The organism is Ruegeria sp. CDSA079, assembly GCF_059612245.1.
The window spans coordinates 53,286-110,390 of the sequence record NZ_JBXWQF010000009.1 but is presented as its reverse complement, the minus strand read 5'-3'; the positions used below and the strand labels follow the sequence as shown (position 1 = coordinate 110,390).

Sequence of the window (57,105 nt, the reverse complement as noted above, 5' to 3'; positions counted from 1 at the left end):
TCGGCATCTCCCGTGATGTAGTAGCACTGTTGGACTCTTGGCTCTGCCTGCACCTGTCTCGCGAAGGCGTCTATCTGGTCTTGACGCTCACGTTCCAACTCCACCATTACGACGAAGCGCATCGCTACGCCTGCCTTCCGTGGGTCAACGACGGCGACCTCTGAAGTGATCGTTCCAGAAGCTTTCAATGCTTTGAGCCGCCGTTGTACGGAGGCGACAGAGAGCCCGGTTTCTGAGGCCAATGCTTCGAGCCCCATGCGTGCATCAATTTGCGCCAGTTCGAGGAGTTTGCGGTCGAGGGAGTCCAGCTTCATGGTCAAGAAAACCGCCTTTGTGAGAAATTTTTCCGAATATTGGTAAAAATTGACCGACATGTATAGCCTTGACGCTCTAGTATGACGACCATGAAAGATTTTGCGAAACTCGACGTGACCAAACCGCTCGCCTTGCTCGAAGCTTGCCCTGCCTATCAGGCCTCGCCACTCGAAGTGCGGGAGTTCAACGGCCGCTCCCTGATGATCAAGGACGAAACTGATCGGATGGGGCTTGGCGCTTTCAAGGCACTTGGCGGGGTCTACGCCGTTGCCAAACTCATAGAGGGCCAATGCGTTGGTTCTCTCAATCCGCAAAGCTTTTTGGATGCGGCTGTTCGCAACGTTGCCCGAACCATGACCTTCGTCTGTGCCAGTGCGGGTAATCATGGTCTCGCAGTCGCTGCCGGGGCGCGGCTTTTTGGATCGAAGGCCCGCATACATCTGTCTCAAACAGTGCCGGAAGACTTTGCCCGTCGTTTGCGCGACAAAGGTGCCGAGGTGGTCCGCTCTGGCGAGGACTATGAGGCCAGCGTTCAGGCCGCAATTTCTGATGCAAAAAACAACGGAGCTATTCATCTCGCCGACGGGTCCTGGCCCGGATACACCGAGCCGCCCCGGCTGGTGATGGAAGGTTACACCGTAATCGCCGAAGAGATGCGCACATCCTTTGAGACGACGGGGCAGTGGCCGAGCGATGTCTATCTACAAGCAGGAGTCGGTGGGCTGGCGGCAGCGATTGCCTACATGATCCGAACAACCTGGACGGTTCAACCAAGGATCATCGTTGTAGAGCCTGACGCCGCGCCTTGCCTGCGCAATAGCGCCCAAGCAGGCAAGATCGTCACAGTTGAAGGTCCCGTGTCCAATATGGGAAGACTTGATTGCAAAACACCTTCCATGCTGGCCCTAGACATCCTCAATGAGCACGCGAACGAATGGGTCACGATCAGCGATGTGCAGGCTGAAGAGGCCGTAGCGTACGCGCGTGAATTGGGGTTCTCGACCACTCCGTCCGGCGCAGCGGGCCTTGCCGCTGCGATGCGCGAAGACGTCCCGATGCCCTTGGTTATTCTTTCCGAAGGAGGCGTTTCCGTTGCTTGATCTCACTGCCTTTCGCCGTGACCTCCACGCGCATCCCGAAACGGGTTTTGATCTGGAGCGCACGCCGCGCTTGATTGCCGAGCAGTTGGAGAGCGCGGGTCTTGAGGTGGTGCGAGGCGTGGGACGTTCGGGCCTCGTTGCAACCTTGAAGCGGGGTCCCGGCGACAGTGCAATTGGCTTCCGAGCGGACATGGACGCGCTGCCAATTGAAGAAGCAAATGGCTTCGAACATCGCTCGACATGTCCCGGTAAATTTCACGGCTGCGGCCATGACGGGCATAGCACCATGCTGCTCGGCGCTGCCCTGAAACTCGCTGCGGACCCGTCCCTGGACCGTACGATCCACTTCATCTTTCAGCCTGACGAAGAAAACGGCAACGGCGCGGCGGCCATGATTGAAGATGGGCTGTTCGAGCGGTTCTTCATGTCCGAAGTTTATGGCCTACATAACATGCCAGGGATGGCCCTTGGTCACTTCGCCACACAGGCCGGACCGTTCTGTGCTTTCGAAGACAATTTCGAGATCAGGATAAAAGGGCGTGGTGGGCATGCTTCCATGCCCGACAAGGGGATTGATCCCATCGTCGTTGGCTCTGCGATCGTGATGCACCTCCAATCCATTGTCTCGCGGTCACTGCCGGCAAACCAACACGCCGTCGTGTCCGTCACCGAATTTCTCACCGATGGTGCACGCAACATCCTGCCAAGCAATGTTACTCTGAAAGGGGATTGCCGGGGGTTTACGAGCGATGTGTCGGAAAAGATCCAGGTTCGAATGCGTGCAATCGTTGACGGACTTTGCGCAGCGCAGGGGGCCGAAGCGGAATTTGAGTACTCAACGTCATTCCGGCCTTTGGTGAATGAAGACAAGGCAACCCGGATAGTGGCAAACGCCGCCCGCGCAGTTGGTTCAGTTGACAAAGAGTATGGCCGCGTTGGGTTTTCTGAAGACTTCGCTGAATTTCTGACGCACCGTCCCGGCGCTTTCATCCTTATGGGAAATGGAGAGAGCGGCAGCCATGCGATGCCGTTGCATAACCCATCTTACGATTTCAACGACGCCGCGATAGATCACGGGATCGCGTTTTGGGTTCAGCTCGCTCGCGAAGTAAGACGATAGATACCAGACATTCGCCTGCCACGGGTGATAGTCAGCTTTGTCCGGATTGTGTTGAAAAACTCTTGGTTGATCTCGCCGCAAGTCGCTGTTTCACTTTCTGCATTGAGCAGCAGATCGAGGCATGATGGGGCGGAGGCAATCCGCGAACGTCGCTGAAGCGGTTATGTGTGAAGCGATCTCTGGTTGAGCGATGGCCGTTCTGTGGAGCGAGTACGAAAGGCTGCCTCGCGGGGCAAAGTTAGCTTTCGCTGCGATTTCTCGAATGGCTGGTTTGAGATTCACCTCAAGAACTGCCAGGCAAAGAGGTTAGATCTAGCGGATCACTACACCGCCCAACACTTCACAACTGGATCACGGCCATCTTGTCCTGCGTCATGTCGTGGATCGTGTAACCGATACCCCCCGTATTATATCCAGACTGACGGCGACCTGCAAATGGCATCCAGTCAACCCTGAAGGCGGTATGATCGTTCACCATGACCGCTGTAGCATCCAGCCGCTGAATGGCCTGCATGGCGGTATCGAGGTTTTTGGTGAAAACCGCAGACTGAAACGCAAAAGGCAAACCATTCGCGGTGCAATACGCATCCCCCAGACTGTTATACCCATAAACACAAACAACCGGCCCGAAAATCTCGGCAGTGGAAACACGCACATCTGCAGGCGGGTTCAGCAGGACTGTTGGTGCATAAGTTGTCGGCCCAAGTCGTTTGCCACCTGTCAACACGGTTGCCCCGGCCTGAACGGCCTCGTTCACCCAGGCCTCGTTCACCCAGGCTTCGACGCGGTCGACCTCGGCGGGACGGATCAGGGGGCCGCAATCCACGCTGGGATCGCGGGCGTCTCCGACCTTCAGCGCGGCGACCACATCAGTCAGTTTCTGCGCGACCTCGGCGGCCATTGCTGTGGGGGCAAAGACGCGCTGAACGGAAACACAAACCTGCCCGGAATGATACTGTGGAGTGTCACTGATTCCTGACTCAATCGGCGTCTAAAGCCTCAACAAATGGGTAAATCGCGTCACTCAATTCCGACCCAAACGACAAGAATTTCTAACCCAAAACGAGGAGCTAACTGTCATCGAAGGTGCAGGAAAACTCCCAAAGACGCTGTATGACACGTTCGAACCAGCCTCAGTTGTCCACCTCAAGCAATGCTCTCGTTGCAAGGCCCACAAAGACTTTAATAAAGACCTGCAACCTTTGCCCTCAGTTTGATCAGTGATGCTACGGTGTCGATTATGGGCGTTGAGATTCCTGTAAGTTTCCCCAGTTCTTGCACCGAAGTGACCAAGGCATCAATTTCCATCGGTCGGCGCAACTCCAAATCCTGCCACATTGAGGTTTTGTGCGCACCGACAGCCGCTCCGCCGTCGAGGCGTTTTTCAACATCTATCGGGAACTTAACCCCAAGTTTTTCACCTACTTCCTGAGCCTCGAGCATCATTCCGCGTGCCACGGAGCGTGTGCCTTCGTCGGCACACAAGACATCAAGTGTTGAGTGGGTAAGAGCTGAAATCGGGTTGAACGACAAGTTACCCCACAGTTTCAGCCAAATTTCATCCCGGATTCTTGGTCTGACGGGCGCACGCAGTCCCGCGGCAGATAGCGCAGCCGAAAGCTCAGCAGCGCGGTCTGATTTAGAACCATCGGGCTCGCCCAACGAAAAACGATTGCCTTCGATATGCTTGATTGATCCTGGAGCAATGACCTCGGCGGCTGGATAGACGACACATGCGAGGACACGATCTGGTCCAAAACCGTCCCACTGAACGTCACCCGGATCGACTGACGCCAACCTCGTTCCCTCGTAAGGGCCGCCCAGTTTGTGGAAATACCACCAGGGCACCCCGTTCACTCCACTTACTATGGTTGTTTCGTCTGCAATCAACGGCTGCATTGAGTCTACGACTGCTGGAACGGAATGCGCTTTCAGTGTGATGAAGACGTAGTCTTGTGGCCCGAGATCGGAAGCATTGTCTGAGGCACGTATTGGGACGTTTATTGGATTTTCCCCATTCTCAAGAAGAGTCAGCCCTTTTTCTTGCATTGCAGCCAGATGGGGGCCTCGCGCGACGACACTAACGTCCACGTCGGTCTGCGCGAGCTTCGCGGCAATGTAACCTCCGATAGCTCCGGCACCAAAGATACAGATTTTCATGTGTCTATGCCTCCGCCAGCCCCAGTTTTGCGGCCAGCCCTATTCTTTGTATTTTGCCTGTCGCACCCTTCGGTATCTCTTCGAGTATAACTACTGAACTCGGCACTTTAAATTTAGCGAGCCGAGAACCGACAAAATCCCTAATTTCCTGACTTGCGATTGAGGCACCTTCGGCGAGCACGACCGCCGCAGAGATATCTTCGCCCAATTTTTCGTGGGGCACAGCGAAACAAACTGCCTGTGCAACGTCCGGATGGCTTAATAGAATGGCATCAACTTCGAGCGGACTGATTTTCTCTCCGCCGCGATTGATAAGCTCCTTAAGACGACCGGTCAGTCGCAGGTAGTTCTCTTCGTCGAACGACCCTTGGTCACCAGTGCGAAACCAAGTTTTCCCGCCCACTTCAAAGAAATTTTCGGCATTTGCCTGCGGGTTGCTTTCGTAACCCAGCGTCACGTTCGGACCACTGATAACGATTTCTCCGACGTCCCTCGAAGAGATCAGAACATTTTCGTTCTCGTCTGCAATTCTGACTTCGGGACCTGCTGCTATTCCAACAGATCCGGGTTTTTGAGTTTGGGGAGTAAGCGGGTTGCAACACATTTGATGTGTCGCCTCAGTCATGCCGTAGGCTTCGATGACGGGCGCATTAAATGTTGCCACCAACTCTTCCATTACCGGGCCCGGCAACGAAGCAGAAGAAGATCGAAGAAAGCGCAATCGCGATTGCTCAATGATCGATTGGTTTCGTGCAGCTCGGGCGAGAATAGCTTGATGCATTGTCGGAACTGCGGTGTACCAGGTCGGGTCGACTTCAGCGACTTGAGAGAAAAAGCTGAGCGCGTTGAACCCTGGGGCGCAGCTAATTTGAGATCCAGCACCTAAAGACGCGGCAACAGCCGCAATCAACCCGTGGATATGAAACAGCGGCATAACGCTCAGACAGCGATCGTCGATGGTCAGTTTCAAAGACAAAGCCACATTTCGCGCGGATGCGTAGATATTGGCCTGCGTCAGAGGGACGATTTTGGGACGCGACGTAGTTCCTGACGTGTGCAGTATCAGGGCGACATCATCTTCACCCGGCGCGGATGTGTCAGCCGTGCCAATTGGGTCACAGGACAAAATAGAAAACTGACCGGCCGAATGTAAGCTGTCGTGAGAGGCCCTCAAGATTGCGATGCCAAGGTCCCCAGCAGCTATTACGGCAGGTCCATCGTCGTTTTCGTTTACAAGAAGGGCCTTGGCCTTCAGGTCTTTGAGGTAGAAAACGTATTCTTCGTAAGTGTATGCCGGGTTCAAAGGTGCCGTCGTCGCCACTTGGGCAACGGATACGAAAGCCGCCGCCATTTCGGGGCCATTGGGCAACACAATTGCCACTCGGTCGCCGCGACCTACTCCGATCTGATGGAGATCTTTTTTGACCTTTGCGCAAAGCTCACGCAGCCCGAGGTAGTTCAACCAAGATCGACCAGGGGCACCGATAGCGTTTGAAGTGCCAGAATGGGGTGCGATCAATTCGGCGACTAAGTGGGGCATCCGGGATCCGTTTACAAAAGCATTGGCCTATTTCGCAGAGAGGGTTCGGTGTAGTTGCTATGTCACCTTGACAGTTAGGCTACCCAATTTGTCGACCGTCAAAACCATCACATCACCTCGGTTGACGGGGCCAACGCCAGAAGGAGTTCCAGAAAGGATAACGTCTCCGGCAGCAAGTTCAAAGTAATCGCTCAGGTATGAGATCATTTCAGGGACTTTCCAGATCATCTGGTTCAAATCACCTTCCTGCCTAATTTCCCCGTTCACCGTTAGGCGAATTGCGCCGTCGTCGAGTGCTCCAACTTCTTCTGCTTTGTGCACCGGTCCGCATGGAGCTGAGCGCTCAAATGCCTTCCCGATTTCCCAAGGGCGACCCATTTTCTTCATTTCGCCCTGTAGATCTCGACGGGTCATATCGAGTGAAAGCCCGTAGCCGTAGACATGATCCTGAGCATCTTCCACAGAAATTTTCGTGCCGCCGGATTTAAGCGCCACATACATTTCAGCTTCATGATGTACGTCTGAGCTGTGAGCAGGATATGGAAATTCTCCGGATGGATCGAGATTGTCAGGATTCTTTTGAAAGAAAAATGGGGGTTCACGATTTGGGTCGTGGCCCATTTCTATAGCGTGCGCCGCGTAGTTTCGACCAATGCAATAAACCCGACGTACCGGAAACCGGCCACCGCCTTCTACCGGTATTTCGTGAACCTTCGCCGCGGGAATTACATGATCGTGCATCGCTTTCCTCCTGAACGTTTCGTTGCCAAAGATCGGTTTGCCAATCTGTGGCCTTGTTCCGATCGATGCGGTACCACGCCCGAAAGGACGTAGCTGTTGCCTCAGTCATCGCCAATGTGACCGTCTATTTGCAAGAGGTTCAGCCGCAGCTTAACCCAACCATTTCCAAAATTGGTCGGGCGCTGGTTTAGTGGTCGGCCTCAAGACTAGCTGGCAAAACACGGGAGTAAACGGATCTCAGATGAGCCAACATGGCCTGCGCCGCCTCTTCTCCGTCCCCACTCGATATCGCCGACAGGATCAAGTCATGCTCTCGAAAGCTGGAATAATCATCGGGGGGTTTATAGGTTTTACGAGGTTGCCCCCACACAATGGACCTTCGAACGGAATTCAGGGTCTCGAAGAAATACAGGAAAAGCTGGTTACGCGTTGCCCGGGCTATCGCATGATGCAAATTGTTGTCCCACGCTTCATAAGTGCGCCAGTCCTCTGCGGCTCGGCACCTCTCAACGCAGAGCCTCATTTGCTCGCGGTCCGAGCGCGTAGAATGAAGCGCGGCAAGGCGGCTAAGCTGCGGCTCGATCGTAAATCGCACTCCCACAACCTGTTCTGGCTTGATCTGGTCACCCAGATAGGTCACGTCCGTCAGATTGAGAACCGGTCGGGCACCGACGAAAGTGCCCCGACCAACATGCCGCCAGATAAGCCCCTGCGCCTCAAGTTCAGCCAATACGCGCCTCAGCTGATTTCTGGTTGTGCCCAGCCGTTGGCACAGTTCCCTTTCAGGCGGAAGCCTATCGTTGTGCCGGTACCCAGCATTGTCGATCAGGTCCCGGACACGTTGCGAAAGTTCTGTAGGCTCACTCACGTTGCCACCCAATTTGCTGATTGGTTGATTGATTGAAACGCCAAGTCGGCAAAAACTCAAGGGCAAGTGACAACCAAATCTGAGTCGCCTGCCAAGATCGGTGACCTAAGTGGGCACCAGCATGTAGTAGGAGAGCCAAGTGCGTTTAGCGACTGTTTCAGTAGATAGCCACGCCGTTTGCGTCGCATTGCTTCCCAATGGAAGCAGGTTGGATGTTTCGCGTGCGATTAAGATGCTCATGCCGGATACGGCTCTTGATGTAAGCACGATGCAGCTGGTTATCGAAGGCGGTCAGACCGCGCTGGAAGCGTTGAGTGCCGTTGTTGCCGCAGGTGAGGCAGGCGAACTCAAGGACCTGCTCGTCCCCGAAGACGCGCCTCTTCTGTCGCCCATTCCCACGCCGCGTAAGAACGTTTTCTGCGTGGGGCGAAACTACGCTGAGCACATCGCAGAAGGCGAACGGGCGCAAAAAGAGAAAATCGGCATCACCGAGCATCCGGTTTTCTTTACCAAGCCGCCGACCTCGGTCGTTGCGCCAGACGCTGACATCCTGCTCTTTCCCTCGGTGTCGCAGTCCATCGACTACGAAGTCGAGTTGGCAGTCGTGATAGGGAAGCGCGGGCGTAACATCACCAAGGCAGATGCGTTTAATCATGTCTTTGGGTATTCTATTCTGAACGACATAACCGCCCGAGACATACAGCGCCGCCATGGCGGCCAGTACTTCAAAGGCAAAGGGTTGGATGGATCTTGCCCAATTGGTCCCTGCATCGTGACTGCCGATGCCATCAGCGATCCGCAAGCTCTGTCGATCGGACTGACAGTTAACGGTGACCAGCGCCAAAACGGGATGACGTCGGACATGATATTCGACATTCCAACGTTGATCGCATCCTTGTCTGAAGGCCTGACACTGGAACCGGGAGACATCATAGCGACAGGTACGCCGTCAGGCGTCGGATACGCAATGGAACCGCCGCAGTTTTTGAAAAACGGGGACGTCGTAGTTTGCGAGGTTTCCGAAATCGGCACGCTAAGGAACACAGTGCGCGCCGTATAATGGCTCCTACGCAGCAATCGCTGTGAGGCGTCAACATTCAAGGGAGGAAGACTACAATGATGAACAGAAGGACTTTCACAGCGTCCCTGCTTACTGCTGTTCCGGTAGCAGGAGCACTAGGAACAATGGGTTTTGCGCAAGACTTGCGTGAAATCACCTTCGTGCAACCCAGCCCTTCGGCAATCAACTCATTTCCTGTGTTTGTCGCCATTGGAGAAGGGTACTTCGCAGATGAAGGATTGAACGTGACCGTCGAGGCTATCAACGGCTCAGGCGCCGTGCTTCAGGCATTGTCTGCCGGGCAAGCGCATTTCGGTCGCCCTGGACCCGGACCTCTGATTGCAGCGCGGTCGCGCGATGTGGATGCCGTACATATCTACAACGTTGCGGCACGCAGCAACTTCGGCATCGCGGTGCCGGAAGACTCTGAAGTCCAAAGCGTTGAGGAACTGCGCGGAAAGGTTATCGGAACCGGCACCGCAGACGGTGCCGAAGTGGGTTTTGCACGCAACGTCTTGACCGGTGCAGGTATGAAAGAAGGTGAGGATTTCACATTTCTTACCGTTGGCGACGGCGGCCCGGCGACAGCAGCTTTCCTGAACGGTGAAATCGACGCATATTCTGCTTCGACGGCTGATACAGCAATCCTGAACCAGCGCGGAATGAAGGTGCGCGACATCACGCCAGCGGAATTCGGGCGTTTCTTCGGAAACGGTATCGCCACAATGGCTGACACAATCGCCAACGATCGCGAATTGGTCGAGGCCTGGAGCCGCGCGTTCGCACGTGGCCATGCCTTTGCTCTCGACGATGCTAACCGTGAAGCTGTGCTGAAGCATCTGGCGGACGGCAATCCGCAGGAAGGCGAAGACAAGGAATTCCAGGCAGCGCTGTTCGATGCCGTACGCTCGAAGACCATAGCAGCGGATCCAAGCAATGGTCTGGGATGGTACCCCGCCGAGGTTTGGCAAGAATGGCAAGACGCGCTTGTCGCAGGGGGCGAAATTCCGGGACCGCTTGATGACTTGAGCGCCGCCTGGACCAATGAATTTGCCGCCATTGGCAACGAGGCCGCCAGCAAATGAACGCTGCAGCCGCACAAAAGTTTTCCGGCGCGCCCTTGGGCACGCCGGTCTACGAATTGACCCATTTAAGCAAGACCTATGCACGCAACCTTGTTGTTGCGCTTGAGGATATTAATCTGACGCTACGGAAAGGAAGTTTCACTTCTGTCATTGGGTCCAGCGGGTGCGGGAAGTCAACTCTGCTCAAGATCATGGCGGGTCTGATCCCTCCCACCAAAGGGCGTGTGATCCTACAGGGCATGCCAGTAACCGGACCCCGTCGAGACATTGGCATGATGTTCCAACAGGCGACACTATTTCCCTGGAAAACAGCAGTGGAAAACATCGTGTTGCCAATCGAGATCCGCGACGGCAAGGCAGCCGCGAAGCAAGCAATGGGCAAGGCTCACGAACTTTTGGACATCGTGGGTTTGAAGGGATTCGAAAACGTATACCCGAACGAATTGTCGGGCGGCATGGCGCAGCGCGCCTCAATCTGCCGTATGCTGATCACAGAACCAGCCGTGCTTTTGTTGGACGAACCATTCAGCGCGCTGGACGAGCTGTCACGCGACATGATGAATATGGAACTGCAGCGGATTTGCCATGAACAGGATGCGACTGCTTTTCTTGTTACGCACTCTATTCAGGAAGCCGTGATTTTGTCCGACGAAATCGTCGTGCTAAAACCACGCCCGGGCAGGATTGCCGAAATTGTGAAGGTCGACCTGCCACGCCCGCGCACGTTGGATATGATGACCACGCCCAAGTTTGGCGCTATTGTAGACTACATTCGCGGCCTCCTGGATAAGGGAGAAGAAATGTGAGCGACGTTCATAACTACTCACCTGCCCTAAAAGACGCCGACACCGCAGAAGACACGGTATGGGAACAAAAAGTTCACTTTTTAGACTCGGTCCCACGCTGGCTGGCGATGACCTTTGTCTTCGTGGTTTTCGTCGGCACTTGGCAAATTGTGACGAGCCTTAGGTTGGTTTCCCCGATCATTCTGCCTACACCGTTGGAAACCCTGAAAGATATGATCTTCGTGGGTCAAAATCTATTGACTGGCGGCTACATGCTTGGGGCGCTGTGGATCACAATCAAAGAAGTTATCTATGGTTTTGCACTGGCAATCGCGATCGGTTTTTCGCTGGGCGTATTGGTGGGGGAAACGGCATTTGGTGAAAAGGCAGTGATGCCTTACCTGGTGGCGATAGATACCATGCCAAAGGTGGCATTTGCCCCACTCTTTGTAGCGTGGTTGGGTTTTGGCATTGAATCAAAGGTCGCGCTTGCTGCCTTTATCGCAACATTTCCAATCGTTGTTGGTACTGCGGCCGGGCTTCACGCTGCCGACGAAAACGCGCGTATGCTTTTCAAGACGATGGGTGCAAGTCGGATGCAGACATTGATCAAGATGAAATTGCCAACTGGCCTACCGCAGGTTTTCACTGGCCTCAAGATCGGAGCGGTCGGCGTAATGGCTGGCGCAATCACAGGAGAATTCCTGGGTGGTGGCAAGGGATTTGGCGAACTTATCCGGGTTGCGGCCTCGCAGCTCAACACGCCGCGCGTCTTCTCGTTGATCCTGTATCTCAGCCTTGTTGGTCTGGTCGTATTTGCGTCGGTGGTTTGGACACAGCGTAAATTGGTGTTCTGGCACAAAGAACAAGTAGGAAGAGATGACTTCTGAGCCTGTGAAAATAGACTGCCACACCCTGCGTGAATTTGTGGCGGCCGCACTCGAAACTCGAGGTGTGCCAAAATCAGACGCGGACAAGGTGGCCTCGACGATGGTTGAGGCCGACATTTATGGCTACGGCACGCACGGTGTCTTTCGCCTGCGACAGTACCTAGCCCGGCTGGCGGGAGGCGGCTCTAATCCTACGCCAAAAGTCACAGTAGTACATGAGACTGTTGCAACCGCTTTGATCGACGGAGATGACGGCCTCGGCCATCTGGCTATGTCGGCGGCCCGGGATCTTGCAATTGAAAAGGCAAAAGAGGCCGGCATCGGATGGGTTGGTGTTCGGCGCGGCAATCATGCGGGACCACTGGCACTTTATGTACGTCCACAAGCCGAGGCAGGGCTGCTTGGTATGGCCGCGGCAGTGGGCAGCGCGAACCACGTCCCGCCTTATGGCGGTAGCGATTTGCTTCTTGGCACCAATCCCATTGCTTTTTCCGCCCCTGCCGATGGTCCCGACCCGTTTGTGTTTGATATGGCGACGACCGTAGCCGCGATGGGTAAGATCAAAACCCTGTTGCAGCAAGGCAAGCCTATGCCCGAGGGCTGGATGGTTGGGCGTGATGGAAACCCATTGACGGACCCTGCGCTCAAGTCAGAAGGGTTTCTGTTGCCGATTGGGGGTCCGAAAGGGTTCGGTCTTTCCGTAGCTATCGGATTGATGGCCGGGGTGTTAAACGGCGCGGCCTTCGGCTCTGATGTGGTTAACTTCACCTCAGACACGACATCGTCCACAAACACAGGGCAATTTGTAATGGCGCTTGATCCGGCAGCTTTTGGAATGGACAAAGAATTTGCTTCTAGGGCAGCCCGCGTGTTTTCTGAAATGCGCGCATCTCCCCCCCTGCCCGGTCATGACCCGGTGCGCTTGCCCGGAGACGGCAAAACGGCTGCTGCAGAGGCCCGCCGCAAAGACGGTGTGAGGCTGAACCCCGCTCTTTGTAGAGATCTCAACAAACTTGCTGAGGACTGTGGGCTATCCCCTCTGTTTCCTAGTCTCAGTGCCGACTAGCAGCGCATCCGTGGGAAGCTGGTAGGCGCTTTTGACGAGAGTTTAGCGAGGTGTCTCGCCCTCTGCCTCCAGCGCTTTCACAAGAGCAGAAAGCTTGTTCATCATGTGATGCTTCATGGACTTTCCAAGCCCATCTGCATCTCGGTCCCTGAGCAACTTCATCATGGCTTCATGTTCGTCAATGGCCTGCGCCCAGCGCTCGTCCGACAAGTTGGCCATAAAACGGGCGCGGCGGACCCGTGCGGCCAACAGCTTGTGGTGGCTTTCAAGGATATCGTTTCGCGCGCCACGTATCAGTGCCTGATGAATGTCCTGATTGGCCTTAAAATATGCCTGGCGATCACTCGATTTATAGGCTTTCAGCATATCGACGTGGCGACGTTCGACTAGTTCGATTTCAGCGGAATCCATGTGCTGACATGCCAACTCTCCCGCCAGTTGCTCAAGCGTTGCAAGCACTGGAAACGTTTTCTCCAATTCCTCTCGCGTGACACTTGCGACGCGGGCTCCCCGGTTGGCCTGAAGTACCACAAAGCCTTCTGATGCAAGCACCTTTAGGGCTTCTCGCAGTGGTGTCCGTGAGACCCCCAGCGAGTCGCAAAGCTGTTTCTCGGGCACTTTTTCACCCGGCTTTAGAACATCTTCGACAACCAGGTTACGCAGCCTTTCGACCAGTTCTTCATGAAGGGTCGGGCGATTAATGCTGTCCGTCAGGTTCATTTCCATTTCCTAAACATCAAGAACCATATCCAAAAGGCGTGCGACGTGCATAGCTTGGCGTTGCGTACCTTCGGCGATTTGGTGGCGGCAAGATGTCCCGTCTGCCACGATAACTGCATCTATAGGCGCCGCTTCCAACGCCGGGAACAAGTCGAGTTGTGCCATCTTTATCGAAACATCGATAGTGTCAGGCGCATATCCAAACGCCCCGGCCATGCCGCAACAACCGCTTTCAATCATGTGAACTTGTGCCCCCGGAATACGCTTCAAAAGGTCAAGCACCGGTGTGACAGCATCGTGAGCTTTCTGGTGGCAATGCCCATGCAAATAGATCGGGCGATCCAACGGCTTCAAGGGCAAGTCCGGCTGATTGGCCAGAAATTCTTCGAAGGTATGCGTGGCGTCAGACAACGACTCTGCTTCCGACCCCGAGCAAAGACCTGTAAATTCATCCCGGAAAGTGAGGATAGAGGACGGTTCGAGTCCGACTACCGGCACACCTTTTGCAACCGCCTCTTGCGTCGCGTCAATCACACGCTGTGCCTCGTGACGCGCTTCGTCGACGCAGCCCATAGCTAAGAGAGTACGTCCGCAATCCAAGTCCCGGTCAGATCGCTTGTCTCGCGCCACGGCCACCCGAAGTCCTGTTGCCCGCAAAACCCGGACAGCAGCGCGTAAATTTTCCGGCTCGAAATACCGGTTGAACACATCGGCAAACAGCAACACCTGCGGATCATTGTCCTGAACCTCGGCATCACGGAACGGAGTAGAAGACCACACTGGCAGATCACGTCGCGCTGAAATACCAGTCGGTCCCTCCAATAGTTTACGCGAGGGTCCAATTTTGTTTCGTAAATTCATAAGCCACGCGACTTTCGCGGCTTTTGGCGCATATCTGGGCAGGTAAGCTATCAATTTGTCTGCCAACGTCAGCCCATCTTTTTTACGTTTCGCTGACAATACTTCGATTTTCATTCGCGCCATGTCGACGCCAGTCGGACATTCCCGAGCGCAAGCTTTACAGGACACGCAGTACTTCATTGTGTCCAACATGGCATCTGACGACAAACCGCCCGGCATCTGCCCGCTGATCGCAAACCGCAGCGTATTTGCCCGTCCACGCGTAACATCACGCTCGTTTCGGGTCGCTCGAAAAGATGGGCACATAACGCCCCCCTTTAGCTTGCGGCATGCACCATTATTGTTGCACATCTCGACGGCGCCCTGAAACCCTCCTGCGGAACCCGGCCAAGCGGACCAGTCCAGCGTCGTTTCGAATTCAGGAACCGAATAGTCCTGGCCGTAGCGGAACAGTCGGCGGTCATCCATGGCAGGCGCGTTCACGATCTTGCCGGGATTCATTACCCCGTTAGGATCAAACCGGTTCTTAACCTGCTCAAACGCAGAAACGATACGCTTACCGAACATCTTTTCATGAAATTCTGATCGTACGATCCCGTCACCATGTTCACCTGAATGAGATCCTTTATACTTTTTGACCAGATCAAATGTTTCTTCGGCGATCGCCCTCATTGTCCGGACGTCTTTGTCTTGCCGCATGTTCAGCACAGGGCGCACGTGCAGACACCCCACCGAGGCATGCGCGTACCATGTTCCCTTTGTGCCATGCCGGGCAAATATTTCGGTTAGGCCAGCGGTGTAATCGGCGAGGTCGGGCAAAGGGACGGCGCAATCTTCGACAAAAGAGATCGGTTTGCCTGCCTCTTTCATCGACATCATGACATTCAACCCGGATTTTCGGTACTCGGCGATAGCATTCTGCAAAGAGTTGTCCGTAACAGAGACAACGCCGCCCCACCGGTTTTCCGCACCGCTGAAAGCAAACCCGAGATCTCCCATCAGTTGCGAAAGTTCGACCAGTTTTGCGGAATTTGCCTCGGCGCTACCCTCGGCGAATTCCACCAGCAGCAGGGCTTCGGGATTGCCTTCAACAAATGCATTAATCGTTTCGCGAAACAATGGGATTTCACGCCCCAACGCAATCATGGTGTCGTCGACCAACTCTACCGCCTGGGGGTTGAGTGTCACGATGTGCTGGGTGGCCTCCATTGCAGCACGGAATGTCGGGAAATGGCACACACCAGTAACTTTCGCGCCCGGCAACTGTGCCAGGCTTAATTCCAATTCTGTGAAATAGGCCAATGTGCCTTCAGACCCCACCAATAAATGGGACATGTTGATGTCGTTACCTACAAGGGCGTCGATATTGTACCCGCCCACACGGCGCAGGACTTTGGGAAAACGAGCGTCAATTTCAGCAGCCTCGCGACGCCCAAGAGCGCGCATATCACCAACAAGATCCGCATAATCGCCTGATGCGGCCGTATCAGCGCTGAACCGCGCTTCCATGCCGTCAACCAGGATTGCGTTTATCGCACGGACGTTGTCTCGCATGATCCCGTATCGCAGAGACTTTCCGCCTGAAGAATTGTTTGCGGCCATCCCCCCAAGAGTGCAACGAGACGCTGTAGAGGGATCCACGGGAAACCACAGGCCATGCTTCTTCAAAGCTTCGTTCAATTTATCCAGAACAACACCGGGCTGAACGCGCGCAATACGCTTCTCAACGTCTACGTCTAGAATACGATTCAAGTGTTTTGTGTTGTCCAGCACAACACCCTGATTGACAGTTTGCCCGCATTGCGACGTGCCGCCGCCGCGAGGCAGAACCGAACTTCCTTCGTCTCGCGCAATGGACATCACGGCTTGGACATCTTCTGTGGACCGGGGGATCACCACAGCGTCCGGTATCATCTGATAGATTGAGGCATCGGTCGAGTATCGAGCAAGCGATGCCGGATCTGACATCACTTCCCCCCGTACATCAGACAACAGTCGGCGGTACAACGATCCATTCTCTACCATCAGGTTCGCCTTCCCTTCCCTGTAAGCCCCAGTTAGACGTTTCACTTCACCGTTGACTGAATAATGAATTCATAATTAACTTTTGCAATAGGTAATAGCGCCACTCTTTTGGCACCAGCGTAAGGATCAGTTCAAATGCGTCAGGCGGGTAGACACTTTTTGCAGATTCCAGGGCCAAGCGCTGTGCCAGATCGCATCCTGAGAGCCATAAGCACGCAGACCATTGATCATCGAGGACCCAATTTTGCAGAAGTCGGGAATAAAGCCCTCAATGGTATGAAGACGATTTTCAAGACACAACAGAACGTCTTTATCTATCCTTCATCCGGCACCGGTGCATGGGAAGCCGCACTTGTGAACACGGTTTCGCCTGGCGAAAAAGTTCTGATGTTCGAAACAGGGCATTTCGCCTTCATGTGGTGCAACTTGGCTGGAAAACTAGGATTGCACCCAGAGCTGATTGAAGGAGATTGGCGTGGCGGCGCTGACCCCAATCTGATTGAAGACCGTCTACGTGCGGATGAGCAGCACGACATCAAGGCGGTGTGCGTCGTCCACAACGAAACGTCTACCGGGTCAGTCTCACCAATTGAGGAAGTGCGCAGGGCCATAGACGCAGCGAAACACCCTGCGCTTCTGATCGTGGACTCCATATCCGGCCTTGCGTCGATTGATTTTCGGTTCGATGACTGGGGGGTCGATGTGTGTGTCTCCGGCTCGCAAAAAGGACTGATGTTACCGCCTGGTCTGAGCTTCAACGCCGTGAGTGACCGGGCGCTGAAACACTCAAAATCTGTGACCACGCCGCGAAGTTACTGGGATTGGCAGGATATGGTCGGGCCAAATCAGAAGGGCTTCTTTCCCTACACCCCCGGCACCAATCTTCTCTATGGATTAAATGAGGCCATAGACATGTTGCACGAAGAGGGGTTGAACAATGTTTTTTCCCGTCATGCCCGACACGGAGCCGCGACACGGGCTGCCGTGCGCGCCTGGGGTCTTGAGGTTTTGTGCACACATCAAGGTCAGGAATCGGGCGTCTTGACTGCGGTTAAGGTCCCAGAAGGTCACTCCGCCGATGCGTTTCGTGCTACGGCGCTTGAGCATTATGACATCTCACTAGGAAATGGTCTGTCCAAGGTAGCCGACAAGGTATTCCGCATTGGTCATTTGGGCGACTTCAACGACCTAATGTTGATGGCCACCCTTTCTGGCGTAGAAATGGGGCTAACCAAGAGCGGTATGCCACATAACGAAGGCGGCGCTCAGGCTGCCTTGGAACATCTCAAGGCTGCGTAGCGCTGGACAGAGTTTCTAAAAACACAGCCAAACCAAGACTCATAGATCGAACAATAACCAACCTTTTTGACTGCCTATTCATAAGGAGACTTACAATGACTCGCATGACGGCAATGGACTTTGACCAGGAACTTCTGGACCTGTACGACTTTTACGCGCACGGCAAAATCACCAAGCGCCAGTTCCTGGACCGCGCTGGTAAGTTCGCGGTTGGTGGTTTATCAGCGGTCGCGCTGCTGAACATGCTTAGCCCGAATTATGCTTTGGCCGAGCAGGTATCCTTCAACGATCCCGATATCCATGCAGACTACATCACCTACCCTTCACCAAATGGAACCGGTGATGTCAGGGGGTACCTTGTTCGGCCGGCTGGCGTGGAAGAGCCCCTACCCGCGGTGCTGGTAATCCACGAAAACCGAGGCTTGAATCCTTACATCGAAGACGTGGCGCGCAGATTAGCGAAAGCCGGGTTTATGGCACTGGCCCCCGACGGTCTGACTTTGGTGGGCGGATATCCAGGCAACGACGCCGATGGGCGCGAGCTGCAAAAGACCGTCGATCGGGTCGAGCTGATGAACGATTTCTTCAATGGGTTCGAATACTTGTTGAACCGAGATGATTGCACTGGGAAGGTCGGCGCTGTTGGTTTCTGCTACGGCGGTGGTGTGGTCAGCGCAATTGCCGTGGCCTATCCCGAATTGGCCGCAGGTGTGCCGTTCTATGGCCGCCAGCCAGCAGCCGAAGATGTAGCCAAAATTCAGGCGCCGTTACTGATACAGATGGGGGAGCTTGACGAGCGCATCAACACAGGCTGGCCAGATTTTGAGGCCGCTCTGCAGGCCAACGACAAGGTATACGAGGCCTACATCTACGACAACGCCAACCACGGTTTTCATAATGACAGCACGCCACGCTATGACGAGGAGATGGCAAACCTAGCCTGGGACCGCACAATTGATTGGTTCAACACCTATCTAAGGTAATTGGTGTAAGCTACGAAGTCAGCCGTGCGTTGATATCGCTTCGTGGCAATCCACGATTCATCTTGGCCAAGCCCTCAAAGGCTCTAGAAACTTGACTTTCGCAGTCAGCGTTTCCGCGACAAGGTCTTGGCCTTCAATCCTAACCATTGGATGTTTATTAGAGTCGAAACGATTGGAAAGTATTGTCGAAGCGGTTTTAGGTGAAGCGATCCATCGTTAGGTGTTCGGCTCATCTGCGGGTTAAACGCACTATCACTTTAATGCCGCTGATAGCAGCCATCGATCATGTATTCGGAGAAAGGCTCCTCTTAGATAGAAGTAACCAATTCTGCATTCACCAACCGCTACCAGATTTTTGATCGCGGTGCCCCGTCAGTTCTATTTGAATTTCGGCTGGGCTTTTAAACACTCACAGCGGATGGGATCGGATTAACTTGGACAACTGCGATCGTTTCTATACGTAGTTAGCCCTTCATTTGGTTCTCTTCGAAATCCCGAAACCGCCGCGCGAGATAATCTACAAACGCGCGGGTTTTTGGTGCCAGATTCCGCCTTTCGGAAAACATTACGACAATATCTGTGCTGGGTGGTGCATACTCCGGCATGACGTGGACAAGTTCGCCGGAGCTAAATTTACTGTTTGCCATATAGCAGGGCAACCGTGCGATCCCGATACCAACCAGAGCGGCTCGAAAGACGACATCCGTGCTGTTCCCCTCAAAGCTGCCCGTTGCTTCAAATTTTTCGCCTGCGTTCGGTTCGATGCTGTTCCAAGCGTTCCGTTGGCTTCTCCCAGCAACTCTCAAGCAATTGTGCTCAGCTAATTCGGCAAAATTCGACGGTGTTCCAGAACGCTCAAGGTATTCAGGTGAGGCACATAGCACCCTTCGACTCTGCATAATGCGCCTGAGGACAATATCTGGATTCTTGCGTTGTTCCGCAAAGCAGATCGCCGCATCGAACCCTTCATTCCGAAGATCAATTTCTCGGTCGGTCAGATCCAAAGACATTTGAACCTCAGGGTTCTCTTTCATGAACTCTGGCAGAGCAGGAATCAGTTGGGACTTACCGAATGCAACAGTGGATGCGATCCTGAGTTCTCCGCGTGGGACACCGTCAAAGCTGTGGATCATCGCTTTGGCTTCATTGAACTTGTCAGCCATCGCTTTGCATTTTTCATAGAAATCTTGGCCTTCTCGCGTCGGAGAGACACCCGTTCTGGTGCGATTAAGAAGGCGGTAGTGCACCTGATCTTCAAGTAATCCGATCTGCTTACTTACTGCCGATGGGGTCTGCCCCATTGATCTTGCAGCCGCAGAGATGCTGCCCTGCTCGACAACCGTCGCAAAGATTAGCATTTGCGCAGAAATGTCCATGTCGTGACCTTTGCTGTTCCAATATGGCATGGGGCCTTTGCCAAATTGTCGAATTGTGAGCGCTACCAAATACCCTTATCTCTGCATTGCAGCATAAGTACTGCATTGCAGCAACGGACGAGGCAATATCATGGCAATTTCTCGATCAAACAACGGTCTGGACGTCGTTTTCGAAGCTGGCCGCACGTTCTTTCATCAAAAGCTGGACACGATGCGAAAGGCACAGGCCAAACGCAGGGTTTATCGCGCAACGTATTATGAGCTCTCGGCGCTATCTGACCGTGACTTAATTGATCTGGGCATTCCGCGCAGTAGCATCAAAAGACTTGCTATGGAGGCTGCGCATGGCTGCTAATACCCAAACGGCTGGTACAGATCGTGGTCAGGCCATTACCGCATCAATCGCCTTCCTGGCTTGGATCGGAGCTACGGCAAATGCTGGCCTAAAGACTTTTCAAATGGCCCGGATGCTCTCCACACTTTCGAATATGAACGACCATCAGCTCGCTCAGATCGGAATTTCGCGATCCGATATCCCGGAATATGCCGCAAAATTGATGGCTGACGAATAGAGAAGTAGACCCTCAGGTCAGAAGCTCACACGAAATTTGCTGGTCCTCGCTCCTCCCAGAGTAAGCCAGCAAAAGCGGCGGCGAAAAAGCCAACAGGGAGCGCCAACGCAAAGGGCCAGCATTTTCACCTCCTCCCGAAAATGCTGGCCCAAACCACCCTGCCAAGCAGGAGCCGCGAAAAATGAGAGGTAGGAGAGACATCATAATAGTCGTGATTACCGTCACCATCGAGATGAAGATGTGAAGCTGGAATGCGTATGTGACGCCGCGAACGATCCCGCTGCGTGCCCACATTTTGTTGAATTCAGTGGTTGTCTCGAGGCAGTGACTTGCGCGCAATGTCGCGATAGGCGTCAGCATTGCGTAGGTTCATGCCCTTGTCAAAGGGTTGCACCAGATCACGGAAATACTGTTGCCAAGGAGATTGGCTTTCGGGCACGGGATATCCACCGTTTTGGATTAACTGGTCCTTGCGCCGCTCAAGTTCCGCGTCGGAAATCAGAATGTTGACTGTGCAGGTGTTAAGATCAACGCGGATCCGATCCCCTGTTTGCAGAACTGCTAGGCCACCATTGTCGGCAGCCTCTGGTGCAGCGTTCAGGATTGATGGCGAGCCAGAAGTGCCAGATTGGCGCCCATCACCTATGCAGGGTAATTCCTGAACGCCTTGCTTCAAGAGATAGGATGGCGCACGCATATTGACGACTTCTGCTCCGCCGGGATACCCTTTGGGGCCGGTTCCGCGCATAACGAGAATGCAACCGGTGTCGATATCCTGAGAAGGGTCATCAATGCGCTTGTGAAAATCTTCAGGTCCATCAAAAACAACTGCACGACCCTCAAACGCGTTGGGATCATCGGGATTGGAAAGATAGGCTTTTGCAAATTCTGACCCGATGACACTGGTTTTCATCAACGCGCTGTCAAATAGATTGCCCTTTAAGTTGATGAACCCTGCCTTGTCTTTCAGCGGGGCATCAACAGATTTAATGACGTTGGAATTTGTGCTGTGCCGGCGCGTGCAGTTGTTGGCTATGCTGTGCCCGTTGACAGTTTTGGCCTCTGCATGAGGTAGGCGACCAGCTGCAATCAGCTCTGCGATCACGGCAGGAACACCGCCAGCGCGGTGGTAATCTTCGCCGAGATACTCGCCTGCGGGCTGTAGATTGACCAAAAGTGGCACATTGTGCCCCAAAGCCTGCCAGTCATCGTTGTCAAGCGGCACACCTAGATGGCGCGCAATGGCATTTAGGTGAATAGGCGCATTGGTGGATCCGCCAATGGCGGAGTTAACCACGATAGCATTCTCAAAAGCCGCGCGCGTCATGATGTCAGACGGGCGCAGATCCTCCCACACCATTTTAATGATGCGTTGTCCGGTCTCATAGCTGATCTGACCGCGTTCGCGGTATGGCGCCGGAATGGCCGCCGCGCCTGGTAGCTGCATGCCGAGTGCTTCGGCCAAGCTGTTCATGGTGGTGGCGGTTCCCATGGTGTTGCAGTACCCCACTGAGGGAGCAGATGCGGCGGCGGCATCCATGAATTCATCAGCGGAGATTTCCCCGGCAGCAAGGCGTTCGCGAGCTTTCCAAATAACAGTGCCAGACCCTGCACGCTTCCCTTCGTGCCAACCATTGAGCATCGGCCCCACAGACAGAGCGATGGCTGGAATGTTGACCGTTGAAGCTGCCATCAGAAGGGCCGGTGTCGTCTTGTCACAGCCAATCATCAACACCACGCCGTCAATCGGGTAGCCGTACAGCGATTCAACCAAACTCAGGTATGCCAGATTACGGTCGAGCATGGCGGTGGGTCGTTTGCCAGTTTCCTGAATGGGATGGACCGGCACTTCGATGGCTGTGCCTCCTGCTGCGATGATTCCGTCCCGTACCCGTTTGGCGAGCTCCAGATGGTGGCGGTTGCAGGGGCTTAGGTCGCTGCCCGTCTGTGCAATTGCGATGATAGGTTTACCGGATTGCAGTTCTTCGCGCGTGAGCCCGTAGTTGAGATAACGTTCCAAATAGAGCGCGGTCATTTCCGGATCACTCGGATTGGCGAACCATTGACGTGATCTGAGGTTCTCGGGCTTCATACGTGACATGCGTGCCTCCTAAGTCTTGGTCGTGTGTCGGTTAGATCTTTCGACCTTTGAACATACCAAACAGCGCGAAAAGCGGGTCCTCATATTTGAGCAGCGTACAGTAGCGGAAACTTGTCTGGCTTCACGTTTTTGAAACGCGCTTCCCAAAATTCACCGCCAACAGACTATGACAGTCCACCACGCACCAGGGCCAAAGCGTCTTTCGCGGCAGCTGCCATCAAACGGGCATCCGACGCGATTGTGACAAACTGGAACCCCATTTCGATGCGTTTCAAAGCGTATTCCGGTGTTCCGTTATGGCAGCCAGCGAACTTCCCATACTCTTTTGCCTTGGCGGCTATCAGTTCAATGGCCTCGGCCACGGGGGGCTCGACCTCATCGAATGCCGGGCGGCAACCTAAAGCCAGGGAAAGATCGGAAGGTCCGATGTATACGGCGTCGAGCCCTGGAACCGACAGTATGTCTTCAAGGTTGTCGAGACCTTGCAGAGTCTCGATCATCGCGAAGACGACGATCGTGTCATTGGCATGCTGTGGGTAGTCTGAACCTCCGTACAAGAGGCCTCGGGTCGGCCCAAGACTCCTTGTTCCGTTGGGCGGGTAGTGTGTCCACGCCACAAGGTTCTCGGCATCTTCGCGGTTGTTGATCATTGGGCAAATAACACCGTAAGCGCCGGCATCGAGCACCTTCATCAAAATACCGGGCTCGAGCCACGGCACGCGCGTAACTGGGACGGTATCGGTTGTCGAAATCGCAGTGAACATCTCGACCGCCTTCTGGTAGTCGATTACGCCATGTTGGATATCAACAGTAAGCGTGTCCCATCCCTGATGCGCCATGGTTTCGGCCGAGAAACCGCTTGGGATCGCCAGCCATCCATTGACTACAGGCCGTCCGGCGGCCCAATGCTCTCTAATTTTGTTTGGCCGCATCAGTTTACCTTTTCAGAATGTCCACTCATATGGGCTGATCGGATTGGAGCTATTCTTCAAGAATGCCCTGACCACAGAATTCTCCGCCCTGATAAACTGCGGAAACTTCGTCGTTCGCAGGTGGGGTGCATTCGGCATCGATACGGGCGCGAAACATCTCGGAGTTGTCTTTTGGCTTCCACCCCAGAAAGCTTGTTTCACGATTGTCCCACCAGGATGCGTCGTTGTTCGAAGCACCGTAGATAATCGGACACCCCAGGCGCGGAATAATGAAAACACTCTCGATAAGAGATATCAGATCATCGTAACTCAACCAGGTTGCAAGCATGCGATGGTTTTTTGGTTCCGGAAAGGATGAACCGATGCGGACCAATGCTGTCTCGATCCCAAACTTCTCAAAATAGAGCCGTGCGAGAGCTTCTCCGAAGACTTTTGACACGCCATACAGACCATCCGGCCTTACCTGTGCATTGGCATCAAGCCGCGTTGTCTGTTCGTGAAAGCCAATCGCGTGATTTGAACTGGCAAAGAATATCCTCGGCGTAACCGACGATTTTCGGGCCGCTTCATAGAGATTGAATACACCGTCGATATTGGATTGTTTTATAGTTTCCCAAGGTGCTTCGATCGATTGCCCCCCCATGTGAACAATCCCATCACACCCTTCAACCATGGCCTCAACCGCATCTTTTTCGCCCAAGTCACAATACATAATCTCTTCATTTTCACCGGCAGGGCCCACATCTTCCCTCGCACCAAGGCGAATGGTTGCGGCAAGGCCGTGCAAGCGAGACCGGCAAATCGACCCTAGGTTGCCGTCCGCGCCCGTTATCAAAAGTTTGTTTAACATTTTGTATTTCTCACTTTTTGCAGGCGGCGATCACGTCGCTTCAGATTGGAAACCGTAGAGTTCTTCGGCGTTTTCTACGAGAGCGAGGTGACGCGCGCGGTCGTCTGGAAACCAGTTCAGAACCGTGTCGAGCAACGCCGCGTCGTTAGGGTAGTCCGAGGTTTTTGTCGCCGAATTGTGAGGAAAATTCGTTCCCCACACAATGCGCTCGGGGGCATGTGCTGCCATGATCCTCGAAACGTTAGCTACGTCTGAATAATGCGGTTCGCCTTCGATGGAGGACTCATAACAACCAGCAAACTTGAACCAGCATCGGCCACCGTCGACAAGGCGTTTGAGCATTGCTACTTCATCGCCATCTGGCGCGACGCCCCTCAAAAATTTGCCATGGTGGTCAAGCACCCATTTGGATCGCAGTTTTGAGAGCCTATCAACATGGTCCGAAATGTCTGAGCCATCGAACTGAATTGCAATCATCCAGCCCGCAGCAAAAGCACGGGCGTCAACCTCTTCGAGCTGACTGAGCCCAACGGCTCCCCCTGGCAGATCCACGATACGCGTCCCAACGACCCCTCCATCCTTGAGCATTTCAAGTTCTGCGTCAGAGGTTTCACCGTCAATGGCGGCCACGCCACGTGCCACGTCCCTGGTTTCTTTGAGCGCCGCCAGCAAATTCGCATGGTTGGCGTGATGTGCATTTCCTTGTGTGATGACAAACCTGTCAATGCCAAGCCAGCCCATGACTTGTCTGTACTCTGATAACCCAGGCTGGCCCTCCGGCAGATCAGGACCTCCTGGCAGTGCTGGAAACCCGGAAAGATAGACGTGAAGGTGTGTATCAATGGCGCCTGCAGGCAGCTTGGTCTCAGGGGCACGGCCAGAGAAGCTGCGCTCGATCATTCGGGTTCTCCCATGGCGAACTCTGCCAATGCATCACGATTGATCTCGATACCCAGACCCGGTTTGTTTGGAATTGCGATCACACCGTTTTTTTGTTCGATCGGGTGAGTGATGATCGCCTGCCTGAATGGGTTATGCGTCCGATCAAACTCGAAAATCGGTTCGATTGGATCCCGCCGTGGTGGGTCTGGTAGCAGGGCCGAAACAAACTGAAGGCTCGCAGCGATTTGCACTGCTGTTCCCCAAACATGCGGAACAACACGTACGCCATGAAGAGCTGCCATATCAACGACCCGGCGCATCTCCGAAAAACCGCCAGTGCCACACAAGTCTGGCTGGGCGATATCGATACATCCTGTTTCCAGGGGCTCGCGGAACGCAAACCTGCCATGCCAAGTCTCGCCACCAGCAACCGGAATAGGCTGACCGGCGCGTACGCGACGGTACGCGTCAAGTTGTTCCGGAATGACTGGTTCCTCGAACCAATCGATATCGAACTCTGCCGCACGGTTGCCCAGAGTGATCGCTTCTTGAATCGAGTACCCGTGATTAGCGTCAATCATCAGACGAGTATGCGTGCCAATCGCTTCACGCACCGCCTTGATGACTGCAAGATCTTCTTCCACCCCAAAGCCAATCTTGATTTTGACTGCGTCGAACCCTGCAGCGACATGGGCTGCGCATTCCTCGGCATTGTCCGAAATGCGATCGACCCCGTCGCGCCGGAATGACCCGGTCGCATATGCCTTTACTGTGTCCCGAACACGTCCCCCGAGAAGCACCGAAACCGGAACGCCAAAGTGGTGACCTTTGATATCCCACAAAGCAACATCAATTCCTGAAAGTGCGGTCATTGTGAGACCGCGCTGCCCTTGGTCTCGTAGGAGATTATACAGGCCTTGCCAGAGAACTTCCGTATCCAGCGGATTGCGGCCAATCAAATAGGGCGCATAGGCCTTTACGATCGCCGCGTTTGGCTGCGCTGGCCCCAAGCACTCTCCCCAACCCGTTGTACCGTCATCACAGACAATCTCGATCAAAACATGTTGGCGCCGCGTGAAACGAGTTGCTGCGCTCTCGAAGGCGGTCTCAAGCTTGTAGTCAAGAAGATGTGTATAAACCTCGGAAATCTTCATTTACACATCTCCAACTGGGCCGCGTCCCGAGCCAGAATTTCGATACCCGCCCAATCGCCCGCGGCGATAAGATTTTTGGGCGCCACCCAACTGCTTCCAGCACAAACCACGTTCTGCTGCGCCAGATACGAGCCTGCATTGGCCGCGCTGACCCCGCCCGTAGGACAGAAGGAAATCTGCGGCAATGGCCCGCCAATAGCCTTGAGTGCCGATACCCCGCCCGAGGCCTCGGCTGGAAAGAACTTGAGCATGTCATAGCCGCGCGCCAAAAGACGCATCGCCTCAGACGCAGTCGCGGCGCCGGGCAGGAGCGGCAAATCTTCAGCTTCACAAGCGGCAAGCAGTTCATCGGTGGCACCCGGAGAGACACCGAAGGTAGCGCCCGCCTCTTTGGCGGCCCGAACATCTTCGGGTGTTATCAGTGTGCCAGCCCCCACATGTCCACCCGGGACGCCGCTCATGACCCGAATGACCTCGAGAGCGGCAGGGGTGCGCAACGTGACCTCCAGCGAGGGCAAACCGCCTGCGATAAGCGCCTCGGCCAACGGTCGGGCTGTTGCGACATCATCAACCACCAAAACCGGCACAATTGGCGCGAGTGCACAGATTTCTCGGGCCCGTAAACTCGCGGCCTTTGGAGAAATAGTCATCTGGACAAATTATCCTTTTGCTGGGTGCATGGTGTAACCGATCCGACTGTGAAGCGGAACGACTTGTACAGCGCGTTTTCTAAGCCAGATGAGACAGTTAAAATTTTGGCGGCGATCGCCGAGTTGTCAAGTAAGCCGGATTCCATAGCGTTAAATGCTCCCAAAGCTGTCATGCGCGGCGGTTTGATTTGTCTGTCGATCCGTTTCTGCCCTAGTTCCCTGCTGTTCTTTAAACTCAAGGCGATGGTCCTTTTAGTGAGTGAGCCCTGAAGGAAAATGAGTTCGTCCCAGAATTGGACAAAACATGGCAGCGATTCAGACATCAGTCAGAGAGCCGTGCGCGCCAGACCTCAAATCGTTCAAGAACGTCTGGGTCGGTTGCAGGATAGAGTCCGATCACGGGGGTGTTTTTTCGTACCTCTTCCAGAACGAAGCGTTCGAACAGCTCCATTGGTCCTGCCTCGATCGCAATGTCATCGGCGAGGTGACGTGGGATAATCATGACACCATCGCTGTCACCCAGAACGATGTCGCCGGGATAGACCGCCACGCCGCCACACCCGATTGGCAACCCGATATCAACCGCATGATGTTTCGTAAGGTTGGTTGGGGCAGACGGTTTTGCAGCAAAGACTGGCATCTCAAGTGCTGCGGCACCGTCGGCGTCGCGAATGCCACCATCCGTGACAACGCCCGCTGCTCCGCGCATTTCCAGTCGCGTCAAAAGGATCGAACCTGCCGAGGCCGCCGAGGCATCCTGCCGACAATCCATGACCAATACCGCGCGTTCAGGACATGTATCCACGGCCACGCGCTGCGGGTGATCTGGCTCACGAAACGCCTCGATCGGGTCGGTGTCAGGCCGTGCAGGAATGTATCGCAGTGTAAAAGCCGGGCCCACAAGAGTGGGCTTGCCCTTGCCCAATGGGGTAACGCCTTGAACATAGGCGTTTTGATAACCACGTTTGTAAAGCAGCGTGGCCACAGTCGCTGTGCTGACCTTTGACAAGCGATCTAGCGTATCCGGATGCAGTTTGATCGTTTCGGCAGGCTGAGGGTTCGGCATAAGCTGGATCCTTCTGCTAAGGCCGTGGGCAACTGTCGAGCAGGCTTTGGTTGATAGGAACAAGTGCACCTTTGCCTTGCACAACATGCCCTGCCAGTTTGCAGGCCAGCGCTATGCTGTCAGGTAAGGGTGTATCCGTTGCCAGCCCCGCCAGAATGCCAGCGTTGAAACTGTCGCCTGCAGCAGTCGTGTCCACAACCGAGGCCAGAGGCGGAACATGGACAGAGCCCTCTGCGCCGCGGGTACGATAAAGGACCGTTTCTGCGCCATTCTTGACAACGATCGTTTCCGCACCCGCCCTTGCATAGCGCTGCAAAGTGGCCCCGGGGTTCATGTCGCTGAACCAACGTGCCTCGTCCTCGAACGATGGCAAGGCGATATCGCTAACGGCGGCCGCCTGCATGATGTTCTCGGTCATCTCAGAGGGGCTGTCCCAAAGATGCGGGCGCAGATTGGGGTCGAAGGCAATCCGTTTTCCGGCACGCCGCGCTGACCGAGCAACGTCGAGCAAGGCGGCGCGCCCTTCAGGGTTCAAGATTGCCAGAGTGATACCCGAGAAATATATGAGATCTGATTGCGCCATGGCGTGGGCAAGTGCTTGCTTGTCTTGCGCCAACAGGCGTGCGGCGGACTGACCGCGCCAATAGGTAAAACTACGTTCCCCGTTGTCCAGCGTGATAAGATACAACCCCACAGAACGGTTTGGCACGACCCGCACCTGCTGGGTATCCACCCCACTTTCGCGCATGGCCCCCAGCATCCGGGACGAGATGGCATCATCTCCGACGGCGGTAAAATAGGACAAGGGTGTTTCGGGTGTGAGTTGGGCCAGATACCAAGCTGTATTGAACGTGTCTCCGGCGAACCCCATTTGATACGTGCTTGGCGCGTCTGTTGGGGCCATTTCGGCCATGCATTCACCTATCGCGAGAATTCGCATATTCCGGTTTCCAGTACTTCGAAGTTTGACAAACGGTAGCGTTCGACAATTAGGTAACCTGTTCTGCAGTGGTCACGAGAAAAGCATCCCACCATTGATATCGACATTGGTCCCGGTCAGATAAGCCGAGTCCTCGCTTGCTAGAAACGCCACGAGGTTCGCAACATCCTGAGACTGGCCTTGCCGTTTGAGCGGCGCAGCAGCTTCTAGCCCGCGACGGCCTGCATCGGGAGTATGGATGTTATGGAAATCCGTGTCGATCATGCCTGGGCAGATTGCATTGACACGGATATCGGGACCCAGTTCTTTTGCAAGACTACGGGTGAGCGTCATGACCCCACCTTTTGACGTTGCATAAGCCGACGCACCGGGGCCACCACCGTCGCGACCCGCCTGACTGGCGATGTTTACAATGGCCCCGGATTTCATATGCAGCAGTGCCGCTTTGACCATAAGAAACGTGCTGGTCAGGTTGAGATCCATGACAGCCTGCCAATGTTCAAGCGACATCTCGGTGATTTTCTTGCGCGCGACCAAACCTCCGGCATTGTTCACCAGAATGTCCAGGCTGCCATAGGTATCGACCGTCTTGGCGATCAACGCATCAACCTCTTCGGGTTTGTTCAGGTCGCCTTGCATTGCAAACGCCTGTCCACCGATCTTTTTGATCTCGGCTACGGTTTCCTCGGCGCCGACACTACTGGCGAAGTAGTTCACCGCGACATTCACCCCTTCGGAGGCGAGTTTGACAGCGCAGGCGCGCCCGATATCGCGGCCACCACCCGTGACAATTGCGGTCTTTCCCTGAAGTCTCATGGTTGTTCTTTCCCGTTCAATTGGTGCTGCTGTGAGTGACTGATGGATCTGACGCTAAAGCTTGGCAAAATAGTCGAAGATTTCCGGCACGTTGCCGTCGCCCATGCCTGCGTCCGCGGCCGCCTGAAGGTTGCTCGCGGTTCCTTCAGCGATCTCGGCACGAGTGCCCACGTCTTCGGCCAGCTTCAGGAAGTAACCAAGATCCTTGCTGGCGTTGTTAATCGAAAACCCCAAATCGCTGACACCATCCACCGCGTAGTTCTTACAAAACTGCATAAAGGGGGAACTGGACGGTCCAGCTGACATGATGTCAAAAAGCTGCTGTTTGTTTACCCCTGAGCGTTCAGCCACAGCAAAGGCTTGGCTCATGGTGCAAGCCGTCGTCATACCCATAAAATTGTTGATGAGCTTGGTCACATGGCCCGCACCCAGTTCGCCGAGGTGAAAGACATTTTCCCCCAGTACATCCAGGACAGGTTTCACCTTCTCAAAGGTGGCCATATCGCCCGCTGCCATGATGTTCAGCAAACCATCCTTGGCGTGCGCGGGCGTGCGCCCCAGCGGCGCGTCAATCATACCAGCACCTTTTGCGGCCAAGTCTGCGCCGATTTTGCGAGTGGACGCTGGGATCGAAGTGCCAAAGTCAATGACCACGGCACTGTCCTTGATGCCTGCCAGGATGCCGTCATCGCCGTAGATCAGGTTTTCAACGACATCTGATGTTGTTACACAAAGCATCACGATATCGCTGTTTTCAGCAAGCTCTCGTGGCGTTGTAACCTCTACAGCACCGCGGTTGACTGTGGCTGCGACGGCTTCCTTGTTTCGACCCATGACAACCAGATCAAAACTGTTGTTTTGCAGGCACTCTGCCATGTTGCCGCCCATAAGACCGAGGCCGATGAAACCGATGACGGGTTTTGTCATATCTGACTCCTTAAACTCTTTCCAATTAGGCTTCGCAGAGCGCCGTGACCCCTGCCTGTGCAACTTCGAGATCCTGGGCTGGTGAGCCCGAGCTGACACCGATCCCGCCAACCACCTGTCCGTCGACCGTCACGGGAAGGCCACCTGCAACGGTCACCATTCGTCCGCCCAGCGTTGAGGATATACCGTGTGCGGCCATGCCAGGCTGATTTGCTTCACCAAGAGCATCGGTTCCTTTTTGGATACCGGTTGCAGTGAAACTCTTGTCGATGGCCAAAATGATGCTGGTAATTTTGCCACCATCCATCCGTTCAAACGCTATGAGGTTGCCGCTTTCGTCTGTGACGGCAATACACATCGGCACGCCGATTTCCTGCGCTTTGGCTCGCGCTCCGGCGATCAACTTGCCCGCGTCATCGATGTCCAGGCGCCTTATTGTCAGCATCGCCTCATTCTCCTTTGCTTTAGGGGCCAATGATAAGGTTCGGCAGCGTCAGCGATATTGCCGGTACAAAAGTGATCAGCATGAGCGCGGCAAAGATGGCGAGGTAGAAAGGCCAAATCGTTTTGACCGCTTTCTCCATCGGTAGTTTTCCAACAGCACACCCCACAAAGAGACAGGTCCCGACAGGTGGCGTGCAAAGACCAAGACCGAGGTTCACCAAAAGGATCATGCCGAACTGCAGCGGGTCGATGCCCAGCATGTTCATCACCGGCAGGAAAATCGGTGTGCAGATCAGGATTAACGCGGCCATGTCCATGATCATCCCCAAGAGCAACAGCACAGCGTTGATCATCAACAAGATCAGGATCGGGTTTTCTGTGATACCCAACAGGAATTCGACTGTTTTTGTCGGAACCCGGTTGAACGTCAGCATATAGGCAAAGGCACCGGCGCAGGCGATCAGGATCATCACCATAGACGTTGTGCGCACCGAAGAGATAACGGCGGTTTTGAAGTTTTCCCAGGACAGGCTGCGATAGACAACAAGCGTCACCACAAAGGCATACATTGCCCCGAACGCGCCGGATTCCGTCACTGTAAAGACGCCTGACAAGACCCCTCCAACAATGATCACGGCCGTCAACAAACCAGGGATCGAGCCCACAAAGGCGATGGCCAGTGCGGTCCAACCCGGAAACTGTTCGGCCTGATAGCCGCGCTTGACCGCCACGACATAGGCGGCAATCGCAAGGCAGCAACACATAAGGACACCGGGAACAACACCGGCCAGGAATAATTTTGAGATTGAAACTGCACCGCCGGTTGCAAGGGCAAAGATGATCATGTTGTGGCTGGGTGGGATGATGATCCCGGCAATTGATGATGTCACTGTGACGTTCACCGCATAGTCGGCATCATAACCTTTGTCTTTCATCACCGGGATCAGGATTGACCCAAGCGCCGAGATATCTGCAATTGCCGATCCGGAAATGCCACCAAACAACATGGACGAGAAGACATTGACGATACCAAGCCCACCGCGCACAGCGCCTACGGCGGCCTGCGCGAACCGAACCAACCGGATCGCGATACCACCGTGAAACATCAGCTCGCCCGCAAAGATGAAAAACGGGATCGCCATTAGGGAAAAGACGTTGATCCCCGACACGATACGCTGGAATCCAACAAACATCGGCAATCCTTCAAACCAAAAGGAAGCCAATGCAGCGATACCAAGGGCGTATGCCACTGGCGCACCGATGATGACACAAAGGGCAAAAACCCCCAACAGAATCATGAGTCCCATAACTATCCCTGATCAATGTTGTCTTGGCGTTCGTCTCGGCCCAGAAACAGGCGGATCAAATGGCCAGTGGAAAAAAGGAACACCAAAGCGCCGCTGATTGTCAGAGGCAAGGAGCGCAAGCCTTCTGACCATTGGATGAGCGGGATCAGGGTGTTCCATTTGAATATGGTCAACTCGATCCCGTACCAAAACATCATGCCACCGAAACCCGCCATCAGGACGTCAGTGAGCACGACGAAAACCGTTCGCGCAGAGGGTGGAACTATATTGCGGAACACAACAACGGAGAGGTGCGTGTGATTGTGCACACCCGCAGCCGCACCGAGAAACGCGATGACCATGACCAAAAGCAGTGAAACCTGCTCGACCCAAGTGGGCGTGTTATTCAGAACGTAGCGCCCGAACACCAGCCAGGCAAAGATCGCTGTCATAACGACAATGGCGACGCCAGACAGCAACATGCAAACTCGTGCGAGCAGATCAAGAATCCTGTCCATGTTGCGCATGGCGGCAGGGGGGGTGTCGGGCTCTTGCATTGGATTTCCTCTGAGACAAAACGCCCGGCATCCAATTGGCGGAGCCGGGCGCTCAAAGTTGAACTGTTAAGACAACTTATTCAGTGGCTTGCGCCATTTCTACCAACGCTTTCATGTCAGGATTTGCAGCCAAGTAGTCTGCATAAACCGAATCCATTGCGGACTGGAATGGGCCTTTGTCAGCGATTTCATTGACTGTGATGCCAGCCGCTTCGACATCTTTACGCGCTTGCTCAGAGCCGATTGCCCAAAGCTCACGCTGGACCAATGCGGCTTCTTCTGCTGCGCCGCGCACAGCGGCCTGCAGTTCAGGAGACAGCGCATTGAATTTGGCCGTGTTCACGCAGATGCACTCGGGGATAATCAGGTGCTCGGATAAAGAATAATTTGTGGTCACTTCAAAGTGGCCGACATTTTTGAATGACGGGAAGTTGTTTTCCGCACCATCAACAACGCCGGTTTTCAGAGCTTGCTGAACTTCGGAGAAAGCCATTGGAGACGGGTTTCCGCCCATAGCTGAAATCATCGATGTATAAAGATCGTTGTTCATCACACGGATTTTCAGGCCTTCGACATCTGCTGGCGTGTTGATCGGTTTTTGGCTGTAGAAAGAACGCGCACCGGCATCAAACCATGCCAGTGGCAGAACGCCTGCTTCACCCATCGCAGCTGAAACAACCTCACCGGCTTCGCCGTCCAGCACGCGGAACATGTGCGGCACATCCTTAAAGATGAAAGGAAGCGATACAAGGTTAGCTTCTTTCACCATTGGGCCAATGGGACCGAGGTTGAAGTTACCAACCTCGATTGCGCCGATACGAACCTGTTCAAGGGCATCCGGTTGGGAACCAAGAACACCACCGTGGAACACATCGACGGTAACCTCGCCGTCTGTAGCAGCGTCAACCAGTTCGGCAAACTTGTCCATTGCAGCCGTGTTGGGATGGCCGTCGTTGTGGATGTTCCAGGCCCGCCAGTTTTCGGCCGAAGCTGACGTTGCAATGAATGCCACAGCGGTCGCAGTTGCAAAGAACGATTTCGTGAAAGTCATGGGTTCTCCTCCCCGATTAATTTTGGACAGGATTTGGCTTTCATGGAAATTCAGAGACCGTAAGCCACGTAGCTTTCGATTTCCCCCAAGGACCAGAATCGCTGCTGCCCTTAAAGGGACACTAGTATCCAAGTTATGTCAACTGTAGGCTTTTAGTATGTCAGATTGCTTGACAGTCGAAAGCGCAGGGCATTTGATAGGTGACAGGATTACATTGGTTCACTCAAGCAAGATCAAATAGAATATTCTATATATTTCAATGATCTAAAGGTGAATCTATAATTTGAAACGCAACCAAGATAGAGGGCGCAAGCAACATACCGTGGAAGATATTGTCAGACGAACCACAACCGATGCGGTCTATGAAGCGCTACACGACGAGATCGTTTCGCTTGAAATTCTTCCCGGTACAAAGCTATCCGAAACAGAGGTAGCCAGCCGATTCGGCGTATCACGCCAACCTGTTCGCAACGCATTCACAAGGCTCGGCAACGAAGATCTGCTCTTGATACGACCACAAAAGGCGACCGTAGTTCGAGGATTTTCTATGGAGCGTGTGGCTCTCGCGCGATTGGTTAGAATGGCGGTGGAGCTAGAGATCGTCCATCGAGCAATGGAAGTTTGGGACGCAACACGTGAAGCAAAACTTGCAGAAAACCTCGCCTTACAAGAGCAAGCGATCAGTGACGGTGACCTATCGGCATTTCACGCGCTGGACTATGATTTTCACAAACTGATCTACGTGCTCAGCGGCAATCCGATGGCGTTTGATGTAATGCTAGAATCCAAGCAAAAGGTTGACCGGCTTTGTATGCTCAGTCTTGAAAAGGGCAGCGCCGCAGACGCCATCCTCGCCGATCACCGAGAGATTGCAGAGGCCATGGCGGCAGGAGACCATGACCAAGCGCAAGCCTCTGTCAGAAAACACTTGTCCCGCCTCGACGAAACCATCGACTTCATTCACAAGACGCACCCAGGCTACTTTGAGTAACCGAGGCCATGCGATCTGGTGGTCTCAGGCCGTTCCTCGTTCCGGACGATCATTATCAATATTGAATTTCATGCCGTCCAAAAGCTCTTCCAAATCGGGACGTGCCGCAGGGCCGTTAGAGATGTCGGCCAGCATCAGCGTCCCATTCGGACGGATACCAAACGCGCCAGGTTCAGCGAACAGACCCGTGGTTTCCGCATCAGATAGGGGTGATGACACATAAAGACCAAGCGCGCGCATTTGCGCTTCGGTCATTCCATAGCAAAGATCAAACTCCCAGCCGAATTCTGCTTTGTCTGCCGCAGCTTTTTCTTTGGTGTCGGCAGAGACAACAATAACGTCCATAACGTCAGCCCATGCTGGCAGCGCCACATTCAACTTGTTCAAGAAGCGCTTGCAGCGTGGACAATGCTTACCTCGGTAAACAAACAACATGGTCCAGCGGTCTTTTTGTTGACCGATCGTAACCTTGTCATCAGACCCCAGCCTCAAAAAACTCATTTGCTCGATTTGCGCGCCGACATTTGGTTTGGGTGAGGTCATGAGTCGTTCCTTTATCCTATAAACAATAACTTTGCGCGGATAAGGTCTGATAAGAGCCCTTTTTGACCAATGTCGCAACTCGGACGAAATGTCGGCTTACACAAACTCAAGAAAAAGTTGCACAATTGCTTTCAGGCAACCGCAAAAAGTTCGGATAATTGTCGACCACTTGAAAAGCTCAAATAGACTTGTGAAAGGGTCAACACTATACGTCAAATAGCCCGACATCGTTCAGCTTCGAGCTGAAATCTGCGGCACCGCACTGGGTGCCGCAGGGATCTTTGGATTTAGAACGACCAGCGAAGCCCCGCCCGCAGGAAGGGTCCCTGGGCGTCGTTGCCGATTTCCTGCTCTGCATTCAGTTCGAGCCGAATGTCCTGAACAAGCTCCTGCTCGTAACCAACCGAGACGCGAGCGCCGGTGAAGTCGGTAGAGGCAAAGATCAGCGACTGAGTCGAGGAGAACACGGTTACATTCGCATCTGATGTTCCCAGATCGCGCCGCAGAACTCCGCTCAGCTGTCCGCTTAGTATTCCACCATTGCCGAACAGCTTTTCGGCTTCAACACCCAGTTGGACTTCGATGACTTCGGTTGTGACATCTCCAACCGTGGCGTTGGCACTTGACCGTGTTTCGGTATAGCCATCGTCTTTCTGGTTGGTATAGCGTGCGTTTGCAAATCCGATCAGCCCAAAATCATCGCTGACGTCGAACCCGCGTTCGACAGCGATGTGCGCTGTCAACAGCCTGCTGTCATAATCGGCATGTGCATCAATGCTGCCATTGATTTGACGGGTGCGGTCTGTCGAGAGCCAGCCATAACCAAACCCTGCTTCAAGCGTGTATGCACCAATCTGCCGGCCCAGAGCAGCGTCGAGATAGAAACCGGTCGTGTCAAAATCTGCGGATTCGTTGTCTCCATCTGCCGAGAAAACGCCCATGCCAACAGCCAAAGCAAGGCCATTGTCCAACTGTCCGGCAACCCCGGCGCTACCACTGAAAAGCGATACGTCCAAATCACTACCGGTTTCAGGGTCGAACTCTCGATATTGCGCATCAATCATCGCAAATGGCCTGAAGCCCGCAAAAGTGGCCCCCTGCGCAACTTGCGGTGGCAGGTCATAGTTCAGCGCGTTGCCACTGCTACCTACTACACTTCCGTAGAAGGCGACGACGTCACCTGAAACCGCAAAATCATCAGCATCGACAGCTGCGTATACCGGAGCTGCTCCGCCCTCATCCTGAACAAACCAGGCTGAGCCCTCTTCGGACACTGTGGTCGTGAAATCGCCCGCACCGGGCGTAGCGTCTTCAAAGTGAAACACAGCACTGCCGCCCTGAGCGTCGAGATTTACGTTGTGTGCGTCGACCCGTATCATGCCCGCAACGTCGTCTTTGGTATCAGCGTTGAGTGTACCCGAACCCGTCCCGAGATATACGGCATAAACCTCGTCATTTCCCGAAACCCGGATAGTTCCCAGGCCGTCGATCGTGCCGTCAAAGTTGTCGAATTGAATACCGGCAGCACGTGTTCCGGAAGCGCCGGTCGCATGAGCGGTGATCTCGCCTGTGTTTGAGAAGGATCCCTGCATGTCATTGGCGTAGACACCGATTGCAGTTGATTGGTCCGGTGATAGTCCACCACCATCCATCCCACCCTGAGCGGTGACCGTGATACTGCCCGAGTTCGTGATGTCTCCGGTTGCGATTTCGTCGACGTATACGCCATAGGCTTCGGCCTCGGTATCCCGCGAGATCGCAGTAGCCGTAATCACGCCCGAGTTCGTGATGGTGCCGCTCAGGTCGTCAGTCAGGTAGACTCCTGCGGCTGTTGCAACGCAGGCCGAAAAAGACGCGTTCTTAGAGCGTCACCGCTAAACCGGAGTCTGAGGCTATGGGCCAAGCCTCTCTCATTTTTTGCGAGACTGTTCGCACTCGTATGCTGCACAGTTGAGTGTAAATCGGTATTCGTTCGGGTCTCGCCATACTTGACTTTGGAACAAACGCGGCGAAATGGGGCTTTGTTCCCACTTTTCCAATTCGATGATGTCATAGCCAAAGGGAGCCTTGCTGGTCAGCCGTAGTTCATTCATCGAGCGGCGAAATCTGACTGTGAGCCCGACTTGCCCATTCAACAGAGTGCAGGGAAGGTCGGTTTTTTCATGGTTTGGCCATAAATGCGGCTCGGATCGCGGCCTTCATAGCGTCCTGAGGCCCTTGTACTTTCGGCTTGCTCGATGCCATCACCAGCTTGGAGGCGGGTGTGTTTCCGAGGCCCAATGCATCGTTCACCACCGATAGACCGCCGTGCAGCGAGGAGCGGCCGAGCAGACCCACTGCGATCCCGGCTTCTACTGCTGCAAGCACACCAGAGACGCTTTGGCTGGAGTAGACAACGCGATATGGCTTTCCACGGGCTTGCAATGAAATGGCCGCCGCGTCGCGCCACCAGCACGCATGATCGAACAAGGCCACTGGAAGGCTTTCATCGGCCCGAAAGAGCCGGTGCGCCGACGACACCCAACATGTCGGGTCTTCATAGATGACCTCTTCGTGGCTGGATGGGCTTTCAACCTCATAGACCGCTAGGTCCAGCGCCCCCTTATCGAGGGCTTCTGGAAAACTTGTGCTCAGGGCGCAGGTGACATCCAGTTCGACTTTCGGATGTTGACGGGCAAAAGTCGCAATGATCGCCGCAAGTCTGGCGCGCCCATGATCGTCGGGTATGCCCAAACGCAGTTTGCCGCTTACTGTGTTCTGTGAAATCTCTCGTAGTGCCACATCGAGACGTGCCGTCACCTCCTGCGCGACTGGAAATAGCTTTCGTCCCGTGTCGCTCAGGACCACCCCGCGACCATGCCTTTCAAAGACCGGCTGACCCAGGATCGCTTCGAGGCGCTTGATTTGAAGGCTTGTCGCAGATTGCGACCGGTGGATGCGGGCAGCACCGCCCGTGACGCTTCCGGCATCAGCCACGGCGACGAAGGTTCGCAGAAGATCGCTATCCAGATTTTCCATCTGTTTTTCCAATATCGGAAATTGAAACTATGCGTTTCACAGATGCCTTGTGCCGCACTATTTTTCAAGGTCAGAGGAGTATCCCATGTCAGATCAGACAGCTGCCCACCAACCATCTAACCGGAAACCCCTGGTGTGGGGCGTGTCTTTGCTGCTGCTGGCAGGCATCTGTCTTGCTTGGCCGGAACACGCGGTAAACGCAGCAAAGTTTGTTCTATGGGGCCTGATTGTCGTGGCCCCCATCGTCATTCCGGGCATCGTGCTTGCAGCCTGGATCATCGCAAGCGGCGCGGATACCCACATCGCTGGTGCCTTCGAGGGCAGGACACTGAGAACGGTTCTGGCGGCCTCGCTCATTGGAGCCATCACACCCGTGTGCGGTGTGACCGTGCTGCCTTTGATGGCCGGCTTGCTAGCTGCGGGCGTGCCGCTCGCTCCGATCATGGCCTTCTGGCTGTCCTCTCCGATAACGGACCCCGCAATGCTCGCGACAACAGCGGCAACCCTTGGTCTGAGCTTTGCGATTGGCAAGACGCTTGCCGCTTTCGGATTGGGTCTATTCGGCGGCGCGATCACCGGCCTGTTCGCCAAGACGCCATGGGCCATGAATGCGCTTCGGGACAATGGTCTGGCGCGCCAGCTAAGTGTTGCACGATGCGGCGAAGAGCAGCCCTTTGATCCTAGGGTCTGGCGGTCTGAGGCGCGACGTCATTCTTTCAGCAAACAGTTCTGGGCAACCACGCGGCTTATCCTGATTTGCCTGATCCCGGCATTTGCCGCGGAGTATGCCCTGAACGCGGCCCTTACACCGGGCGCACTGGCAGCATATGTTGGCGAAGACAAATGGTGGGCCATACCCGCCGCTGTCTTCGTCGGTGCCCCGGCCTATTTCGACGGTTACGCTGCGCTCCCACTGACACGAGGGTTGATCGACAACGGCATGTCCGACGGCGCAGCGATGGCGTTCCTTGTTTCGGGCGGCGCGGTCAGCATCTGGGGTGCTATGGCCATCGCACCGGTGCTCAAATTTCAACCGTTCATGCTCTATCTGCTACTTGCAGTTCTGGGGTCGCTCGGGGCGGGGTGTATCTTTGGATGGATCGTCTGAGATTCAGCGTATCGGGACGCAGACGTTCAGCGACCGGCAGCGAAGTCCCGCACTGCGGTCGTCTTCAAACCGCGTCTCGAATGGCTGGTTAGCGAGTCACTTGCTCAACGGTTTCGTTTGGGCGAGCTGATGCCGGACTTAGGGTCAGGATTCATAACCAATAGATGACGGTTGCTGCGAGGGCGATGGCAGAAAGGAAGACTTTGGGGCAGCGGTCATAGCGGGTTGCGATGCGCCTCCAGTCCTTGAGTCTGCCGAACATGATCTCGATCCTGTTGCGGCGTTTGTAGCGGCGTTTGTCGTTTTTGACTGGGGTCTTGCGTTGCTTACGGCCGGGGATGCAGGCGCGTATCCCTTTGTCTTTTAACGCGTCTCGGAACCAGTCAGCATCATAGCCGCGATCCCCGAGCAGCCAGTCCGCATTTGGAATACTGCTGAGCAGAGCCCGAGCACCGATGTAATCGCTGACCTGCCCGGCGGTAACGAACAGGTTGAGCGGACGCCCTTGGCTATCACAGATGGCGTGCAGCTTGGTGTTCATGCCCCCCTTGGTTCTACCGATCAGGCGGCCACGCCCCCTTTTTTGCGGCCATACTGGTCGCGGTGCGGTGTGCCTTGAGATAGGTCGCGTCGATCATTACCGTCTTTTTCTCGCCGTGCTCAGCGGCTAAACCGGCCATCATCCGAGCGAAGATAGGGGTGCGACGTTCGGACACAGAAGGTCAGCGGACGGCCGGTCCGGAAAGCAGCTGGATATTAGTGGCAGATAAGGGGCAAAAAGCCTCTGAACAGAAATTGTTCAATGTTTTCAGTGCTTTGGAACGTCACTGATATTTGACTCAATTGACGGCCAAAACCTCAATAAACAGGTCAATCACGTCATTCAATTTTGACCCAAACGTCAAGCATTTTTGGCCCAAGGTGATTAATGGCATTTCATCGATGCTGAAGTTGATGTCTCATTTCTTGCCTGCTCCACCCAGCGACTGACAAACGCGGATTTGACCATCATGGAGTTGAGAAGGTTACTAAGCTCGAGGAAACTACGTCACGACTGAACGCGCGTTGGATGTCTTATCCGGAGCCTCCAAGCCTTGCCGATGTATCCTCCTTGGCATTGCCCTCAGCCATTCTGCCAAAAGCTTGTCGCCAACCTTCAGCAAGTTCTTTCATCTGAGACAAAACCTCGGCATCTTGTGGCGATATGCGACGGGTCAGCCGTGCGCGTGTAACAGCCAATACAGACCAATTCGGATTTGGCCTTTCAGCCAAGGTGATCCGATCACCGGCGCCAACTTCGCCAGGTTCGAGCACACGATAGTACCATCCGGTTCGGCCCGTCTTCTGAAACTGGTAGGGCATTTCCTTGCGCCTTGTATGTAGCCCAAGTTTCCAGCACGGCTGCCGTCCCTGGCTAATTTGAACTACCGCCGTCCCGAGTAACAGGATGTCGCCGATGCAGAGGTTTTCCTCGGTCAGTCCCATCGTAGAAATGTTCTCACCAAACGCCGCTGGTATTGTGCCGGGTGCCATTAGGCCCTCTGCTTGCCAAGCCGAATAGTGATCAAAAGCATAATGATGGATGGCTTTGTCTTCGCCACCATGCACGGTCAAATCCGCTTGAGCGTCCCCGGAAAATCCAAGCGAGGTAATAGTTTGCCGCCCGTTCACCCGATCTTTCTGAATGGCTGATGGCGGTTTGTTTTGCCCGCGATCTTTGACCTCTCCGAAGAATATGTCGTCAATAGTCGCTGACAGGTCTGGATGGTTCATCTGGCTTCCTTGTGCTCAAGACAGATCTTGTCTTTCTCTCCGGGCTCCAATGAAATACCCAACAACTTGCAGAAACCGTTTTTAGTCGTGGCATCATGATGAGTGCAGGATTTGCATTGGCCGAACGAACGACCGCCATTTGCGGTCAAGGCCAGACTGAGGCTTTGCATCAGCCCCTGCTCAAGCATGGCTTGGTTTTCTGCAGGCATATCTCCTACTGCCTGAGCAACAGGGTTCGGCTGACGTACGATCTCGCCCCCTTCCTTTGTGAGTTCGTAGGAAATCGACCGCTGATCATGTTCTTTGCGATGCTCTTCTACATAGCCTTTGCGCGCCAAAGCTTTGAGCGTCTGTGACATCGTTCCACGGGTTGTTCCGATGTATTCTGCAACATGCGACGGCGAGCGCGAGAACATGTTCGCCTCAGCGAGGTACTCGAGCGCCATCCTCTGAGTCGGGTTCAAATCTCCCGCCCATCCTTCGGAAGCATCAATCCGGGCCAGACGGTTGATCAGTGTGCGTATGCGATGATCTGTGTTCATAACACTTTTAGTAGCGACTCGAAATTATAGTTGCAATGTATTTCTCACTATAGTAGCGACTCGCTATCTTTTAACAGGAGACACCCATGAAACTCTCAATGCTCACTTCCACTCTGGTCTTGTTCATCGGCAGCACAGCTCTTGCTGATGGGAACCATGCCATCCATCAAGATGGCGCCATCATATCTTCGGCAGACGCCAGTAAAGTCGCGGACTTTGACATTCTGGCCGCGCACGCGCACCGCAATGGAAACACCGTCACTTTTCACATGACAACGAATGGAGCGGCTGGCGCCTCAGTTCCGGTGGCAACCGGAGAGGTCGGTGGATCAGACGTCTGGTCCTATGTTTGGCCTACTTCTTTGGACCCTTCGGCCGTTGGGTTCGAAGGCGACACAGGCATCCTTGCAATGGCCGCAACCAGTCATCCAGATTTTGATGACACACCGCTTTTTGACGAGAACGGCGACGGAGATCCGGCCAATGACGGCATCGAATGGCACAGCCACTGGGTTGTGTTGACCCCGACCGAAGCTTGCGGACCCGACGCGCTTGCGGTGCGTGACATCCCCGAAGGTTCCTTACCCAAGCTACCTGCGACATGGCCTGGGTTTCCGATCTTTCTGGACAGCCCTGGATTTACGCCCTTGTTCGACGGCCCTGAAATCTCGGTGAACGCAGGCTTCGCCAGCGATGTGGAGTTGGATGGCGTGGCTTACGATGGTGTCACCTCGGCCTTGCGTGTGAACGCTAATATCCATGCGCCCTTGCTGTGCGTCACAGATGTCTTCGACGTCGCATCCGGCGATCTGAGCCTGCCGGGCAAGCTTCACTAACATTCGATTGCGCAGCCGCCGAACCCACGGCGGCTGCCTGCTACTGAGGACGAGGAAAATGCAAGCACCAGAGTTAGACGTCAGGGAATGGTTCAACACAGACACGCCCCTAACCCTAGATAACCTAAAAGGACGGGTTGTCGTCATTGAGGCCTTTCAAATGCTGTGCCCAGGATGTGTCCTGCACGGTATCCCCTTGGCGCAGTCGATTCAGAGGACGTTTTCTGAAGAGAAGGTAGCCGTAATTGGCCTGCACACCGGGTTCGAGCATCACAACGCTATGACACCGGTGTCTTTGCAAACTTTCCTGCATGAATATCGCATCACGTTCCCTGTCGGCGTGGACAAACAGGGCGCAGGACCATTGCCAAACACGATGTCTCGCTTTGGCATGCGCGGCACACCAAGCCTTGTCCTTTTAGATCAGGCGGGGCAGATCGTTGCGCATCACCTTGGTCAGGTTTCTGAACTGCAATTGGGATCAGAGATTGGCGGCCTTCTGACACGAGGGGTCGTATCGGTCAAAAGCGGTCCCGTCACTGTCGGTCAATCGCTGGATAGCAGTCATTGATCCTGTGCGCGGAGAACTTCTGTTTCGAGCCCCAACCCGTGAATTTGATTTTCGCGCTGCGAGCGCTCGCAGCACGGATTTTGCCGCGCAGGCATCATCTTTAGCGCGGCAATGCAGTGTTACAGCCGCCATTCATGTCGGGTGCAGCAAGATTTCGCCAGGCAAGGAACGAGTCGCGGGACAAAGGGTAAATTCACCGCGTTTGCGCCAAGGTCTGCAATATCGAGTAACCGGCCGCATAATCGACGTGCGGCCCTTACCAGAGACCGGTTCAGCGGACCACGTGGACAGAACAATTAGCATGGTGAACGACCCGGTTCGCAGTCGACCCAATAAAAATGTTCTCGATCCCCGGCTTGTGTGAGGCCAGCACTATGCAATCGATGTCATTTTCATTTGCGAAATCAACGATCGCTCGGCCAGCGCTCCCCGAAATAAGCCGCGGTGTCGCACCCGGTAGCTCTGCAGCGTTTCGATGTAAGCCTTCCTGCAGCTCTTTTCGCGTGTTTGCCAGAACTTCCTCGGGTATCTGAGATGCCACATATGCAGGGATCGGTTCCTGCACATGAAGCACTGTGAATTCCGCATCGGCATTCGCCAGCAAACGAGCAGCTTCAAATGAGGCCTGTGTATCGTGATCGTTGTCCAGTGCGACTGGTACCAGAATGTTTTTATACATATTAGCTACCCTCCTTTGCTCCAGTTGCGATCATTCCGACCTCTGTGGTGATACGGCTCTCTATACCGGATCGGAATTCGGAGATTTGCCCGCCTTCTTAGCTGTGCTTGCAACATCAACCATTGTCTTTTCCACAGCTTCGACTTCGGTTTCCGCTGCATATGCTGCACATCGGGCAACTGTTTCGAACCATTCCTGAGCGTCAGCCACAAGGCGTTGGGCTGAGTGCTTCTGCCACTCAGCTATGGATTGCAGTGCTTTTGCTGGATCAGTCGGGTCTGCAGCAGATGCCGAGCGCGCAGTTTCAAGCGCGGTTCGAACAGCCTCGTGACGCCTCTCAAACCAATGCTGAGCAAAGGCCTCTGTCTCTTTCAGTGATTTCTCCTGCGTGTCCCAGAATTGCTCAAGCTGAGCGCCTAAAAACGGATTGGCCGTAGTAGTCGGCTGCATCTGCTTGAAAACATCGACAAGTGGGTTGGAGTAACTTGATTTTGGCTTCTCTTCAGGCATCGGAGATTCCTCCTCATCTTCCCAATGCTGAATGTTACCAATTCTCGTAGAAAATAACCTTAATGTAGATCAACCGGCGTTAACAAACGTGGGCAGTGGTGCTCTACAATCTAATGGCGGCATTTGTACCAACCTACTCGATTTGAATAGACTCCAGATAATAAATCACATTTGCCAACGGCACACCTGCGAACATCGGCTGGCCGTCAGGCATGGTCAGCGCAACTTTTTGGTCCGAATCCAAAGCTGGTCCAAAAATGGGCATTTCTCCGCCATGCGCGAGCAATGGTGCGCGACCATCAATTTGACGCGCCACCGCCTCAATCGGAAAAACGCCGTCGTTTTGGGCCGCAAGCCTAGTCAAATCAGGCGTCCTTATCGCCAGCATCTCCGCCATTGGACCATCTCCTGTGGCCTCGAAACCATGGCATTGCCAACAATAAGTTCTGTAGAGATCGTGCCCATTTTGAAGGTCTATATCCTGCGCCAGTGCAGCACTTGCAGCAAATATTGACAAAAGAAGTGCGCGACAAACTAGCATCTGTTCTTCCTCCGAGATCAGCATTTCGAGTTGAAAATACGCGATATCGAATGAATGCTTCATTGATCTCGCTCATATTCAACCTTTGAGTACCATCTGGAAAAACCATCACGAAGGGATGGTCGCTTCAGTCGGTTCCGCTTTGTTTATCGGTCTTAGCGGCTAATGATATAGATCAATGCCAAATGAGGCATTACATATCAAAGTATGAATGTTTCAGAAGAAGCTCGGCATGAGCGATGATGAGCCCTTGGTTTATCATGGGGTGCTTGTTTGCGGCACAGCTTCGGTACCCAGGCAATTGTCCATCAAGGAGTGAGGTGAATGCATACAGTTGATCCACCGGCCCCTAAACTCCGACGCTCTCTCACCACCCCGTTGCTTACATTATATGGGCTCGGTGTTACCGTCGGTGCGGGAATTTATGTGCTCGTCGGCGCAACCGCCGAGGTCGCGGGCCCTTATGCTGCAGTTTCGTTTCTTGTTGCAGCGCTCGTCGTTTCGCTGACGGCTTTGTCGTACGCCGAACTCGCGACACGCTTTCCCGTAAGCGCGGGTGAAGCGGCATACGTTGAAGCGGGATTTCAAAGGGGCTGGATGGCGGTTCTAATCGGTCTTGCCGTTGCTGCGTCTGGGATTATTTCAGCCTCGGCTGTCGCGATTGGGGCGGCCTCATACCTTCACACCCTGACGGGGCTTGGCACCGCATTGCTTACGATCGGCGTTGTGTCGGTCATGGGGCTGATTGCACTCTGGGGCATTACACAATCGGTATTTGTGGCAGCCGTGATCACGGTCATCGAGATCGCGGGGCTTCTTTTTGTGATTGGCTGGGGCATGTCGGTGCATGAACCGCAAGGCCATGAAATTAGTGAGATGATTCCGGGACTCGAGCTCAGTACCTGGCGCGGTATTATGGCGGCATCTCTGCTGGCATTTTTTGCCTTCGTCGGCTTTGAGGACATGGCAAACGTCGCCGAAGAGGTAAAAGACCCAACCCACACAATTCCAAAGGCTATCCTTTTGACGCTCGTTTTGGCGACGGGTTTGTATCTAGCGACCTCGATCACGGTCCTGCTCGTTGTTCCTATCCATACCTTGTCGACCTCGGCCGCCCCACTCACGCTGGTTTTCTTCGACGCACCCGAAGTAATCAAACAAGGGTTCGCCGCAGTCGCGGTTGTTGCAACAGTCAATGGCGTCTTGATCCAGATGATTATGGCGTCGCGGGTGATCTATGGTCTTGCCGACCGGGATCATCTTCCGAAAATACTGGCGACTGTCCCGCAGGTTACCCAAACACCGGTCGTCGCAACCCTGTTGGTAGTTGCGATAATCCTTCTGCTGACGCAAACTCTGCCAATCGGCATACTAGCGGAACGCACATCCCAGATCGTTTTGGGAGTGTTTGTTTTGGTCAACGTCTCGCTGATATTGCTGAAGTCCCGGCCAGGGTCAACTCGGGAACATTTCCGCGTACCTCTTGTTGTGCCAATCCTTGGGGTGCTGACCAGCACTCTGCTTTTTGGTGCCGGATTTCTCTGAGAGGAAAACCGACAGCACAGGGTCATCAGAACGGGGTCCGACTGACGCATGAACACTGACCGATCAACAATTGGAAGGCGGATTTCAGGCTGGTGGCACCGGACTTTCGTTGATCTGGTCGCACAATTGCAATGGTCTTACTTGCCACCATTGATGGTTTACTTTGCGGCCGGGGTTTCGGGACTAACATCCGTCGTCGGTGCGTTTTTTCTTAAAGACTATCTGAATCTATCCGCCGCTTCTGTTGCGGGATTGGCATTCTGGGCCGGGTTGCCGTGGATTCTAAAAATGCCGCTGGGTCATCTTGTTGATCTGTTCTGGCGCTGGAAATCCCTGCTGATTGTCGTTGGCGCATCCCTTATCACGACGTCATTGCTCATCATGTACAGGCTTGTGGCTGCGCCTGACCAAATGGCCGGCATAATGCCACTTGAGGATTGGTACGTCGTTGCCTTGATGTTGGCTCCTTCAGGTTATGCCATTCAGGATGTCGTTGCTGACGCCATGACAGTCGAAGCAGTGCCGCAATCGGACCGAGACGGACGCGCGTTTATTCAGGACGAAGTTCGTGCCCGGCACACCACCATGCAGACCCTCGGCAGGATTGCGATCATATCCGGGTTTGCAGGGGTCGCCGCGGTTAACATCTGGATTTTTTCGGGGGCGGAAAATCTGGAGCAAGCCGATCGTTTGGTTCTCTACGGTCGGGTCTATCTCATTGCCCTGGCTATCCCACTGTTGTCTGTCAGCGGAGTGGTTCTTCACGCTCTGATACAGCGTCGCCTCGTTCGTCGAGGACACCTTCCGCACAGACCAGATCAAACCACCGAAGTCAGGTGGCCGATACTGCTGGGCGGACTTGCGTTTGTTGTTCTCAGCATAGTGTTGGGAACCGCAAATTTTGCCTTCGCGCAAGAGACCGTTTTTGCGGTGTCGCTCACGGTCATTCTCTACCTCATGTCGCGTTTGCTGAGAGAGCTGGAGTCGAAACAGGCCAAAGTTCTGATCGGGACAGCAACTATCATTTTCGTTTTTCGAGCAGTTCCCTTGCCAGGACCGGGCCTGACCTGGTTCGAGATCGACGAGCTTGGGTTTGACGAACAGTTCCTGGCCATTCTAGCGCTTCTGACCTCGCTACTTGCTCTGCTTGGCCTGATTATCCTCAGGCCGTTTATGGCAAGTCGTTCGATTGCGCAGGTTGTTGTGTTACTCACGATTGCCGCCGGAGTGCTGTCCCTGCCAAACCTTGCCTTGTACTACGGGGTGCATGAATGGACGGCCGCGCGCACAGGTGGGGTCGTGGATGCAAGGTTTATCGCCATTCTTGACACAGCCGTTGAGTCACCGCTGGGTCAGATCGCGATGGTCCCAATGTTGGCTTGGATCGCGCGCAACGCCCCAACACATCTGAAGGCTACCTTTTTTGCGGTCATGGCGTCGTTCACCAACATGGCATTGTCAGCAAGCAGTCTCGGTACAAAATACCTGAATCAGATCTTTACCGTTACCCGCGCGGTTACCGATCCCAGAACGGGTAACGTTGCCTCCGTCGCTGACTATAGCCACTTGGGGAACTTGCTGATTACCGTGGGGTTGATCTCTGTCATCATCCCACTGGCTGTGGTTTTTCTTGTGCAAAACTCGCCTTATCAGACGCGCGATTGAAAATGCGGATCAATCGCTTTCATCGAGAAGTATCTTGAGGTGTGACACCGGAACGCCAATATTCGAGCCGCCAAATTCAGGTAAGATCGCGGCATTGATAGCAACCACCTCGCCATTTCGGTTCAGGGCAGGTCCGCCGCTTCCGCCGGTTGTGGTTTCAGCATCATAGACGACTGCACCGGCACTGGTCTGGGCGACGATCCCCCGGCTGGCCAGAGGCCTGATCTTGTTCTGCTCTGAAAGGTGTTTTGCAATAGTCCAGAAATCGACGGCGCCGTCTCTCTCAAGCGTTTTCAGAAAATCTGGCCCGGCCTGCACGATCAAGGCCTTAAGGCCAGTCGGAAATCCAAGCAGGAAAACTTCTTCACCTGCACGCGGCGGGTCTGGTGCCAGTGAAAGCCCGAGCCCTTGAACACGGTTTGCATCAACGGACAGAAGTGCCAGATCGGCCGTGTTGCTTGCCCTAAGCAATACCGCTTCCATTGGCTTGGATTGTTCTGGCAGATAAGCCAGCAGGCTAAGTATCTCGGCTTCAAGCCCTGCTGCCTTCAGGGCCTGCGCCCGATCCCCGGTCGTCCAGGGCAAGGCGACATGACGGTTGGTCACCAACAGAGAGGTGCCCTGCAACAGAAACCCGGTTCCGGTGAACTGAAACTCTGCTGGCGCGCCTGCCGCATCTGGCTCAATCCATGGTTTCCCGAATGGAGTTTTTAGTTTCTCCCCGTCCGGGCCAAGCACATGCCGCAGCAATTTGCCGCTTTCGGTCTGTCGCAATCCGTAAGCACCCTGGATAAAGGCAATAGATCGCGTCGAGGCTGTGATAACTCGCCTTGACGCACCAGCGCGTTCTTCCAAAGTGCCAAGGCGCTGCTCGGTGGAAATCACCTGGTTGTCAAACGCTTCTCTGAGCGCGACCAGATCATCCGCCGTCAGTGCATCTTCTCGCGTCTGCGTAAGCATGACAGCAACCGCCTCGATCTTGAGAGACTCCTGTTTAAGGCTGTCCGCCAGCTTCCGGTCGTTCTGAAAAAGCAAATAGCCAAAGGCAAAGATCAGAAGAAGCACACCGGTAACGGTAACCCTGAACAAAACCGTGGTTTGTGATGTCAGCCTACGCCCGCCTTCGCGCAGCGCACCGGACATTTTTCTGGCGAAGGGTCGTCGGCTGGAGCGCGCATACACATAAGCGTCACTAATTATGTCCTCGACCGTGTGATGTGCAGGGAATGAGTGGTCACACACCCTGTAGCGAGACATGGGCCCCTCTTCACCGAACTCAATCATGTCGCCATGCCCAAGAACTGCCGAAGCAGTTTTTTGACCATTGACCCAAATATCCCGGCCAGGCAACGCGTTTAGCGCATAACCGCCTTGCGACCACTGAATGGTCGCCACGTCTTCGTCATGCGGGGGCAAATCCTCTTTCCGCCTGAACTTCAGGATACGATCAGGACCCACCGAAGCAGCCAAAGCGTTGCCGACAAGCCAGGTAACGGTTCCGCGGGACGGCCCCGTCAAGCTCTCCAGAAATGCTCGGACATCGCCCGTGTCACTTTCCACATCGCTTTTGTCCGGCGTCCGCATCGTCCATCTCAGTTCTCTAGCCCTATTGGCACATTATCATGCGCAGCAGTGAAACCGCTATGGTGGGCAATAATGTGCTCGTTTTAAGAACACCAAGGGTCCGCGCATGCTGCCCGGACCATGATGGTTGCGCGTGCGCCTCCATTGCGCCTATTTCGATGAGACCTTAATCTTCCGGCTGGGATCCTGAGGTTCGGTTTTCGGCATCGTGACGTGCAGGACACCTTTGTCGAACGCAGCGGAAATCTCCTCGATATCGACTGCATCAGGCAGCGTCATTGTCCGGGTGAAACTGCCATAGCTTCTCTCGCTAACGCGCAGATCGCCTGTGTCATCATGCGTAACATTCTTCTGGCCCCGCAGCGTCAATCTACGGTCTTTGATTTCGACTTCGACGTCGTCTTCTTCGAGACCCGGCAATTCAGCCGTGAGAACGATCGCTGTATCCGTTTCGTGGATGTCAATCGCCGGCGAAATCGCACCCGTCATGTCCAACGACGGGAAGCCCGTGCGTTGCGCGGCTGTTTCCAGCGGCAGGAATGGCGCTGCGCCCCCGAAAAAGCGCGACATCATGGATTCCATTTCGCGTCGAAAATTATCAGAGAGCGGATGTGTTCCAGCAAACAGTTGCGGGGTATTTTTGTCTTCAAGCATTTTCTGATCCTCCTCCTTTGGTGCGATTGGGGGGAGGCGGTATTATGGCAAAAAACGCGTCTAATTACCTTGATCTTGCGCAACCAGGCGTCCTCGGTATCACGCCAAAAGGACATCCCGGCCGTATCAGTATTCCGAATGAAACAAGGCGCATTACCAATCATACGTCCAGGCCAAGGGGCAAACTGATCTGACTCTATTGCGCCAACGAGCGTCTGAAAAGCATCAGGCTTGACACCAGAAGGATTGCGCCCAGTAACGCCATCCATAGGAACTCTGGCCATACCGTTTCAAACCCAGCACCCTTGAAGATGATGGATTGACCGGCGGACATATAGTGGCGGGAAGGAAGGATCGATGTTCCGAACTGAAGCCAGTCGGGCTGACCCTCGATCGGTGTCTCTCCTCCTGACAGCATCAGCATTGGAAGGACTGTCAGCATTACCAAAAGCGCGAACTGCGCCATTGAGCGCGCAATCGTTGCAAGAAATACCCCAAGTGCGGTTGCCGTGAAGAGAAACAGGGCGGTGCCAACTAAAAACAACACCTTCGACCCCGCGATGCTGATCCCCAGGAAACCTTGCATAACAAAGGTCAGCGATAAAGCGGCCGCGACAAGAACCACCGCTGCGTTTGCCCAAATCTTGGCCATCGCAATGTCAAGCGGGGTAAGCGGCATCGCAAGCAGGTGTTCAATTGTGCCATGTTCACGCTCGCGGATCATTGCAGCACCGGTGAGGATCGTAGTCAGCCACATGATCTGGCCGATGAGCGCCACGATGCCGGCAAAACGAACAGTATCACGGTTGGGATTGAACGCACTGCGCATGATGATATCGACAGGCAATGTCTCTATCAGGTCCGCACCGATGGCAAAGCGACGGATCTCGGCGCTGAGGATATTGATGATATAGTTTGCACCAATCCCGGCCTGTTCCATCGCCGTCGCATCAATCAGAACCTGGATTTCAGGTGAGCGCCCGGCGCGAACATCTTTCTCGAACCCCGGTGGCACTGCGACCACAAACAGGAACAGCCCGGCATCCATCTTTTCAGCTCCGGTGCCCGGTTCGATCTGGGCAACTGGCTGGAATTCAGGAGGGAAGAATGCTGTGGCAAGGGACCGTGAAAGGGGTGATCCATCTTCATCGGCAAATGCAATGGAGGCGTTGTTGACCGAGTTCGAAACCCCCGTCGCCTCCATCACGGGTGCCAGCGTGAATGACCAGACCAGCAGCGCCATCATCACCCAATCACGCCTAAGGCTCATCATTTCTTTCAAGCCAAGCCAGAAGATGCAGGACAACCGTTGCATTTACTTCTCCTGCGCTCGAAGTAAAAGGACAGCGATCAGCGTCAGCACCGGCCCGAAAAAGGCCAGAGCCAGAAGATCGGGGGCAAGCGCATCCCAGCCCAGCCCTTTTGTAAAGGCACCGACATTCAGATGCAGGAAATAGGATGACGGCCAGAGCGACCCAATTGTCTGCGCGCCGCCTTCAAGCGTTGACACCGGTTGTAACAACCCGGAGAACTGAATGGTCGGTACGACCGAGGCGATCGCGGTGGCGAAGGTAGCGGCCACCTGGCTTGAAGTCATGGTCGCAATGAGTAGCCCATAGGATGTTGTAGCCCAGACATACAGCAACGCGCCGATTGCCAGAGGAACCGGGTTGCCTTTGAGCGGTACATCAAAAACAAAGACCGTCATTCCAGCCAAGAGCAGGAAATTGGCGAACGCGATTGCGATATAAGGGATTTGTTTGCCAACCAGAAACTCAAGCCGCGTCGTTGGCGTCGCATAGAAATTGGTGATTGTTCCCAACTCTTTTTCACGCGCGACGCTGACTGCAATCAGAACTGCCGGTAACATTATCAAAAGGATCGCAGGCATGGCCGGAGCCATTGCGGCAATACTCTCGAAACTCTGGTTGTACCTGAAGCGTGGCTCGATACGGGCGATCTCGACCGGATGCACACCGTTTTGGCGGGCCATTGCTTCCAAAAAGGTATAGTGGAGCCCCGCCACATAGCCTTCCACGGTCTCGCCCTTGAATGGAATTGCGCCGTCCACAATTGCGAGCACGTCCGTTGCTTCGCCAGAGCGGATCTTGCGCCCGAAATCAGGTGGGAGTTCGACAACCAGCGAGGCATCTCCTCGGGCCAGCCGTTCATGGCCCTCATCGATACTCGTCAGTGGCTGCGTTGAGTTGAAGTAGCGCGATCCGGAAATCTCAGCAATGTAGGCGCGACTTTCGGGTCCTTGCGACAAGTCCAGTACCGCGAAATCCAGTTCTTCGATGTCCAGCGTAATCCCATAGCAAAAGACCAGCATCAGGATCACCGAGCCCAGGAACGCAAACGCCAAACGCACGCGGTCGCGCAAAATCTCGATGGTTTCACGCCTCGTATATGCCAGTGCGCGCCTGATACCCCCGCCAGCGCTGTCATCAAGGGCATGAACCGAAGCCTCAGGAGCTTTCACCGGTGCCGGAGGGTCAGCGGCCTTCAATACCGTGACAAATGCTTCCTCCAGACTGTCTGCCTGTGCCTCGGTGATCAACGCATCCGGTGTTCCCTCAGCCAGAACCCGGCCCGCATGCATGAATGACACCCGATCACAGCGCTCAGCTTCGGCCATGAAATGGGTCGAGACGAAAATCGTTACATCCTCATCTCTCGAAAGCTCAATCAGCAGAGCCCAAAACGAGTCGCGCGCCTCAGGGTCCACCCCCGAAGTTGGTTCATCCAGGATCAGCACGCGAGGTCGGTGGATTACAGCGACCGCCAGGGAGAGACGTTGCTTGATGCCAAGTGGCAGCGCCGTGGCCAGCATGTCCATATGTGTAGTCAGGCCAAAGCGCTCTGCCAATTCATTGATACGCATCTCTCGATCCGTGATCGCAAAGATGCGGGCGTGAAGCTGAAGGTTCTGTCGAACGGTCAACTCGCCATAAAGAGAAAATGCCTGACTCATATAGCCAATCTCGCGACGCATCGTCAGGTCGCGCGAGTCAACCGGCCTTCCGAACAACAGCGCCTCACCCTCACTTGCGGGCAAAAGACCTGTCAGCATTTTCATGGTTGTCGACTTGCCGCAGCCGTTCGATCCGAGGAAACCGAAGATCTCACCACGGTTGATCGAGAATTCGACGTCATTGACCGCGGTGAAATCGCCAAAGCGCCGCGTCAATCCACGTGCTGTGATCACCGGGTCGGCCTCATGGTGATGTGTGGGCGCTTTCTTTGGTGCGATCAGGGGCTCCCCGTGCGCCTGCAGCCGCCGGTAGGACGTTTCAAGATCGCTGGCTGCTCCCTTCAATTCTGCCGGAGAACCATGGAAAAGCACGCGCCCGGCATCCATCGCGACGATAAAGTCGAATTCTTCGGCTTCTTCCATATAGGCTGTCGAAACCAGTATGGAGAGGTCGGGTGTAGCCTCTCGGACCGCGTCGATCAGCGCCCAGAATTGACGCCGCGACAGAGGGTCGATGCCAGTGGTCGGCTCATCCAGAACCAAAAGCTTAGGGTCATGGATCAGTGCACAACACAGCCCGAGCTTCTGCTTCATGCCGCCCGAGAGTTTTCCCGTCAGCCGATCAGAGAATGGCGCAAGCCCGGTTGCCGACAGCAATGCTGCGATCCGGATGTCACGCTCCTGTTGCCCCTGCCCGAAGAGACGCGAAAAGAACTCAAGGTTCTCGCGCACCGACAATTCTGCATAGAGGTTCCGGCCCAACCCCTGCGGCATAAATGCGATCGCAGGGCAGATATCGTGACGATGGGCACGGTCGTCGATCGAACCTCCGAGAACCTTGATCGTGCCGGATTGAAGCTTCTTCGCGCCGGTGATCAAACCCAAAAGCGTTGATTTGCCAACCCCGTCAGGCCCGATCAGCCCAATAAGCTGACCAACCGACAGATCAAGCGACAGGTTATCGAGTGCAATGTGTTGGCGATACTTATGCGTGACACCTCTGACGCAGAAATCAGATTTGCCCGCCTGGGAATTCATTTGAACAATTCGGGTGGAATCCGCCTTTCCAGATATTCCGGCCATACACCATCAGAAGAAAGCCTGATCACAGCGATACCGCGAAGGCCGGTTTTTACATGTTCTATCCGCTCTGTGATCAGATCTTGGGGGATGCGAACCCGAACGCGAAAGACCAACTGTTCACGCTCGCTCAATGTCTCTACCTGCTTCGGAGTGAACTGGGCTTCGGGGGATACAAAAGTGACGGTTGCAGGAATGGCAAAATCCGGCAAGGCATCAAGTACGATGCGCGCCTCAGCCCCGATGGGCAGCAACCCCGCTTCGCGAGCGGGCAGGTACACGTCCATATAGACGTTCTCTAAGCTGAGAAGCGTGAGGATCGGCTCCCCCGCGCCGACAACTTCGCCGGGCTCAGCCAGTTTGTAAAGAACGCGCCCTGGCATGGGGGCGACAAGCGAAGCATCCTCGATCTGAGCTGTGATCCGGCGCATTTCAGCTTCGGCAGCAGCGATCTGGCTGTCTGATGTTGCAACCCGGGCCTTCGCCGCACCCAGGACGGCATCGGCAACCTGAAATGCGGTTTCGCGATCCTCGAAAACGGTCATCGAAATGTTTTGACCCGCCAACAGTGCCTTGGCCCGTTCCAGTTCCTGCGCTGCGCGACGCTGTTGGCTTTCTCGTTGGACAACAACAGCCTCGGCTTCGGCCTTGGCTTGACGCGCCAACGCTACCTCGGCTTTGGCGCGATCAAGCGCTGCAGACAGTTCATCGGTGTCCATCTCGACCAGCAGCTCACCCACAGCAACCAAGTGGCCTTCTGCCGCCAAAACCTGTGCAACCCGCCCTGCGAAGGTGGGGGCAATTTCCACTTGTTCGGCCTCTATCCGTCCATTGCCCTGTACAAATCCAACTGGCAATTCGCTGTTGTCTTCTGAAACGAATATGTACAACGCCGCACCTGCGAGAAGGAGCATTACGACGATCAGTATTGCGCGCACATTCTTTTTCATGATCTGGCGTACCGCGGTTAGAGCTACTAGGTGACGTTATCTCAAACCCCGCAAAATGCTTTGTTTTGGATCAAGCAGAGCCCTTTAGAGGGTTGTTCAGGCCAAACTCGGGTATAAAACCGGCGCAGCAGTCTGATTGTTAACCCGCATCAATGGCTTAATGCGGATTTCATGGCGTGACTTTCGATTTCGGTTGCGCCGAACTGACGGAATTGTTGCGCATGGGCAAGCATCACGCGGTCGAAACAAATGCCCAATTGTCCATCCATCGTGTCAAAGCACTTACAAGTCACACTTCCAGCGTGCGGATGAAACCAACACTGCGTCAGTATTGCGGGTTGCCGCTCCTACTTCGGCAACATGAAGAACTCTTCCAGTACAATCTTTCCGTCTGCTACCGAATAAACTGCAATCTCGCTCAAGGCGATACGTTGTCCAGTTTCCTTCTGCTTTACGTCAGCCTTATATCGCACACTGAAGCGGTTTGGGGGATGAACATAGGGGCCATCGACGTCGAATTCGATGATTTCATGAGTTGCCAGCCAATCCTCTCTTTTCCCTTTGATAGCATCACGGCCTTTGGTGATGCGAAACTGTCGAACCGGAGGCACAACCGCTTCTATGGATTGAGCGTTCTCGGCATACATTTCATCAACATTTGCAAGGCCCCTGCGATCACGCATTGCCTGAACAAATGTTCTTCCAATCTCGACTAATTCTTCCATGATAGCCCTCATTTTAGGCATCTACTGTATCACATCTTGCCTTTTCCAATCTTGACGAGGATCAATGAATTTAGATGTTGGCGAAGAATCCAGTTTGGGAACGAGAGGGCAACTAGTGCAGTGGCAAAGAACGGCCCAATTCCCGGCACCGTCATCAACCAATGCGCCATCTCCTTGCCTCGTGGTCGGTGAGTTACCTCCGCATCCAACTCATATCTGACTGATCAATCGGCTCGCATCCCAATCAGCGGACTTAGGCAAGCCTGTGCTGCTTCCCCTCGTGTTGCACCATCATGCGACAACCGATATCGACCACGAAGACAACCATGCTCCCGGCATCTAGACTATTAAGTGCAGGAAAAGCTTGATCTGGGCTGCACAATTGACAACGCCTTCAAAACCAACTGAAACCGATCGTTTTGCTCTGGCGGGCGCTGTGATCGGAGAAGTGGGTCTTACCGTTTATTAGCGCCAAGATAAGCAAACCAGTAGGCCAAGGCGACTCCTCCCGCCCCGCCGACAATGTTGCCCAGAGTAACCCACAATAGATTGGTCGCCGCTGAGAAAACCGGAACAGTTGCCCCCGCTGCCCAA

General features: G+C 54.5%; 55 protein-coding genes and 1 pseudogene (2 of these 56 running past the window's edge). 17 read left to right on the top strand and 39 right to left on the bottom strand.

The window, feature by feature from the left end; genetic code table 11:
• Positions 1-374, bottom strand: the 5' portion of a protein-coding gene (locus tag AC2FJZ_RS11895; protein WP_496672771.1) for an Lrp/AsnC family transcriptional regulator. Its footprint begins 151 nt before the window's first position; 374 of the gene's 525 nt are visible here — the first part of the coding sequence; the start codon lies at positions 372-374; its stop codon lies beyond the left edge, outside the window.
• A gap of 21 nt (positions 375-395) precedes the next feature.
• Between AC2FJZ_RS11895 and AC2FJZ_RS11890 the strand changes: the two genes are divergently transcribed.
• Both AC2FJZ_RS11890 and AC2FJZ_RS11885 read left to right on the top strand, forming a co-directional pair.
• Positions 396-1,415: a pyridoxal-phosphate dependent enzyme gene (locus tag AC2FJZ_RS11890; RefSeq protein ID WP_496777738.1), complete on the top strand. Its 1,020-nt coding sequence runs from the start codon at positions 396-398 to the stop codon at positions 1,413-1,415.
• Positions 1,408-2,535: an amidohydrolase gene (locus tag AC2FJZ_RS11885; RefSeq protein ID WP_496777737.1), complete on the top strand. Its 1,128-nt coding sequence runs from the start codon at positions 1,408-1,410 to the stop codon at positions 2,533-2,535. Before AC2FJZ_RS11890 ends, AC2FJZ_RS11885 begins: the two co-directional genes overlap by 8 nt.
• Positions 2,536-2,875: 340 nt before the next feature.
• Here AC2FJZ_RS11885 and AC2FJZ_RS11880 read toward each other — a convergent pair whose 3' ends face one another.
• The 5 genes from AC2FJZ_RS11880 to AC2FJZ_RS11860 all read right to left on the bottom strand — a co-directional run bounded on the left by AC2FJZ_RS11880 (position 2,876) and on the right by AC2FJZ_RS11860 (position 7,844).
• Positions 2,876-3,508 (bottom strand): aldehyde dehydrogenase family protein, encoded by a 633-nt coding sequence (locus AC2FJZ_RS11880; RefSeq protein ID WP_496777808.1) that lies wholly within the window; start codon positions 3,506-3,508, stop codon positions 2,876-2,878.
• Positions 3,509-3,717: 209 nt separating this feature from the next.
• Positions 3,718-4,695, bottom strand: coding sequence for a 2-dehydropantoate 2-reductase (locus AC2FJZ_RS11875; protein WP_496672728.1), 978 nt, complete (start codon positions 4,693-4,695; stop codon positions 3,718-3,720).
• 4 nt (positions 4,696-4,699) lie between these two features.
• Entirely contained in the window at positions 4,700-6,235 is a 1,536-nt protein-coding gene (locus tag AC2FJZ_RS11870; protein ID WP_496777735.1) for an acyl--CoA ligase, read from the bottom strand.
• A 57-nt stretch (positions 6,236-6,292) separates the two neighbouring features.
• The gene (locus AC2FJZ_RS11865; RefSeq protein WP_496777734.1) at positions 6,293-6,976 is read right to left on the bottom strand and encodes a fumarylacetoacetate hydrolase family protein; all 684 of its coding nucleotides are present in this window, start codon (positions 6,974-6,976) and stop codon (positions 6,293-6,295) included.
• Positions 6,977-7,163: 187 nt separating this feature from the next.
• Entirely contained in the window at positions 7,164-7,844 is a 681-nt protein-coding gene (locus AC2FJZ_RS11860; RefSeq protein ID WP_050605393.1) for a FadR/GntR family transcriptional regulator, read from the bottom strand.
• Positions 7,845-7,983: 139 nt separating this feature from the next.
• On the opposite strand from AC2FJZ_RS11860, the gene AC2FJZ_RS11855 reads away from it, so the two are divergent.
• The 5 genes from AC2FJZ_RS11855 to AC2FJZ_RS11835 all read left to right on the top strand — a co-directional run bounded on the left by AC2FJZ_RS11855 (position 7,984) and on the right by AC2FJZ_RS11835 (position 12,730).
• Complete coding sequence (locus AC2FJZ_RS11855) at positions 7,984-8,904, top strand: fumarylacetoacetate hydrolase family protein (RefSeq protein WP_496777733.1); 921 nt, start codon at positions 7,984-7,986, stop codon at positions 8,902-8,904.
• 125 nt (positions 8,905-9,029) lie between these two features.
• A complete protein-coding gene (locus tag AC2FJZ_RS11850; RefSeq protein ID WP_234416594.1) occupies positions 9,030-9,989 on the top strand; it encodes an ABC transporter substrate-binding protein in 960 nt (319 codons plus the stop codon).
• Entirely contained in the window at positions 9,986-10,795 is an 810-nt protein-coding gene (locus AC2FJZ_RS11845) for an ABC transporter ATP-binding protein (RefSeq protein ID WP_496672716.1), read from the top strand. The genes AC2FJZ_RS11850 and AC2FJZ_RS11845 overlap by 4 nt, the downstream gene beginning before the upstream one ends.
• Positions 10,792-11,664 (top strand): ABC transporter permease, encoded by an 873-nt coding sequence (locus AC2FJZ_RS11840; RefSeq protein ID WP_496777732.1) that lies wholly within the window; start codon positions 10,792-10,794, stop codon positions 11,662-11,664. The genes AC2FJZ_RS11845 and AC2FJZ_RS11840 overlap by 4 nt, the downstream gene beginning before the upstream one ends.
• Positions 11,654-12,730, top strand: coding sequence for an Ldh family oxidoreductase (locus AC2FJZ_RS11835; protein ID WP_496777730.1), 1,077 nt, complete (start codon positions 11,654-11,656; stop codon positions 12,728-12,730). Before AC2FJZ_RS11840 ends, AC2FJZ_RS11835 begins: the two co-directional genes overlap by 11 nt.
• Before the next feature lie 42 nt (positions 12,731-12,772).
• Here the strand turns inward: AC2FJZ_RS11835 and AC2FJZ_RS11830 are convergent, their stop codons facing one another.
• Together AC2FJZ_RS11830 and AC2FJZ_RS11825 are read right to left on the bottom strand one after the other, a co-directional pair.
• Positions 12,773-13,450, bottom strand: coding sequence for a GntR family transcriptional regulator (locus tag AC2FJZ_RS11830; RefSeq protein WP_496777729.1), 678 nt, complete (start codon positions 13,448-13,450; stop codon positions 12,773-12,775).
• Between the two features lie 9 nt (positions 13,451-13,459).
• Positions 13,460-16,279 carry an FAD-binding and (Fe-S)-binding domain-containing protein gene (locus AC2FJZ_RS11825; protein ID WP_496777727.1) on the bottom strand — a complete coding sequence of 940 codons (2,820 nt, stop codon included), beginning with the start codon at positions 16,277-16,279 and terminating at the stop codon, positions 13,460-13,462.
• Positions 16,280-16,471: 192 nt separating this feature from the next.
• Here AC2FJZ_RS11825 and AC2FJZ_RS11820 point away from each other — a divergent pair, with 192 nt between their 5' ends.
• Positions 16,472-17,635, top strand: coding sequence for a pyridoxal-phosphate-dependent aminotransferase family protein (locus AC2FJZ_RS11820; RefSeq protein WP_496777726.1), 1,164 nt, complete (start codon positions 16,472-16,474; stop codon positions 17,633-17,635).
• Between the two features lie 95 nt (positions 17,636-17,730).
• Positions 17,731-18,618, top strand: coding sequence for a YghX family hydrolase (gene yghX / locus AC2FJZ_RS11815; RefSeq protein ID WP_496777725.1), 888 nt, complete (start codon positions 17,731-17,733; stop codon positions 18,616-18,618).
• A 464-nt stretch (positions 18,619-19,082) separates the two neighbouring features.
• Here yghX and AC2FJZ_RS11810 read toward each other — a convergent pair whose 3' ends face one another.
• Positions 19,083-19,994, bottom strand: coding sequence for a LysR family transcriptional regulator (locus AC2FJZ_RS11810; protein ID WP_496777723.1), 912 nt, complete (start codon positions 19,992-19,994; stop codon positions 19,083-19,085).
• 130 nt (positions 19,995-20,124) lie between these two features.
• Here AC2FJZ_RS11810 and AC2FJZ_RS11805 point away from each other — a divergent pair, with 130 nt between their 5' ends.
• Entirely contained in the window at positions 20,125-20,349 is a 225-nt protein-coding gene (locus AC2FJZ_RS11805; RefSeq protein ID WP_496672701.1) for a DUF1127 domain-containing protein, read from the top strand.
• Positions 20,339-20,566, top strand: coding sequence for a DUF1127 domain-containing protein (locus AC2FJZ_RS11800; protein ID WP_496672699.1), 228 nt, complete (start codon positions 20,339-20,341; stop codon positions 20,564-20,566). The genes AC2FJZ_RS11805 and AC2FJZ_RS11800 overlap by 11 nt, the downstream gene beginning before the upstream one ends.
• Before the next feature lie 304 nt (positions 20,567-20,870).
• Here AC2FJZ_RS11800 and AC2FJZ_RS11795 read toward each other — a convergent pair whose 3' ends face one another.
• The 14 genes from AC2FJZ_RS11795 to AC2FJZ_RS11730 form a co-directional block, all read right to left on the bottom strand.
• Entirely contained in the window at positions 20,871-22,667 is a 1,797-nt protein-coding gene (locus AC2FJZ_RS11795; protein WP_496672697.1) for an IlvD/Edd family dehydratase, read from the bottom strand.
• A gap of 164 nt (positions 22,668-22,831) precedes the next feature.
• Positions 22,832-23,599, bottom strand: coding sequence for an HpcH/HpaI aldolase family protein (locus AC2FJZ_RS11790; RefSeq protein WP_496777722.1), 768 nt, complete (start codon positions 23,597-23,599; stop codon positions 22,832-22,834).
• Positions 23,600-23,648: 49 nt separating this feature from the next.
• Positions 23,649-24,449 carry an NAD-dependent epimerase/dehydratase family protein gene (locus AC2FJZ_RS11785; RefSeq protein WP_496777721.1) on the bottom strand — a complete coding sequence of 267 codons (801 nt, stop codon included), beginning with the start codon at positions 24,447-24,449 and terminating at the stop codon, positions 23,649-23,651.
• 30 nt (positions 24,450-24,479) lie between these two features.
• The gene (locus AC2FJZ_RS11780; protein ID WP_050605406.1) at positions 24,480-25,349 is read right to left on the bottom strand and encodes an amidohydrolase family protein; all 870 of its coding nucleotides are present in this window, start codon (positions 25,347-25,349) and stop codon (positions 24,480-24,482) included.
• Positions 25,346-26,485 (bottom strand): mandelate racemase/muconate lactonizing enzyme family protein, encoded by a 1,140-nt coding sequence (locus AC2FJZ_RS11775; protein ID WP_496777719.1) that lies wholly within the window; start codon positions 26,483-26,485, stop codon positions 25,346-25,348. The genes AC2FJZ_RS11780 and AC2FJZ_RS11775 overlap by 4 nt, the downstream gene beginning before the upstream one ends.
• Positions 26,482-27,135, bottom strand: a complete 654-nt coding sequence (gene eda / locus AC2FJZ_RS11770) for a bifunctional 4-hydroxy-2-oxoglutarate aldolase/2-dehydro-3-deoxy-phosphogluconate aldolase (RefSeq protein WP_496777718.1) — start codon at positions 27,133-27,135, stop codon at positions 26,482-26,484. Before eda ends, AC2FJZ_RS11775 begins: the two co-directional genes overlap by 4 nt.
• Positions 27,136-27,457: 322 nt before the next feature.
• Positions 27,458-28,201 (bottom strand): ribonuclease activity regulator RraA, encoded by a 744-nt coding sequence (locus AC2FJZ_RS11765; protein WP_496777716.1) that lies wholly within the window; start codon positions 28,199-28,201, stop codon positions 27,458-27,460.
• A 16-nt stretch (positions 28,202-28,217) separates the two neighbouring features.
• A complete protein-coding gene (locus AC2FJZ_RS11760; protein ID WP_496777715.1) occupies positions 28,218-29,141 on the bottom strand; it encodes a sugar kinase in 924 nt (307 codons plus the stop codon).
• 72 nt (positions 29,142-29,213) lie between these two features.
• Entirely contained in the window at positions 29,214-29,957 is a 744-nt protein-coding gene (locus tag AC2FJZ_RS11755) for an SDR family NAD(P)-dependent oxidoreductase (protein WP_496777713.1), read from the bottom strand.
• Between the two features lie 54 nt (positions 29,958-30,011).
• Complete coding sequence (locus AC2FJZ_RS11750) at positions 30,012-30,884, bottom strand: NAD(P)-dependent oxidoreductase (RefSeq protein ID WP_496777711.1); 873 nt, start codon at positions 30,882-30,884, stop codon at positions 30,012-30,014.
• Positions 30,885-30,909: 25 nt separating this feature from the next.
• Positions 30,910-31,329 carry a GlcG/HbpS family heme-binding protein gene (locus AC2FJZ_RS11745; protein WP_170558403.1) on the bottom strand — a complete coding sequence of 140 codons (420 nt, stop codon included), beginning with the start codon at positions 31,327-31,329 and terminating at the stop codon, positions 30,910-30,912.
• 19 nt (positions 31,330-31,348) lie between these two features.
• Complete coding sequence (locus tag AC2FJZ_RS11740) at positions 31,349-32,635, bottom strand: TRAP transporter large permease (RefSeq protein ID WP_050605415.1); 1,287 nt, start codon at positions 32,633-32,635, stop codon at positions 31,349-31,351.
• Between the two features lie 2 nt (positions 32,636-32,637).
• Positions 32,638-33,171 (bottom strand): TRAP transporter small permease, encoded by a 534-nt coding sequence (locus AC2FJZ_RS11735; protein ID WP_496777709.1) that lies wholly within the window; start codon positions 33,169-33,171, stop codon positions 32,638-32,640.
• 76 nt (positions 33,172-33,247) lie between these two features.
• The gene (locus tag AC2FJZ_RS11730) at positions 33,248-34,222 is read right to left on the bottom strand and encodes a TRAP transporter substrate-binding protein (RefSeq protein WP_050605417.1); all 975 of its coding nucleotides are present in this window, start codon (positions 34,220-34,222) and stop codon (positions 33,248-33,250) included.
• A 322-nt stretch (positions 34,223-34,544) separates the two neighbouring features.
• On the opposite strand from AC2FJZ_RS11730, the gene AC2FJZ_RS11725 reads away from it, so the two are divergent.
• On the top strand, positions 34,545-35,213 hold the full coding sequence (locus AC2FJZ_RS11725; RefSeq protein ID WP_050605418.1) for a GntR family transcriptional regulator: 669 nt from the start codon (positions 34,545-34,547) through the stop codon (positions 35,211-35,213).
• Positions 35,214-35,237: 24 nt separating this feature from the next.
• On the opposite strand, the gene AC2FJZ_RS11720 is transcribed toward AC2FJZ_RS11725, so the two are convergent.
• The 3 genes from AC2FJZ_RS11720 to AC2FJZ_RS11710 form a co-directional block, all read right to left on the bottom strand.
• A complete protein-coding gene (locus tag AC2FJZ_RS11720) occupies positions 35,238-35,834 on the bottom strand; it encodes a redoxin domain-containing protein (protein WP_496777707.1) in 597 nt (198 codons plus the stop codon).
• 209 nt (positions 35,835-36,043) lie between these two features.
• On the bottom strand, positions 36,044-37,531 hold the full coding sequence (locus AC2FJZ_RS11715; RefSeq protein WP_496777706.1) for an autotransporter outer membrane beta-barrel domain-containing protein: 1,488 nt from the start codon (positions 37,529-37,531) through the stop codon (positions 36,044-36,046).
• 385 nt (positions 37,532-37,916) lie between these two features.
• Positions 37,917-38,774, bottom strand: coding sequence for a LysR substrate-binding domain-containing protein (locus tag AC2FJZ_RS11710; protein ID WP_496777704.1), 858 nt, complete (start codon positions 38,772-38,774; stop codon positions 37,917-37,919).
• An 85-nt stretch (positions 38,775-38,859) separates the two neighbouring features.
• On the opposite strand from AC2FJZ_RS11710, the gene AC2FJZ_RS11705 reads away from it, so the two are divergent.
• Positions 38,860-39,882, top strand: a complete 1,023-nt coding sequence (locus AC2FJZ_RS11705) for a permease (RefSeq protein WP_496777703.1) — start codon at positions 38,860-38,862, stop codon at positions 39,880-39,882.
• Between the two features lie 151 nt (positions 39,883-40,033).
• Here AC2FJZ_RS11705 and AC2FJZ_RS11700 read toward each other — a convergent pair.
• From AC2FJZ_RS11700 to AC2FJZ_RS11690, 3 genes and pseudogenes are all read right to left on the bottom strand, one after another.
• Positions 40,034-40,577: pseudogene (locus AC2FJZ_RS11700) on the bottom strand (IS5 family transposase); the annotation flags it as partial.
• 379 nt (positions 40,578-40,956) lie between these two features.
• On the bottom strand, positions 40,957-41,655 hold the full coding sequence (locus AC2FJZ_RS11695; RefSeq protein ID WP_496777702.1) for an MOSC domain-containing protein: 699 nt from the start codon (positions 41,653-41,655) through the stop codon (positions 40,957-40,959).
• Positions 41,652-42,197 (bottom strand): MarR family winged helix-turn-helix transcriptional regulator, encoded by a 546-nt coding sequence (locus AC2FJZ_RS11690; RefSeq protein WP_377189551.1) that lies wholly within the window; start codon positions 42,195-42,197, stop codon positions 41,652-41,654. The genes AC2FJZ_RS11695 and AC2FJZ_RS11690 overlap by 4 nt, the downstream gene beginning before the upstream one ends.
• An 86-nt stretch (positions 42,198-42,283) precedes the next feature.
• On the opposite strand from AC2FJZ_RS11690, the gene AC2FJZ_RS11685 reads away from it, so the two are divergent.
• Both AC2FJZ_RS11685 and AC2FJZ_RS11680 read left to right on the top strand, forming a co-directional pair.
• Positions 42,284-43,033 carry a hypothetical protein gene (locus AC2FJZ_RS11685; protein ID WP_496777700.1) on the top strand — a complete coding sequence of 250 codons (750 nt, stop codon included), beginning with the start codon at positions 42,284-42,286 and terminating at the stop codon, positions 43,031-43,033.
• A 58-nt stretch (positions 43,034-43,091) separates the two neighbouring features.
• Positions 43,092-43,604, top strand: coding sequence for a redoxin domain-containing protein (locus tag AC2FJZ_RS11680; protein WP_496777698.1), 513 nt, complete (start codon positions 43,092-43,094; stop codon positions 43,602-43,604).
• Positions 43,605-43,875: 271 nt separating this feature from the next.
• Here AC2FJZ_RS11680 and AC2FJZ_RS11675 read toward each other — a convergent pair whose 3' ends face one another.
• The 3 genes from AC2FJZ_RS11675 to AC2FJZ_RS11665 all read right to left on the bottom strand — a co-directional run bounded on the left by AC2FJZ_RS11675 (position 43,876) and on the right by AC2FJZ_RS11665 (position 45,397).
• The gene (locus AC2FJZ_RS11675; protein WP_496673739.1) at positions 43,876-44,283 is read right to left on the bottom strand and encodes a universal stress protein; all 408 of its coding nucleotides are present in this window, start codon (positions 44,281-44,283) and stop codon (positions 43,876-43,878) included.
• 60 nt (positions 44,284-44,343) lie between these two features.
• Positions 44,344-44,793: a phasin family protein gene (locus tag AC2FJZ_RS11670; protein WP_496673742.1), complete on the bottom strand. Its 450-nt coding sequence runs from the start codon at positions 44,791-44,793 to the stop codon at positions 44,344-44,346.
• 133 nt (positions 44,794-44,926) lie between these two features.
• Positions 44,927-45,397 carry a c-type cytochrome gene (locus AC2FJZ_RS11665; RefSeq protein ID WP_496777696.1) on the bottom strand — a complete coding sequence of 157 codons (471 nt, stop codon included), beginning with the start codon at positions 45,395-45,397 and terminating at the stop codon, positions 44,927-44,929.
• Positions 45,398-45,658: 261 nt separating this feature from the next.
• Between AC2FJZ_RS11665 and AC2FJZ_RS11660 the strand changes: the two genes are divergently transcribed.
• Both AC2FJZ_RS11660 and AC2FJZ_RS11655 read left to right on the top strand, forming a co-directional pair.
• On the top strand, positions 45,659-46,879 hold the full coding sequence (locus AC2FJZ_RS11660) for an APC family permease (protein ID WP_496777694.1): 1,221 nt from the start codon (positions 45,659-45,661) through the stop codon (positions 46,877-46,879).
• A 48-nt stretch (positions 46,880-46,927) separates the two neighbouring features.
• Positions 46,928-48,544, top strand: coding sequence for an MFS transporter (locus tag AC2FJZ_RS11655; protein ID WP_496777692.1), 1,617 nt, complete (start codon positions 46,928-46,930; stop codon positions 48,542-48,544).
• A gap of 9 nt (positions 48,545-48,553) precedes the next feature.
• On the opposite strand, the gene AC2FJZ_RS11650 is transcribed toward AC2FJZ_RS11655, so the two are convergent.
• The 7 genes from AC2FJZ_RS11650 to AC2FJZ_RS11620 all read right to left on the bottom strand — a co-directional run.
• Positions 48,554-50,128, bottom strand: a complete 1,575-nt coding sequence (locus AC2FJZ_RS11650) for a trypsin-like peptidase domain-containing protein (protein WP_496777691.1) — start codon at positions 50,126-50,128, stop codon at positions 48,554-48,556.
• A gap of 150 nt (positions 50,129-50,278) precedes the next feature.
• Positions 50,279-50,782: an Hsp20/alpha crystallin family protein gene (locus AC2FJZ_RS11645; RefSeq protein ID WP_170359678.1), complete on the bottom strand. Its 504-nt coding sequence runs from the start codon at positions 50,780-50,782 to the stop codon at positions 50,279-50,281.
• 196 nt (positions 50,783-50,978) lie between these two features.
• On the bottom strand, positions 50,979-52,097 hold the full coding sequence (locus AC2FJZ_RS11640; protein WP_496673756.1) for an ABC transporter permease: 1,119 nt from the start codon (positions 52,095-52,097) through the stop codon (positions 50,979-50,981).
• Positions 52,098-54,794: a ribosome-associated ATPase/putative transporter RbbA gene (gene rbbA, locus AC2FJZ_RS11635; protein WP_496777689.1), complete on the bottom strand. Its 2,697-nt coding sequence runs from the start codon at positions 54,792-54,794 to the stop codon at positions 52,098-52,100. It abuts the gene before it with no gap.
• Positions 54,791-55,786 (bottom strand): HlyD family secretion protein, encoded by a 996-nt coding sequence (locus AC2FJZ_RS11630; RefSeq protein WP_496777688.1) that lies wholly within the window; start codon positions 55,784-55,786, stop codon positions 54,791-54,793. The genes rbbA and AC2FJZ_RS11630 overlap by 4 nt, the downstream gene beginning before the upstream one ends.
• 347 nt (positions 55,787-56,133) lie before the next feature.
• The gene (locus tag AC2FJZ_RS11625) at positions 56,134-56,511 is read right to left on the bottom strand and encodes a SnoaL-like domain-containing protein (protein WP_496673762.1); all 378 of its coding nucleotides are present in this window, start codon (positions 56,509-56,511) and stop codon (positions 56,134-56,136) included.
• 455 nt (positions 56,512-56,966) lie between these two features.
• Positions 56,967-57,105, bottom strand: partial view of a formate/nitrite transporter family protein gene (locus AC2FJZ_RS11620; RefSeq protein ID WP_496673765.1) — the 3' end only. It continues 647 nt past the right edge of the window; 139 of the gene's 786 nt are visible here — the last part of the coding sequence; its start codon lies off the right edge, out of view; the stop codon is at positions 56,967-56,969.

Bases quoted from the DNA above. Each gene is read 5' to 3' on its own strand.
- eda (WP_496777718.1), bottom strand. From the start codon at position 27,135: ATGACTATTTCTCCAAAGGCCGCGAGTTTACGGGCCCGAGAAATCTGT.
- AC2FJZ_RS11890 (WP_496777738.1), top strand. From the start codon at position 396: ATGACGACCATGAAAGATTTTGCGAAACTCGACGTGACCAAACCGCTC.
- AC2FJZ_RS11655 (WP_496777692.1), top strand. From the start codon at position 46,928: ATGAACACTGACCGATCAACAATTGGAAGGCGGATTTCAGGCTGGTGG.
- AC2FJZ_RS11785 (WP_496777721.1), bottom strand. From the start codon at position 24,449: ATGTTAAACAAACTTTTGATAACGGGCGCGGACGGCAACCTAGGGTCG.
- AC2FJZ_RS11750 (WP_496777711.1), bottom strand. From the start codon at position 30,884: ATGACAAAACCCGTCATCGGTTTCATCGGCCTCGGTCTTATGGGCGGC.
- AC2FJZ_RS11805 (WP_496672701.1), top strand. From the start codon at position 20,125: ATGGCAATTTCTCGATCAAACAACGGTCTGGACGTCGTTTTCGAAGCT.
- AC2FJZ_RS11820 (WP_496777726.1), top strand. From the start codon at position 16,472: ATGCGTCAGGCGGGTAGACACTTTTTGCAGATTCCAGGGCCAAGCGCT.
- AC2FJZ_RS11690 (WP_377189551.1), bottom strand. From the start codon at position 42,197: ATGAACACAGATCATCGCATACGCACACTGATCAACCGTCTGGCCCGG.
- AC2FJZ_RS11640 (WP_496673756.1), bottom strand. From the start codon at position 52,097: ATGCAACGGTTGTCCTGCATCTTCTGGCTTGGCTTGAAAGAAATGATG.
- AC2FJZ_RS11845 (WP_496672716.1), top strand. From the start codon at position 9,986: ATGAACGCTGCAGCCGCACAAAAGTTTTCCGGCGCGCCCTTGGGCACG.
- AC2FJZ_RS11875 (WP_496672728.1), bottom strand. From the start codon at position 4,695: ATGAAAATCTGTATCTTTGGTGCCGGAGCTATCGGAGGTTACATTGCC.
- AC2FJZ_RS11765 (WP_496777716.1), bottom strand. From the start codon at position 28,201: ATGCCGAACCCTCAGCCTGCCGAAACGATCAAACTGCATCCGGATACG.
- AC2FJZ_RS11685 (WP_496777700.1), top strand. From the start codon at position 42,284: ATGAAACTCTCAATGCTCACTTCCACTCTGGTCTTGTTCATCGGCAGC.
- AC2FJZ_RS11625 (WP_496673762.1), bottom strand. From the start codon at position 56,511: ATGGAAGAATTAGTCGAGATTGGAAGAACATTTGTTCAGGCAATGCGT.
- AC2FJZ_RS11660 (WP_496777694.1), top strand. From the start codon at position 45,659: ATGCATACAGTTGATCCACCGGCCCCTAAACTCCGACGCTCTCTCACC.
- AC2FJZ_RS11780 (WP_050605406.1), bottom strand. From the start codon at position 25,349: ATGATCGAGCGCAGCTTCTCTGGCCGTGCCCCTGAGACCAAGCTGCCT.
- AC2FJZ_RS11835 (WP_496777730.1), top strand. From the start codon at position 11,654: ATGACTTCTGAGCCTGTGAAAATAGACTGCCACACCCTGCGTGAATTT.
- AC2FJZ_RS11680 (WP_496777698.1), top strand. From the start codon at position 43,092: ATGCAAGCACCAGAGTTAGACGTCAGGGAATGGTTCAACACAGACACG.
- AC2FJZ_RS11740 (WP_050605415.1), bottom strand. From the start codon at position 32,635: ATGGGACTCATGATTCTGTTGGGGGTTTTTGCCCTTTGTGTCATCATC.
- AC2FJZ_RS11795 (WP_496672697.1), bottom strand. From the start codon at position 22,667: ATGTCACGTATGAAGCCCGAGAACCTCAGATCACGTCAATGGTTCGCC.
- yghX (WP_496777725.1), top strand. From the start codon at position 17,731: ATGACTCGCATGACGGCAATGGACTTTGACCAGGAACTTCTGGACCTG.
- AC2FJZ_RS11755 (WP_496777713.1), bottom strand. From the start codon at position 29,957: ATGAGACTTCAGGGAAAGACCGCAATTGTCACGGGTGGTGGCCGCGAT.
- AC2FJZ_RS11695 (WP_496777702.1), bottom strand. From the start codon at position 41,655: ATGAACCATCCAGACCTGTCAGCGACTATTGACGACATATTCTTCGGA.
- AC2FJZ_RS11745 (WP_170558403.1), bottom strand. From the start codon at position 31,329: ATGCTGACAATAAGGCGCCTGGACATCGATGACGCGGGCAAGTTGATC.
- AC2FJZ_RS11760 (WP_496777715.1), bottom strand. From the start codon at position 29,141: ATGCGAATTCTCGCGATAGGTGAATGCATGGCCGAAATGGCCCCAACA.
- AC2FJZ_RS11650 (WP_496777691.1), bottom strand. From the start codon at position 50,128: ATGCGGACGCCGGACAAAAGCGATGTGGAAAGTGACACGGGCGATGTC.
- AC2FJZ_RS11630 (WP_496777688.1), bottom strand. From the start codon at position 55,786: ATGAAAAAGAATGTGCGCGCAATACTGATCGTCGTAATGCTCCTTCTC.
- AC2FJZ_RS11645 (WP_170359678.1), bottom strand. From the start codon at position 50,782: ATGCTTGAAGACAAAAATACCCCGCAACTGTTTGCTGGAACACATCCG.
- AC2FJZ_RS11775 (WP_496777719.1), bottom strand. From the start codon at position 26,485: ATGAAGATTTCCGAGGTTTATACACATCTTCTTGACTACAAGCTTGAG.
- AC2FJZ_RS11705 (WP_496777703.1), top strand. From the start codon at position 38,860: ATGTCAGATCAGACAGCTGCCCACCAACCATCTAACCGGAAACCCCTG.
- AC2FJZ_RS11710 (WP_496777704.1), bottom strand. From the start codon at position 38,774: ATGGAAAATCTGGATAGCGATCTTCTGCGAACCTTCGTCGCCGTGGCT.
- AC2FJZ_RS11730 (WP_050605417.1), bottom strand. From the start codon at position 34,222: ATGACTTTCACGAAATCGTTCTTTGCAACTGCGACCGCTGTGGCATTC.
- AC2FJZ_RS11670 (WP_496673742.1), bottom strand. From the start codon at position 44,793: ATGCCTGAAGAGAAGCCAAAATCAAGTTACTCCAACCCACTTGTCGAT.
- AC2FJZ_RS11810 (WP_496777723.1), bottom strand. From the start codon at position 19,994: ATGGACATTTCTGCGCAAATGCTAATCTTTGCGACGGTTGTCGAGCAG.
- rbbA (WP_496777689.1), bottom strand. From the start codon at position 54,794: ATGAATTCCCAGGCGGGCAAATCTGATTTCTGCGTCAGAGGTGTCACG.
- AC2FJZ_RS11870 (WP_496777735.1), bottom strand. From the start codon at position 6,235: ATGCCCCACTTAGTCGCCGAATTGATCGCACCCCATTCTGGCACTTCA.
- AC2FJZ_RS11825 (WP_496777727.1), bottom strand. From the start codon at position 16,279: ATGTCAGATCCGGCATCGCTTGCTCGATACTCGACCGATGCCTCAATC.
- AC2FJZ_RS11850 (WP_234416594.1), top strand. From the start codon at position 9,030: ATGGGTTTTGCGCAAGACTTGCGTGAAATCACCTTCGTGCAACCCAGC.
- AC2FJZ_RS11735 (WP_496777709.1), bottom strand. From the start codon at position 33,171: ATGCAAGAGCCCGACACCCCCCCTGCCGCCATGCGCAACATGGACAGG.
- AC2FJZ_RS11675 (WP_496673739.1), bottom strand. From the start codon at position 44,283: ATGTATAAAAACATTCTGGTACCAGTCGCACTGGACAACGATCACGAT.
- AC2FJZ_RS11665 (WP_496777696.1), bottom strand. From the start codon at position 45,397: ATGAAGCATTCATTCGATATCGCGTATTTTCAACTCGAAATGCTGATC.
- AC2FJZ_RS11865 (WP_496777734.1), bottom strand. From the start codon at position 6,976: ATGCACGATCATGTAATTCCCGCGGCGAAGGTTCACGAAATACCGGTA.
- AC2FJZ_RS11800 (WP_496672699.1), top strand. From the start codon at position 20,339: ATGGCTGCTAATACCCAAACGGCTGGTACAGATCGTGGTCAGGCCATT.
- AC2FJZ_RS11830 (WP_496777729.1), bottom strand. From the start codon at position 13,450: ATGAACCTGACGGACAGCATTAATCGCCCGACCCTTCATGAAGAACTG.
- AC2FJZ_RS11790 (WP_496777722.1), bottom strand. From the start codon at position 23,599: ATGCGGCCAAACAAAATTAGAGAGCATTGGGCCGCCGGACGGCCTGTA.